At 73.3% G+C, this 55248-nt stretch carries 56 protein-coding genes, 1 tRNA gene and 1 pseudogene (2 of these 58 only partly in view); 20 read left to right on the forward strand and 38 right to left on the reverse strand.

The features are described from left to right. Together V6U89_RS11055 and V6U89_RS11060 are read left to right on the forward strand one after the other, a co-directional pair. On the forward strand, positions 1–762 hold the 3' portion of the coding sequence (locus V6U89_RS11055) for a hypothetical protein (RefSeq protein WP_334570769.1). It extends 234 nt beyond the left edge of the window; 762 of the gene's 996 nt are visible here — the last part of the coding sequence; its start codon lies off the left edge, out of view; the stop codon is at positions 760–762. Positions 763–1043: 281 nt separating this feature from the next. Beyond that, the gene (locus tag V6U89_RS11060; RefSeq protein WP_334570770.1) at positions 1044–1487 is read left to right on the forward strand and encodes an HNH endonuclease; all 444 of its coding nucleotides are present in this window, start codon (positions 1044–1046) and stop codon (positions 1485–1487) included. Positions 1488–1564: 77 nt separating this feature from the next. Here V6U89_RS11060 and V6U89_RS11065 read toward each other — a convergent pair whose 3' ends face one another. Further along, positions 1565–2185, reverse strand: a complete 621-nt coding sequence (locus V6U89_RS11065) for a TetR/AcrR family transcriptional regulator (RefSeq protein ID WP_334570771.1) — start codon at positions 2183–2185, stop codon at positions 1565–1567. Between the two features lie 71 nt (positions 2186–2256). Here V6U89_RS11065 and V6U89_RS11070 point away from each other — a divergent pair, with 71 nt between their 5' ends. Then, entirely contained in the window at positions 2257–2847 is a 591-nt protein-coding gene (locus tag V6U89_RS11070) for a peroxiredoxin-like family protein (protein ID WP_334570773.1), read from the forward strand. 87 nt (positions 2848–2934) lie between these two features. On the opposite strand, the pseudogene V6U89_RS11075 reads toward V6U89_RS11070, so the two are convergent. The 3 genes and pseudogenes from V6U89_RS11075 to V6U89_RS11085 all read right to left on the reverse strand — a co-directional run bounded on the left by V6U89_RS11075 (position 2935) and on the right by V6U89_RS11085 (position 6803). Continuing rightward, positions 2935–3419 (reverse strand): annotated as a pseudogene (locus tag V6U89_RS11075) (DUF6228 family protein). A 116-nt stretch (positions 3420–3535) separates the two neighbouring features. Then, a complete protein-coding gene (locus tag V6U89_RS11080) occupies positions 3536–4303 on the reverse strand; it encodes an enoyl-CoA hydratase/isomerase family protein (protein WP_334570774.1) in 768 nt (255 codons plus the stop codon). Positions 4304–4415: 112 nt separating this feature from the next. Next, the gene (locus V6U89_RS11085) at positions 4416–6803 is read right to left on the reverse strand and encodes a M4 family metallopeptidase (RefSeq protein WP_334570775.1); all 2388 of its coding nucleotides are present in this window, start codon (positions 6801–6803) and stop codon (positions 4416–4418) included. Between the two features lie 207 nt (positions 6804–7010). On the opposite strand from V6U89_RS11085, the gene V6U89_RS11090 reads away from it, so the two are divergent. Next, positions 7011–7499 (forward strand): hypothetical protein, encoded by a 489-nt coding sequence (locus V6U89_RS11090; RefSeq protein WP_334570776.1) that lies wholly within the window; start codon positions 7011–7013, stop codon positions 7497–7499. A gap of 7 nt (positions 7500–7506) precedes the next feature. On the opposite strand, the gene V6U89_RS11095 is transcribed toward V6U89_RS11090, so the two are convergent. Further along, a complete protein-coding gene (locus tag V6U89_RS11095) occupies positions 7507–8391 on the reverse strand; it encodes a LysR family transcriptional regulator (protein ID WP_334570777.1) in 885 nt (294 codons plus the stop codon). A gap of 72 nt (positions 8392–8463) precedes the next feature. On the opposite strand from V6U89_RS11095, the gene V6U89_RS11100 reads away from it, so the two are divergent. Further along, complete coding sequence (locus V6U89_RS11100; RefSeq protein WP_334570778.1) at positions 8464–9126, forward strand: type 1 glutamine amidotransferase domain-containing protein; 663 nt, start codon at positions 8464–8466, stop codon at positions 9124–9126. 119 nt (positions 9127–9245) lie between these two features. Here V6U89_RS11100 and V6U89_RS11105 read toward each other — a convergent pair whose 3' ends face one another. From V6U89_RS11105 to V6U89_RS11125, 5 genes are all read right to left on the reverse strand, one after another. Then, on the reverse strand, positions 9246–9671 hold the full coding sequence (locus tag V6U89_RS11105; RefSeq protein WP_334570779.1) for an ASCH domain-containing protein: 426 nt from the start codon (positions 9669–9671) through the stop codon (positions 9246–9248). A gap of 29 nt (positions 9672–9700) precedes the next feature. Next, positions 9701–10315 (reverse strand): histidine phosphatase family protein, encoded by a 615-nt coding sequence (locus V6U89_RS11110; RefSeq protein ID WP_334570780.1) that lies wholly within the window; start codon positions 10313–10315, stop codon positions 9701–9703. 72 nt (positions 10316–10387) lie between these two features. Then, positions 10388–11053 (reverse strand): DUF998 domain-containing protein, encoded by a 666-nt coding sequence (locus tag V6U89_RS11115; protein WP_334570781.1) that lies wholly within the window; start codon positions 11051–11053, stop codon positions 10388–10390. Between the two features lie 13 nt (positions 11054–11066). Continuing rightward, positions 11067–11486 carry a VOC family protein gene (locus V6U89_RS11120; RefSeq protein WP_280839969.1) on the reverse strand — a complete coding sequence of 140 codons (420 nt, stop codon included), beginning with the start codon at positions 11484–11486 and terminating at the stop codon, positions 11067–11069. Positions 11487–11521: 35 nt separating this feature from the next. Further along, positions 11522–11926: a helix-turn-helix transcriptional regulator gene (locus tag V6U89_RS11125; protein ID WP_334570782.1), complete on the reverse strand. Its 405-nt coding sequence runs from the start codon at positions 11924–11926 to the stop codon at positions 11522–11524. Between the two features lie 105 nt (positions 11927–12031). Here V6U89_RS11125 and V6U89_RS11130 point away from each other — a divergent pair, with 105 nt between their 5' ends. Then, positions 12032–12259: a hypothetical protein gene (locus tag V6U89_RS11130; RefSeq protein ID WP_334570783.1), complete on the forward strand. Its 228-nt coding sequence runs from the start codon at positions 12032–12034 to the stop codon at positions 12257–12259. 47 nt (positions 12260–12306) lie between these two features. Here V6U89_RS11130 and V6U89_RS11135 read toward each other — a convergent pair whose 3' ends face one another. After that, positions 12307–14988 (reverse strand): helix-turn-helix transcriptional regulator, encoded by a 2682-nt coding sequence (locus V6U89_RS11135; protein ID WP_334570784.1) that lies wholly within the window; start codon positions 14986–14988, stop codon positions 12307–12309. Positions 14989–15086: 98 nt separating this feature from the next. Between V6U89_RS11135 and V6U89_RS11140 the strand changes: the two genes are divergently transcribed. Both V6U89_RS11140 and V6U89_RS11145 read left to right on the forward strand, forming a co-directional pair. Then, a complete protein-coding gene (locus tag V6U89_RS11140; RefSeq protein WP_334570785.1) occupies positions 15087–15497 on the forward strand; it encodes a hypothetical protein in 411 nt (136 codons plus the stop codon). A 257-nt stretch (positions 15498–15754) separates the two neighbouring features. Next, positions 15755–16693 carry a hypothetical protein gene (locus V6U89_RS11145; protein ID WP_334570786.1) on the forward strand — a complete coding sequence of 313 codons (939 nt, stop codon included), beginning with the start codon at positions 15755–15757 and terminating at the stop codon, positions 16691–16693. Between the two features lie 114 nt (positions 16694–16807). Here V6U89_RS11145 and V6U89_RS11150 read toward each other — a convergent pair. After that, positions 16808–16884: transfer RNA gene (locus V6U89_RS11150), tRNA-Thr, on the reverse strand. A 366-nt stretch (positions 16885–17250) separates the two neighbouring features. On the opposite strand from V6U89_RS11150, the gene V6U89_RS11155 reads away from it, so the two are divergent. Next, the gene (locus tag V6U89_RS11155) at positions 17251–18342 is read left to right on the forward strand and encodes an ABC transporter ATP-binding protein (RefSeq protein ID WP_334570787.1); all 1092 of its coding nucleotides are present in this window, start codon (positions 17251–17253) and stop codon (positions 18340–18342) included. A gap of 83 nt (positions 18343–18425) precedes the next feature. On the opposite strand, the gene rlmB is transcribed toward V6U89_RS11155, so the two are convergent. Together rlmB and cysS are read right to left on the reverse strand one after the other, a co-directional pair. Then, positions 18426–19553 carry a 23S rRNA (guanosine(2251)-2'-O)-methyltransferase RlmB gene (rlmB, locus tag V6U89_RS11160; RefSeq protein ID WP_334570788.1) on the reverse strand — a complete coding sequence of 376 codons (1128 nt, stop codon included), beginning with the start codon at positions 19551–19553 and terminating at the stop codon, positions 18426–18428. Continuing rightward, complete coding sequence (gene cysS / locus V6U89_RS11165; protein WP_334570790.1) at positions 19553–20968, reverse strand: cysteine--tRNA ligase; 1416 nt, start codon at positions 20966–20968, stop codon at positions 19553–19555. The genes rlmB and cysS overlap by 1 nt, the downstream gene beginning before the upstream one ends. 63 nt (positions 20969–21031) lie before the next feature. Between cysS and V6U89_RS11170 the strand changes: the two genes are divergently transcribed. Together V6U89_RS11170 and V6U89_RS11175 are read left to right on the forward strand one after the other, a co-directional pair. Further along, positions 21032–21709 carry an IclR family transcriptional regulator gene (locus tag V6U89_RS11170; RefSeq protein WP_334570791.1) on the forward strand — a complete coding sequence of 226 codons (678 nt, stop codon included), beginning with the start codon at positions 21032–21034 and terminating at the stop codon, positions 21707–21709. A gap of 369 nt (positions 21710–22078) precedes the next feature. Then, entirely contained in the window at positions 22079–22717 is a 639-nt protein-coding gene (locus tag V6U89_RS11175) for an endonuclease domain-containing protein (RefSeq protein ID WP_334570792.1), read from the forward strand. 90 nt (positions 22718–22807) lie between these two features. Here the strand turns inward: V6U89_RS11175 and V6U89_RS11180 are convergent, their stop codons facing one another. Together V6U89_RS11180 and V6U89_RS11185 are read right to left on the reverse strand one after the other, a co-directional pair. Further along, positions 22808–23500, reverse strand: a complete 693-nt coding sequence (locus V6U89_RS11180; RefSeq protein WP_334570793.1) for an HAD family hydrolase — start codon at positions 23498–23500, stop codon at positions 22808–22810. Between the two features lie 13 nt (positions 23501–23513). Beyond that, on the reverse strand, positions 23514–24473 hold the full coding sequence (locus V6U89_RS11185; RefSeq protein WP_334570795.1) for an EamA family transporter: 960 nt from the start codon (positions 24471–24473) through the stop codon (positions 23514–23516). An 82-nt stretch (positions 24474–24555) separates the two neighbouring features. Between V6U89_RS11185 and V6U89_RS11190 the strand changes: the two genes are divergently transcribed. Further along, a complete protein-coding gene (locus V6U89_RS11190; RefSeq protein WP_334570797.1) occupies positions 24556–25101 on the forward strand; it encodes a CGNR zinc finger domain-containing protein in 546 nt (181 codons plus the stop codon). Here the strand turns inward: V6U89_RS11190 and V6U89_RS11195 are convergent. Genes V6U89_RS11195 through V6U89_RS11210 form a run of 4 tightly spaced genes read right to left on the reverse strand, consistent with a single transcriptional unit; the run spans position 25061 to position 27061 of the window. Next, complete coding sequence (locus V6U89_RS11195; protein WP_334570798.1) at positions 25061–25633, reverse strand: GNAT family N-acetyltransferase; 573 nt, start codon at positions 25631–25633, stop codon at positions 25061–25063. The two genes, V6U89_RS11190 and V6U89_RS11195, sit on opposite strands and share 41 nt — an antisense overlap. 39 nt (positions 25634–25672) lie before the next feature. Then, positions 25673–26074 carry a TIGR03618 family F420-dependent PPOX class oxidoreductase gene (locus V6U89_RS11200; RefSeq protein ID WP_334570800.1) on the reverse strand — a complete coding sequence of 134 codons (402 nt, stop codon included), beginning with the start codon at positions 26072–26074 and terminating at the stop codon, positions 25673–25675. A gap of 1 nt (position 26075) precedes the next feature. Then, positions 26076–26258, reverse strand: a complete 183-nt coding sequence (locus V6U89_RS11205; protein ID WP_334570801.1) for a DUF397 domain-containing protein — start codon at positions 26256–26258, stop codon at positions 26076–26078. Then, a complete protein-coding gene (locus tag V6U89_RS11210) occupies positions 26249–27061 on the reverse strand; it encodes a helix-turn-helix domain-containing protein (protein WP_334570802.1) in 813 nt (270 codons plus the stop codon). Before V6U89_RS11210 ends, V6U89_RS11205 begins: the two co-directional genes overlap by 10 nt. 573 nt (positions 27062–27634) lie before the next feature. Between V6U89_RS11210 and V6U89_RS11215 the strand changes: the two genes are divergently transcribed. Then, positions 27635–27955, forward strand: a complete 321-nt coding sequence (locus tag V6U89_RS11215; protein ID WP_334570804.1) for a hypothetical protein — start codon at positions 27635–27637, stop codon at positions 27953–27955. A 96-nt stretch (positions 27956–28051) separates the two neighbouring features. Here V6U89_RS11215 and V6U89_RS11220 read toward each other — a convergent pair whose 3' ends face one another. From V6U89_RS11220 to V6U89_RS11240, 5 genes are all read right to left on the reverse strand, one after another. Beyond that, entirely contained in the window at positions 28052–29461 is a 1410-nt protein-coding gene (locus tag V6U89_RS11220; RefSeq protein WP_334570805.1) for a class II fumarate hydratase, read from the reverse strand. 44 nt (positions 29462–29505) lie between these two features. Beyond that, a complete protein-coding gene (locus tag V6U89_RS11225) occupies positions 29506–32487 on the reverse strand; it encodes an AfsR/SARP family transcriptional regulator (protein WP_334570806.1) in 2982 nt (993 codons plus the stop codon). A 261-nt stretch (positions 32488–32748) separates the two neighbouring features. Beyond that, complete coding sequence (locus V6U89_RS11230) at positions 32749–34416, reverse strand: fumarate hydratase (protein ID WP_334570807.1); 1668 nt, start codon at positions 34414–34416, stop codon at positions 32749–32751. 91 nt (positions 34417–34507) lie between these two features. Next, positions 34508–35929, reverse strand: a complete 1422-nt coding sequence (locus tag V6U89_RS11235) for an outer membrane protein assembly factor BamB family protein (protein ID WP_442933910.1) — start codon at positions 35927–35929, stop codon at positions 34508–34510. A gap of 141 nt (positions 35930–36070) precedes the next feature. After that, complete coding sequence (locus tag V6U89_RS11240; protein WP_154941420.1) at positions 36071–36562, reverse strand: Lrp/AsnC family transcriptional regulator; 492 nt, start codon at positions 36560–36562, stop codon at positions 36071–36073. 146 nt (positions 36563–36708) lie between these two features. On the opposite strand from V6U89_RS11240, the gene hppD reads away from it, so the two are divergent. Genes hppD through hisC form a run of 4 tightly spaced genes read left to right on the forward strand, consistent with a single transcriptional unit; the run spans position 36709 to position 40680 of the window. Then, complete coding sequence (gene hppD, locus V6U89_RS11245; RefSeq protein WP_334570809.1) at positions 36709–37914, forward strand: 4-hydroxyphenylpyruvate dioxygenase; 1206 nt, start codon at positions 36709–36711, stop codon at positions 37912–37914. Between the two features lie 11 nt (positions 37915–37925). Next, positions 37926–38636 (forward strand): RDD family protein, encoded by a 711-nt coding sequence (locus V6U89_RS11250; RefSeq protein WP_334570810.1) that lies wholly within the window; start codon positions 37926–37928, stop codon positions 38634–38636. Next, positions 38633–39580 carry an RDD family protein gene (locus V6U89_RS11255; RefSeq protein ID WP_334570811.1) on the forward strand — a complete coding sequence of 316 codons (948 nt, stop codon included), beginning with the start codon at positions 38633–38635 and terminating at the stop codon, positions 39578–39580. The genes V6U89_RS11250 and V6U89_RS11255 overlap by 4 nt, the downstream gene beginning before the upstream one ends. Continuing rightward, positions 39577–40680, forward strand: a complete 1104-nt coding sequence (hisC, locus tag V6U89_RS11260; RefSeq protein WP_334570812.1) for a histidinol-phosphate transaminase — start codon at positions 39577–39579, stop codon at positions 40678–40680. The genes V6U89_RS11255 and hisC overlap by 4 nt, the downstream gene beginning before the upstream one ends. Positions 40681–40780: 100 nt before the next feature. On the opposite strand, the gene V6U89_RS11265 is transcribed toward hisC, so the two are convergent. The 5 genes from V6U89_RS11265 to V6U89_RS11285 form a co-directional block, all read right to left on the reverse strand. After that, positions 40781–42019, reverse strand: a complete 1239-nt coding sequence (locus V6U89_RS11265) for an outer membrane protein assembly factor BamB family protein (protein WP_334570813.1) — start codon at positions 42017–42019, stop codon at positions 40781–40783. Between the two features lie 76 nt (positions 42020–42095). Then, positions 42096–42578 carry an SRPBCC family protein gene (locus tag V6U89_RS11270; RefSeq protein ID WP_334570814.1) on the reverse strand — a complete coding sequence of 161 codons (483 nt, stop codon included), beginning with the start codon at positions 42576–42578 and terminating at the stop codon, positions 42096–42098. A 125-nt stretch (positions 42579–42703) separates the two neighbouring features. Continuing rightward, positions 42704–42913: a DUF397 domain-containing protein gene (locus V6U89_RS11275; protein ID WP_210774230.1), complete on the reverse strand. Its 210-nt coding sequence runs from the start codon at positions 42911–42913 to the stop codon at positions 42704–42706. 155 nt (positions 42914–43068) lie between these two features. Beyond that, a complete protein-coding gene (gene fahA, locus V6U89_RS11280) occupies positions 43069–44268 on the reverse strand; it encodes a fumarylacetoacetase (protein WP_334570815.1) in 1200 nt (399 codons plus the stop codon). A 76-nt stretch (positions 44269–44344) separates the two neighbouring features. Further along, complete coding sequence (locus V6U89_RS11285; protein WP_334570816.1) at positions 44345–45202, reverse strand: hypothetical protein; 858 nt, start codon at positions 45200–45202, stop codon at positions 44345–44347. Positions 45203–45296: 94 nt separating this feature from the next. Here V6U89_RS11285 and V6U89_RS11290 point away from each other — a divergent pair, with 94 nt between their 5' ends. Continuing rightward, positions 45297–46463 (forward strand): homogentisate 1,2-dioxygenase, encoded by a 1167-nt coding sequence (locus V6U89_RS11290; protein WP_334570817.1) that lies wholly within the window; start codon positions 45297–45299, stop codon positions 46461–46463. 51 nt (positions 46464–46514) lie between these two features. Here V6U89_RS11290 and V6U89_RS11295 read toward each other — a convergent pair whose 3' ends face one another. From V6U89_RS11295 to V6U89_RS11310, 4 genes are all read right to left on the reverse strand, one after another. After that, the gene (locus tag V6U89_RS11295) at positions 46515–47555 is read right to left on the reverse strand and encodes an NAD(P)-dependent alcohol dehydrogenase (protein ID WP_334570818.1); all 1041 of its coding nucleotides are present in this window, start codon (positions 47553–47555) and stop codon (positions 46515–46517) included. A 154-nt stretch (positions 47556–47709) separates the two neighbouring features. After that, positions 47710–48192: a 2-C-methyl-D-erythritol 2,4-cyclodiphosphate synthase gene (gene ispF / locus V6U89_RS11300; protein WP_334570819.1), complete on the reverse strand. Its 483-nt coding sequence runs from the start codon at positions 48190–48192 to the stop codon at positions 47710–47712. Positions 48193–48208: 16 nt separating this feature from the next. Further along, positions 48209–48904 (reverse strand): 2-C-methyl-D-erythritol 4-phosphate cytidylyltransferase, encoded by a 696-nt coding sequence (gene ispD, locus V6U89_RS11305; protein ID WP_334570820.1) that lies wholly within the window; start codon positions 48902–48904, stop codon positions 48209–48211. Between the two features lie 54 nt (positions 48905–48958). Then, the gene (locus V6U89_RS11310) at positions 48959–49444 is read right to left on the reverse strand and encodes a CarD family transcriptional regulator (protein ID WP_013288937.1); all 486 of its coding nucleotides are present in this window, start codon (positions 49442–49444) and stop codon (positions 48959–48961) included. Positions 49445–49771: 327 nt separating this feature from the next. On the opposite strand from V6U89_RS11310, the gene V6U89_RS11315 reads away from it, so the two are divergent. Beyond that, a complete protein-coding gene (locus V6U89_RS11315) occupies positions 49772–50509 on the forward strand; it encodes a hypothetical protein (protein ID WP_334570821.1) in 738 nt (245 codons plus the stop codon). A 62-nt stretch (positions 50510–50571) separates the two neighbouring features. Here the strand turns inward: V6U89_RS11315 and V6U89_RS11320 are convergent, their stop codons facing one another. The 4 genes from V6U89_RS11320 to V6U89_RS11335 form a co-directional block, all read right to left on the reverse strand. Then, positions 50572–51195 (reverse strand): hypothetical protein, encoded by a 624-nt coding sequence (locus tag V6U89_RS11320; RefSeq protein ID WP_334570823.1) that lies wholly within the window; start codon positions 51193–51195, stop codon positions 50572–50574. Positions 51196–51292: 97 nt separating this feature from the next. Then, on the reverse strand, positions 51293–52360 hold the full coding sequence (locus V6U89_RS11325; RefSeq protein ID WP_334570824.1) for a type III polyketide synthase: 1068 nt from the start codon (positions 52358–52360) through the stop codon (positions 51293–51295). An 82-nt stretch (positions 52361–52442) separates the two neighbouring features. Beyond that, positions 52443–53609, reverse strand: coding sequence for an acyl-CoA dehydrogenase family protein (locus V6U89_RS11330; protein ID WP_334570825.1), 1167 nt, complete (start codon positions 53607–53609; stop codon positions 52443–52445). A 41-nt stretch (positions 53610–53650) separates the two neighbouring features. Then, the gene (locus V6U89_RS11335; protein WP_334570826.1) at positions 53651–54409 is read right to left on the reverse strand and encodes a methyltransferase domain-containing protein; all 759 of its coding nucleotides are present in this window, start codon (positions 54407–54409) and stop codon (positions 53651–53653) included. Between the two features lie 9 nt (positions 54410–54418). On the opposite strand from V6U89_RS11335, the gene V6U89_RS11340 reads away from it, so the two are divergent. Further along, a protein-coding gene (locus tag V6U89_RS11340) for a UbiA family prenyltransferase (RefSeq protein WP_442933907.1) crosses the window boundary here: on the forward strand, positions 54419–55248 show its 5' portion. It continues 46 nt past the right edge of the window; 830 of the gene's 876 nt are visible here — the first part of the coding sequence; the start codon lies at positions 54419–54421; its stop codon lies off the right edge, out of view.

The raw sequence follows: 55248 nt of genomic DNA on the forward strand, positions 1-55248 counted from the left end.
GGCCGGAGCGCCGGACCGGGGTTTCCCGGTGGGCCGGCGACCGACGGCCGGGCGGACGACGCAGAGTCCGGTGGCGAAGGAACCGGCCGGGCGGGCGGACCCGGCGGCCCGGGAGCGCCATCAGGCCCGGCGCGGCGGCGCCCGTACCGTCGGCTGCTGGCCGCCGGGATCGGCGTGCTGCTGCTGGTGGTGGTCGGGACGACGCTCGCGCACGCGGTCTCCGACCGCCGGTCGGCGGCGGACGCGACCAGCCGGGGCACCAGCAGTCCCGGTGCCACCACGCCCGCCGCGCCCACGCCCGCCGCCACGACATCCGCCTCGGTCGACCCGTCGACCACCGGGGAGCCGCACCCCCCGACCAGCGCGGCACCGACGCCGGGGCCGATCGGACCGGACTGGGTGCCGCCGCCCGACGCGCCGAGGTGGACGCTGCGCGGGGAGGACGCCGTCTCCTTCGTCCCCGCCCTCCGACTGGACCGGGGCACCGGCGCCGGGACGCTGATCTTCCAGGCCCGGCTGGAACAGCTCGCCTGGTACCACTGGACCGACGACCCGAAGGATCTCAGCTACGTCGGCTGCCGCAATCCCCGGGCCTCCCGGCCGGACAGCATCAACCTGAACCTGGTCCGGAAGACGCCGGTCACCTACTGCCAGCCCGACCCGGGCGACCCCACCGTCGTCAACTACCTCCAGATCCTGCACAACCGCTTCCGGGCCACGCCGCCCTCGGTGGAGGTGCGGGTCTGGTCGGTCTCCGGCTGAGCCGCCCGGGCGGGCATCGAAATGCGTTGCCGGCCCGCCCGGGCCCGCCCTACCGTGATCGCGCAAGGTCAACCAGCCCGCCGGGAGTCAGTCATGTCGTTGTCGCACGTCACGTGCGCGTTCTCGACGCTGCCGCTCGCTGGTTGCCGAGCTGAAGGTCCCCGGGACGGGTGGCCCGACTGACGCGTGCCCGCACGCGCTCCAGCCGCCCGTCCCCAGCCGGACCGGGCGGCTTTTCGCTGTCCGGACCGGTCCGCCGCCGATCGTGAAGGGAGAGCCCGGTGGACGCCGTCCTCGTCATCAACGCCGACCTCGGCCCGCTGCACCGGGTCACCGTCCAGCACGCGATCCGGATGCTGTGCCGCCGGGTCGCCGAGATCCACGAGGCCGAGCCGGACCAGGTGATCGGGGTCTTCCCGGTCCCCCGGGTGGTCCGCCTCGTCCGGTACGTGGTCACCCGCTGGCGGTTCCACGCCGGGCCGGCCTGGTCCCGCGCCGCCGTGCTGCGGCGCGACCACCGGTGCTGCGCGTACTGCGGCGGCCCGGCCAGCACCATCGACCACATCCTGCCCCGCTCGCGCGGCGGCCGGAACACCTGGAAGAACACGACCGCCGCCTGCTACGCCTGCAACCAGCGCAAGGGCGACCGGACGCCGGCCGAGGCGGGCATGCCGCTGCGGCGCGAGCCGGTGACGCCGAGCTGGGCCGCGTTCGCCGGGCGGTGACCCGCCGGCCGGCGGGCACAGGGGGCCGCGTCGGAGGTACGCCTCCGGCGCGGCGCCCGCCGGTCCCTCCGCCCCGGTCAGTCGGCGGAGACGGCCAGGCCGCGCAGCAGCAGCTCGAGTCCGCCGTCGAACTCCGCGTCCGGTCCCACCCGCCGGGCATCGGCGGCGGTGGCCGACAGATGCGGGAACTCCGCCGGGGACAGCCCCGCCATCGCGTCGGTGCCGCTGCCCGAGAGCGGGCCCAGGTGTTCGAGCTGGATCGCGCCGACGGCGTACGCGAGCAGGGCGCGCAGCGCGACCACCCGGCGGGTGCCGGCGAAGCCCGCCTCCGCGAGGACGCCGAGCACGGTCTCCGTCCAGCGCAGCACGGTCGGCGACCGGTGCCGGTGCACGGGGAGCAGCGGCACCACGGCGGGATGCCCGCCGATCGCGGTCCGCATCCGCCGGACCAGTACGCCCACCCGGTCCTGCCACCTTTCGTCCGGCGGAGCGGCGGTGTCGACCGTGGACAGCACCTCCTCCACGACCAGCGCCGCCAGCTCGTCCCGGTCGGCGACGTAGCGGTAGAGGGCCATCGGGCTGGTGCCCAACTCCTGGGCGACCGCCCGCATGGTGAGCGCGGGAAGCCCGTCGCGGTCGATGACGGCCAGCGCGGCCGAGGCGAGCTGGGCCGGGGTGAGTGAGCGGGGGCGCGGCATGGCCTTGACAGCGTACAACGTAAGCCTAACCCTGTAGGAGTACGTCGTACGCCTACGACAGGGAGGCAACCATGTCCCGTCCGTCCGCCCCCGGTTCGACCGTGTCCCGACGTCGGCTCACCCCGGTGTCCGGGCCGCCGGTCGCCGTCCCCGACGCCGAACGCCTGGTCCACCTCCAGTTCCGCCGGTTCGCCGGCTGCCCGGTCTGCAATCTGCACCTGCGCTCGATCGTCCGACGGCACGCCGAGATCGAGGCGGCCGGGGTACGCGAGGTCGTGGTCTTCCACTCCCCCGCCGACGAACTGCGGGAGCACACCGACGACCTGCCCTTCGCCGTCATCGCCGACCCCGACAAGCGGCTCTACCGAGAGTTCGGCGTCGAGCCGTCGGTGCGCGCACTGCTCAGCCCGCGCGCCTGGCTGCCGATCCTGCGTGCGGTGCTGCGCAGCTCGTGGGCCGTCCTGCGCGGCCGGGAGCGCCCACCGGCGGCCGTCCCGCACGGCGGGCGGTTCGGGCTCCCCGCCGACTTCCTGATCGCCCCGGACGGCTCGGTCCTCGCCAGCCGGCACGGCGAGCACGTCTACGACCAGTGGTCGGTCGACGAACTGCTGAGGCTCGTGACGTCGCCTTCGACCGCGCCGGCCCCGCGGGCCGGCGGCTGACGGACCCCCCACCTGTCCTCGCTGCCGCCCCTGCGGGCCGACGCCGGAGAGGGTTGCCGACGCTACAGACCTGATGTCGTGGACGACTCATGGCTTGGGCAGGAACTCACCGAGGTCGGCGGCGAGGTGGCTCATCTGCTCGCCGGCTTCGAGCCAGGTCGTGATCGACGCCGCCACGGGTCCGACCGCGACACCCGGGGTTGGAGGTCCCAGGTCAGTGCGACGTGGCCTCCGGCATGGAAGACGGCACGGACAGCCAGGTGGTTCGTCCGCCAACGACGTTCCCCGGTCCAGCCCTGATAGTCAGCGGCGAGTTGACCGATGAAATCAGGCAGCCAGGCGTCGTCCCAGACCCAGACCTCCACCCCGGCGAACTCGGCACGCAGACCGTCGGCTCGGGCCTCGACCGAGAAGCCGACGCCGTACTCGTCCGGGAAGTGGCGACCGCGCAGGCGGACGGAGACGCCCGGCTCCGCTTGGCAGCGGATCGTCACGTCGAGATCGTCGGCAGGCGGGCGAAGAGGCGGCACCCAGGGACAGTAGAGCTTCGGGGGTACGCAGGGCAGGCGCATTCCCGGCTCGCCGCCGGCCTGGCGATTCGGCTACGTCGTCAGGTCCGTAGCGTCCGAGAGGTGTCCGCGGCTGCCGGGCCGGCCCGTCGAACCGACGGGACCACGATCAGCGGCGGTCACGGGCGGTCGGACGGCGACCAGGCGAAGTTCGGCGCCCGTCGCTCGCGGTGGGCGGCGACCCCCTCGCGGGCCTCGCCGCTGTCCCGCACCTTCCGGTGCCACCAGGCGATCCGGGCCGGCCCGGCCCGGTCGTCGACGATCTCCTTGGCGGCGGCGACGCTGAGCTGCGAGCGCTGCGCGATGGCGGTGGTGATTGCGGCCACCCGGCCGGCGAGGTCGTCGACCACCTCGTCCACCAGGCCGACCCGCAGCGCGCGCTCGGCGTCGATCAGTTCGGCGGTGAAGAGCAGGAACTTCGCCGTCGCCGGGCCGACCAGCCGGGTCAGCCGGCGGGTGGTCGGGGCCGGGTAGACCAGCCCGAGCCGGGCCGGCGGCACGCCGAAGCGGGCGTCCGGGGCGGCGACCCGCAGGTCGCAGGCCACGGCGAGCTGGCAACCGCCGCCGACGCAGGGCCCCTGCACGGCGGCGACGGTCGGCTTGGCGAAGGCGGCCAGTCGCTCCTCGGCGACGACCGCGATGCTGTGGTCGCCGGCGTCCAGCAACTCGTCCAGGTCGCCCAGGTCGGCGCCGGCGCAGAAGGTGCCGTCCGCGCCGGTGAGCACCAGGGCGCGCACCGCGGGGTCGGCCTCCAGGGCGTCGAGCAGCACCGGCAGCCGCCGCCACATGTCCGGGGTCATGGCGTTGCGCCGGCCCGGGTTCCGGATCGTCACCGTCGCCACCGCGCCGGTCACCTCGACGGTCAGCTCCGCGTCCGACACCGACACCACCCCTTCCCGCCGGCCGGCACGCGCCGACCACGTCCGGCGACCATAACGGCGCGGGCCCGACGACCACCCGCGAGGGGTGGCCGCCGGGCCCGCCGACGGCGAGGTCAGGTCAGGAGACGTTGACCGCGGTGTCGTCGACCACGAAGGACGTCTGGAGCGAGGAGTCCTCGGTGCCGGTGAACTTCAGGGTGACGGTCTGGCCGGCGTACGAGGCCAGCGAGAACGACTTCTGCGAGTACCCGGCGGCCTTGTTCAGGTTCGAGTAGGTCGCCAGGGTCGCCAGCACCGTCCCGGAGGAGTTGAGCACCTGCACCCTGAACGTGTCGTACGCGGTGCCGGTGGTGGTCTCCGCCGAGTCGATGTGCAGCCAGAAGGTGAAGTTGTACGACGTGCACCCGGCCGGCAGGGTCACCGCCTGCGAGAGCGTGTCCGTGTGGGTGCTGCCGTAGCCGTCCAGCCAGGCGTTGCGGGTGCCGGTACGGGCGGGCTGGCCGGTGAACGAGCCGATGACGCCCGAGGTCGACGCCCACGGGGTGGTGCCGGACTCGAAGCCGGGGTTGCCGAGCTTCTGGCCGGCACCGGTGCAGCCGCCACCGGTGCCGTTGACGGTCAGCGTGTAGGTCGCCGTCCGGTTCACCGAACCGGCGCCGGTGACGGTCACCGTGTACGTCCCGGCCGGGGTGCTGGCCGAGGTGGCGATGGTCAGGGTCGACGAGCCGCCCGAGGTGACCGAGGTCGGGTTGAACGTGGCGCTGGCGCCGGTCGGCAGGCCGGACGCGGAGAACGTCACGGTCTGCGCGGTGCCACCGGTGGTGGCGGTGGCGACGGTGGTCGAGACCGAGCCGCCCGCGGTCACCGAGCCGGAGGTCGGGGAGAGCGAGACGGAGAAGTCGTTACCGGTCGACGAGCAGGGCGCGTCGTTGCCGGAGACGGCCACCGCGGTCCACGCCGCCTGGACGGCCTTGTACTCGGTGGAGCAGTTGCCGTACAGGTCGGTCGCCGCGCGGAGGCTGTAGGCCCGGGCGGTGTTCGACGGCGTGGTGGTGTTGACGTACGAGGTGTTGGAGGTGAAGTACACGTCCAGGGCGCGGAACCAGATCTTCTCCGCCTTGGCGCGACCGATGCCGGTCACGGCGGGGGCGGTGCCACAGACCGGCGAGGTGCCGTACGGGGTGGCGCCGGTGCCCTCGGCCAGGTTGAAGAAGAAGTGGTTGGCCGGGCCGGACGAGTAGTGCACGTCCTTGTTCTTGGTGCTGGTGGTCCAGCAGCGGTCGGACGAGCCGTCCAGCGCCGGGTCGTACATGTAGCGCAGCGGCGTGCCGTTGCCGTTGATGTTGATCTTCTCGCCGATCTGGTAGTCACCCGGGTCGGCGGTGGTGTTGGCGTAGAACTCGACCATGGTGCCGAAGATGTCGCTGGTGGCCTCGTTGAGGCCGCCGGACTCGCCGGAGTAGGTCAGGCCGCCCGGCACCACGTTCTCGGTGACGCCGTGGCTCATCTCGTGGCCGGCCACGTCGAGGGCGACCAGCGGGCGGGCGTTGCCGGAGCCGTCGCCGTACGTCATCCGGGAGCCGTCCCAGAAGGCGTTGACGTAGTTGTTGCCGTAGTGCACCCGGCTCGGCACGCCGCGACCGTCGCCGAAGATGCCGTTGCGGCCGTGCACGTTCTTGAAGTAGTCGTACGTCTTGGCCGCGCCGAAGTGGGCATCGACACCGGCGCGCTGGCGGGTGTTCGTGTCACCCCAGCTGTTGTCGTTGTTGGTGAACGTCGTGCAGGTCGACGTGCCCTGGTTCATGTCGCAGGTGGAGCCGTTGCCGTGCGACGGGTCGATCATCTGGTACGTGCTGCCGGAGAGCGTCGTGTCGATGCTGACCGTGCCCGAGTAGATGCTGCTGCCGGTGCCCGCGACCATCTCGATCTCGTCGTACGAGCCGATCACCTTGCCGTTGACGGCGTCGCTGATGACGTGCAGCCGGGACGGGGTCTGGCCGTCGGTGTGCCAGCCGGAGAGCACCGTCTCGTAGGCGAGGCGGCCCGTGCCGGAGCTGGCGTCGACGAAGAGCTCCGGGGCGCCGACGCTCTCCAGCTTGCCGGAGAACGCCTTCCTGGCCGTCACCTTGGCCCTGGCCAGCGTGACCTTCGCGGCGGTGGCGAGGGTGAGCGGCGCGGCGAGGCCGACCGAGGAGCCGGCGTAGCCGCCGGTGGGCGTCGTGTGGATGACGAAGTCGCCACCGTAGACGCGGAGGCCGTGGTAGGTGCGGGTGTAGCGGGTGTGCGACGCCCCGCTGGCGTCCACCTTCGTGCGGACGGCCTGGTACGACTCTCCGCTGGCGCCCTGGACGGCGCCGGGGTTGCTGCGGAGCAGGCTCTCAGCACGAGCTGCGGGTGAGGTGTCCGGGGCGGGGGCGGTGGGGGCCGCCTGCGCTGCGGTGGCGACGCAGGTCAGCATGCCGCTGGTAAGCAGCGCTGCGCTGACGGCGGCGAGGGTTCTTTTCACGTGCCCTCCTGACAAGGAAAGATGTGACGGGGGTAGTCACGCATGTAAATATGGCGATACATCAAAGAAAAGAGAAGGGGGGAAGCGCTTCCGGCGCGCGACACTGGCCGAACGGGGGAGGCGGCCCTGGTGATGGAACCCGGCGGCGACGGTGCACGTCCGAACGGCATGAGATCACCCGTCCTGGCCATTGTCAAGATCATAACTATGATCGGCCTGCTGACCGGCTGCTCAGCAACCGACTCCGGTTCACCTGCGCCGACGTCGGGCACCCCCACCGCCGGAGCCACCACCATCCCCGCGCCGGGCACCCCCACGCCGGGCGGCACCGCCACCGGCACCCCCGCCGCGACCGCGGCCCGGGTGACGCTGACCCGCAGCGGCGGGTTCGCGGGCGGCGCGGAGACGGTGACCGTGGAACCGGACGGCCGATGGACGGCGACCGGTCGCACCGGCGCGACCCGGACCGGTCAGCTCTCCCCCGCCGACCTCGACCGGCTGCGCGCGCTCGCGGGCAGCGCCCCCAGCGGCGGCGGCCCCGCCCGCCCCGACGTGCGCTGCGCGGACACCTACACCTACCGGTTGACCATCGGCGCGAACACCGTCGAGTGGACCGACTGCCCGAGCGGCCCCCAGCCGCCGGCCGCCGCGTCCGCCCTGGCCGACCTCCTGCTCCGGGCCGGTGCCCTGCGCTGATCCCGGGCTACCAGCCGGCCGCCGCCGTCAGCAGCGCCCGCCGCACCGCCTGCACCTCGCGCCGCCCCGCCACCGCCGGCCGGGCGGCCAGGAAGAGCGTGTTGAGCGGCGGCACCGCCGGGCTCGACAGCGGACGCAGCGCGCCGGCGGCCAGCTCATCGCGACACAGGTACGTCGGCAGCACGCTCGCCCCGGCGCCGGCGACCACGGCCGCCAGCACCGCGCGCAGATCGGCCACCACCAGGTTCGGCGTACGGGTGAGGCGGGTGTCGAAGACCGTCCGCCACCAGCGGCGCAGGATCGGCGCCTCCTCCGCGTAGGCGACCAGCGGCACGTCCCGCAGGGCCTGCGGGGTCACCGGGTCGGGCAGCCGCTCGCCCCAGGCGGGCGCGGCGACCAGGGCGAACTCCTCGTCGTAGAGCGGCTCGGCGGCCAGCCCCCGCCGCCGGGGGCGCACGCTGCTCACCGCCAGGTCGAGCCGGCCGGCGGCGACGTCGTCCAGGAGCTGCTCGGGCAGGCCCGCGGAGACCCGCAGCTCCAGGCCCTCGGCGACCAGACCGGCCACCGCCGGCAGCGCCAGCTCCGCGAGGAACTCGGCCGGCCCGCCGAGGAAGACCGTCCGCGGGTACGGCGTGGTCGTGTCGTCGGCGAGCACGGTGTCGAGGCGGTCCAGCGGATCGGCCACCCGGCGGGCCAGCTCGTCGCCGGCCGGGGTGGGCAGCACGCCCCTCGGCACCCGGTCGAAGAGCGGCCGGCCCACCGCCCCCTCCAGCGCGCGGATCTGGGCGGTGACCGTCGGCTGGGCCAGCCCGAGCAGTTCCGCGGCGGCGGTGATCGAACCGGACCGGTGCACGGCCAGGAAGCTGCGGAGCAGGTCGAGCGGCACCTTCACATCAGCAAACCTATCGCTGCTGTGTCGTTCGCCTATTGGTCAGCTATGGATTCGCGCGCCAGCATGGTCGACATGACACGTGCACTCATCGCTCTGACCAGCCACCGCCAGCTCGGCACCACCGGCCGCGAGACCGGCTTCTACGTCGGTGAGGCCGCGGAGCCGTGGGAGGTGTTCCGGGCCGCCGGCTGGGACGTCGACCTGGTCTCGGTGGCCGGCGGCCAGCCGCCGCTGGACGGCCGGGACGAGAACGACCGGACCCAGAACGACTTCCTGGCCACCGCCGGCGTGGAACACACCCCGAAGGCCGCCGACGTCGACCCGACCGGGTACGACGTGATCGTCTTCGCCGGCGGCCACGGCACCATGTGGGACTTCCCGAACGACCCGGACCTGGCGCGCATCGCCGCCACCGTCTACGAGCGCGGCGGGGTCGTCGCGGCGGTCTGCCACGGCCCGTCCGCGCTGGTGAACCTGAAGCTCTCCGACGGCTCCCACCTCGTGGCGGGCAAGCGGGTGGCCGGCTTCACCAACGACGAGGAGAACGCCGTCGGCCTCAGCGACGAGGTTCCCTTCCTGCTGGCCGACAAGCTCACCGAGGCCGGCGCCGTGCACGTACCGGCGCCGAACTTCAGCGAGCACGTCGTCGTCGACGGCCGCCTGGTCACCGGCCAGAACCCGCAGTCCGCCCGGGCCATGGCCGAAGCCGTCGTGAAGACCGTCACCGCCCGCTGACCCACCCGCCCCCTCCCCCCCACCCCTCCGGCGGTGCAGATACAGAGAAAGAGTGGCTGTTCCGCGCGGAACAGCCACTCTTTCTCTGTATCTGCGGCCGTCGACGGCTCGCCGAGGGGTCAGTAGCGGGTCAGGAGGCGGAAGCGTACGGCGACCGCGAGGGTGTCGTCGGTGACGGTGAAGTCGGGGTCGCCGAGCCAGCCCCGGTAGTCCGGGCCGTGCCAGTACGCCTCGTGCCCGGCGCGCCAGGCGGCGACGGAGTCGTACCCCTCGCCCTCGTCCCGAGCGTGGTCCAGGTCGACGTCGCCGAGGCGGACGAGGCGTACCTCGGTCAGCTCGATGACCGCGACCGGGCGGTCGGCGGAGTCGACCACCACCGAGCGGTCGCCGACCACCGGCAGCGGCTCGCCGTCGCGCTCGTGGTCCTGGAACAGACCGGTGGTGGAGGTCTTCGCCCCGGAGAGGACAGCCGCGACGAGCTGGTCCCGCAGCGGCCCCGGGAAGGCGAACTCGGTCTTCGGCAGGTCGGGCGGCGGCGTCGTCATCCGGCGACCGTAGCCGGCACCGCGCCCGGTCACACCCGATAATCGCTGGGCAGTCCGGTGCCACGCAGCTCGGGCGGCAGGTGGGCCACGTCGTTGAAGGCGATCAGGCTGGGCGGCCCGGTCGAGCTGTAGCGGATCACGGTCAGCCCGGCGTTGTGGTGGTTGAGCCCCAGCCAGCGCCGTTCCGGGGCGTCCAGCGCGTGCCGGACCAGCCAGGCGATCAGGAAGTTGTGCGTGATCACCAGCTCGCGGACGTCACCGTCGCACGGGGCGGTGGCGAACCGGGCGACGGCCTCCGCCGCCAGTCGCGGCCCGTCGGCCCGCTCGCGCGCCGAGAAGCCGGCCAGGAAACTCGCGTACGCCATCGGCAGCCCGGCCGGGTCGGTGTCGTGCGGCAGGTGATCGCCGGCCAGCTCGGTCGCGTACACCGGGACCGTCGGCAGTGACCCGGCGACCAGCTCGGCGGTCTCGACGGTCCGGCGCAGCGGGCCGTGGTGGACGGCGCGCAACGGTACGGCCCGCAGTCGCTGACCGAGCAGCGCGGCCTGCCGGCGGCCCCGCTCGGAGAGCCCCACCTCCGGCGACTCGATCTCCGGGCGGTCCTGCTCGCCGTGCCGGGCCAGGTAGAGCAGCCGGGTGGCCATCGTCGCCTCCTCGTGCGGCCGGGAGGCGCGATGCTAACCCGCGCCTCCCGGCCGTCGCCGCCCCGATCACGCTCAGCGAGGCGACCGTCGCAGCGCCGCGGCGAACGTCGCGGTCACCCAGGCCCAGCCGGCGGTCACCGCCAGACCGAAGGCGACCATGGCCACCGGTCCGGGCCGGACCATCAGCGCGCCCCAGGCGAGGGCGAAGAACACCCCGGTCGCGATGCTGGCGACGGCCCGCACCCGGTCGCCCTCGCGGGCGGCCCGGCGGCCGGCGACGACGGTCGCCACGATCAGCGACCCGAAGGCGACCGCCGCCGCGAGGAAGTGCAGCCCGCCGTGCCAGCTGATCTGCCCGGCCCCGCGCGGCGTGCCGGCCGGGAAGCCGTCGGCCGGGTCGGCGCTGAAGACCCCGGCCGCCATCAGGCCGAATCCCCAGAGGGCGAGCAGCCGGGGCAGCCAGGTCGAGCCGGTCACCGGCCGGCGGCGCACCGCGGCGGCGGCGCCGACGCAGAGCGCCCCGGTGGCCAGGAAGGTGACGATCTGGAGCCAACCCAGGTCGCCCGTGCTCAACATGCTGACCGGGTGCCGCCGGAAGTCGAAGCCGTCCCGGGTGAGGCCCTGGGCCAGCGCGGACACGGCGAAGACCGGGCCGGCGAGGATGCCGCCGACCAGCAGGGCCCGGTCCCGGCCGAGGGCGGCCGGTCCGGCGGCGGGCAGGGTGATCGCGTCGGTCACGGCCCCGCTCCCCTCAGGCCCGGGGGAACATCTGCCCGATACGGATACTGTTGCCGAACGGGTCCCGGATGCCGAAGTCGATCCCGTACGGGCGCTCCATCGGCTCGTCGGTGATCTCGACGCCCTTGGCGACCAGGTCCTCGTGCGTCTTGCGGGCGTCGTCGGTGGTCATGAAGAGGGTGCCGGGCAGCGCCCCCTTGGTGAGCAGCTCGCGGACCTGCTCGGCGGTGGCCGGATCGAGTCTCGGGGGGCCCGGCTTCTCCAGCAGGATCTCGCGCTCCGGGTCGCCGGGCAGGTTGACCGTGAGCCAGCGCATGAACCCGAGGTCCTGGTCGGTGTTGACCTCCATGCCGAGCTTGCCGACGTAGAAGTCGAGGGCCTCGTCCTGGTCGAGGACGTAGATCTGGGAGCGGCTGATTGCGTTCATCGTCATGCCCATAACGCTAGAGGTCGGGCCTGACCTGCCGCTTATCCAAAACTGCTCGGTCTGGTCCAGGCCTTGGTGAAGCAGCTCGGCACGCGCGCGGCGACGGCCGACCGGCGCCTGCGGAAGTCGCTCGGCGACTCGCCGACGATCTGCCGGAACGTCCGGCTGAACGTCCCGAGGCTGCTGAAGCCGACCGCGAAGCAGATGTCCGTCACGTCCCGCTCGCTCTCGACCAGCAGCGACATCGCGCGTTCCACCCGCCGCCGTTGCAGGTAGCGGTGCGGGGTCTCGCCGAAGGTGGCGCGGAAGGTCCGGATGAAGTGCGCCTCGGAGACGAGCGCTATCCGGGCCAGCGCCGGGATGTCCAGCGGCTCGGCGTACGCCCGGTCCATCGCGTCCCGGGCGCGCAGCATGGCCCGGTTCGACTCCTCCACCGCACGACTCATCGGCCCCCACCCGTCGTCCCCGCCGTCAGCGCCAGGCTATCGCCGTCGCCTGGCGCCGGCACCGAGGGACAACACAGCGGTATCTATCGATGCAACAATCTAATTGTGAACGAGGTTTCCGAATTCCCCACCGTCCGGTACTTCGCCACGGCGAACCCCGTCGGACCCGGCCAGGACGACGTACCGGCGCTGCTCCGGCGGGTCGCGGACACCATCGAGGAACTCGGGCCGGTGTGGATCCAGGACGTGACCTTCGAGAGCGAGATCAACGAGCACGGTGACTGGTACTCGCTGACCGTCTACTTCCACGAGGAGTCGAACGGCGGCGAGTGAGGCGGCCCCACCCGAGGGGGCCGGCCGCGCCACCGGCGGCGCGGGCGTCAGCAGTCGATCGAGGAGGACCGGACGATGGCGGCCAGCTGGGATCGGGCAGTGATGCCCAGCTTGGGGAACGCCTTGTAGAGGTGGTAGCCGACGGTCCGCGGGCTGAGGAAGAGCTGGGCGCCGATGTCGCGGTTGGAGGCGCCACCGGCCGCCAACCGGACGACTTCCCGTTCCTGAGGAGTGAGGACACTGAGCGGGTCACCGGCCCTGCGGGGCGCGGCCGGCACGTCCCCGGTCGCACGCAGCTCGGCACGGGCCCGCCCGGCCCACAGCTCCGCACCGAGCCGATCGAAGATTTCCAGTGCGCCGCGTAGCTGTGCCCGGGCGTCCGCCCGCCTTCGGGCCCGGCGCAGCCACTCACCGTAGGCGAGCCGCGTCCTCGCCTGTTCATATGGTTGATCGCCGCTCCCGTGGACACGAACCGCCGCCTCGAAGTGCGCTTCATCCTGCTCGACGAGGGCCCGGCAGCGTAGGGCGATCGCGTCCGACGCCGATTGACCGACGTGCCGTGCCCAGGTCAGATAGCGCTCCAGCGGTTCCTTCGCGCGTTCCGGCTGGTCACTGCGGACGGCTGCGTCGACCTGGTCGGCGGCGCAGAGGACTCCGATTCCACTCGGCGGGATCGCTTCCAACTGCCGCAGGGCGGCCTCCGGGTGCCCCAGGCCGAGTTCGAGCCGGCCGAGGGCCCAGCGCCCGATGCTCGCGGCGAGAACCAGCCCCTGGTCGTCGGCTCGCCGGACACCTTCCTCGGCCTTCTCGCGGCACCCCGACACATCCGCCTGATGCGCGAGCACCCAGGCGATGCAGCTGGTGAGGTGGGTGACCCGGTGCTCGTGACCCAGCTCCGTCGCCAGCCGCAGCCCCGCGTCGAGCGTCGCCAGCGCCTCGCCGTACGAGCAGAGCAATCCCTGTGCGAACCCACGGTCCTGCAGCGCGAACGCCAGCCAGCCGATCATGCCGCTCTGCTGGCATTCCGCCACGACCCGTCCGGTGATCTCTTCGCAGAGGGCGACACGGCCCACGGAGAGGCAGACCCCGGCGGTGAAGGTCAACCCGGGTACGCCCAGACCGGCGAGCGCAGGTACGTCGAGCACCTCGCTGATGAGCTTGATCCCGCCGGGGATGTCGCCGCGCAGCAGCCGGGTCAGCCCGATCGCCTCGCTGACCAGCGGCGAACCGGGAAGCGCACGGAGCTTCGCGGCTGCCTGCTCCGCCAGCCGCGGGTCGCCGGCGAACCAGGCACAACGGACGGCCTCCACCAGCAGCCAGTGGGCCTGCTCGGTGGCGTGGGCAGCTACGCGCGGGACGGTGCCCATGATGATTCGGCCCGCCGCCAGCGGGGTGCCCAACTCGAATTCGCGATGGGCGCGTACCTGGGTCAGCGCCAGGATCATCGTGGGATCGTCCACGTCGGGAGTGGCGCTGTCGGCGAGAGCGGCGGCACGGCGCATCAGGCCGGCGTCACTCGCGGCCAGCGCGGCGGCGGCCAGCCGCGCGGACCGGCGTACCGGATCGGCGGTGAGCTCGGCGGCTCGTTCGTAGGCGGCCGCCATCGCGGCGTGGCCGCCACGGGTACGGGCGCGGCCCGCCGCCTCCTCCAACCGTTCCGCGACGTCCTCGTCGGGACCGAGCGCGGCGGCGGCCAGGTGCCAGGTCCGCCGGTCAGCGGCATCCGGCGCGGTCGAGCTGGTCAGCGCGTCGGCAAGGGCGCGATGGACGGCGAGGCGTCGGCTGACGGACGCACCGTGATAGGCGGCAGCCCTGATCAGGGGATGACGGAAACTGACGGTCGACCCGCTGATCTCGATCAGCCGGCTCCGCTCGGCCGCTTCGAGACCGTGGAGGGACGCGCCGGCCGCGACCAGCGTCGCAAGCTCACCGGAGCCGCCCGCCGCCGCGATCAGCAGCGCGGTGCGCGCGTGCTCGGGAAGCTCCGCCATCTGCGCGTGGAACGCCGCCTGGACGCGGTCGGCCACCGGCATCGCACCCACCGGCGACAGTCGTCCCGCCCGCTGTTCGGGGCTGAGCGCGGCGGGCAGCTCGATGAGCGCCAGCGGATTGCCGTCCGACTCCTGGATGAGGCGCTCCCGCACCTGGGGCGGAAGGTCGGCCGGGAGCAGGGCGGCGGCCGCGCTGCTCTCCAGGCCGCCCAGCCAAAGCTCGTCAAGCCCCGGGGCAAGGAAATCCGGGCGAGCGGCGAAGATCATGGCGACGCCGTCCGCCTCGAGTCGACGGGCGGCGAAGACAAGGGCGTCGGTGGACGCCTGGTCGAACCACTGCGCGTCGTCGATGAGACAGAGCAGCGCGCCCTCCCCGGCCAGCTCGGACAGGATGCTCAGCGTGGCCAGTCCGACCAGGAACCGGCTGTCCGGCGGGGCGTCGCCCAATCCCAGTGCACCGCGGAGCGCGGCGGCCTGCGGGTCGGGCAGCGCGTGGATCCGGTCGAGCCCGGTGCGCAGGAGCAGGTGGAGTGCGGCGAACGGCAGTGCCGCCTCGGACTCGATACCGACACCGCGCAACACCCGCATCCCGGCTGCCCGCCCGGCGGCGTACTCGAGGAGCGCCGACTTGCCGATTCCCGCCGGACCGCGCATCACCAGCGTGCCGCTGCGGCCATTGCGGGCGCCTGCCAACAGCCGTTCGATCTGCGCCTGTTCCCTGGCCCGCCCGTGCAGCACGCCTGGCAACCTACCGTCACGACGACTGATTCGAAGATCCGCCGACCTCCGTAGCTTCGTGATCACACGCACGTCAGTACCACGAAGGGATCTCCGAGATGGTTACCGCCGCCAGCACCGTCCAGGCCGCCGACGACGCCAAGCTGCTCCGCTTCGCCCTCAAGCAGGACGCGATCGGCTCGGGCGCCAACGGAGTCGTCTACCTCGCCGCCGCGGCGATCTTCGGCGAGATGTTCGGCCTTCCCGCCGCGTTCCTCTACCCGATCGGTACGTTTCTGGTCGCTTTCGCGGCCGCTCTGCTCTTCCTCGCGGCGAAGCCGAGGGTGAGCAGGCCCGCCGTGGGTGTCGTGATCGCTGTCAACACCGCCTGGGTGGTCGCGAGCGTGGAGCTGGTCATCGCCGGGTGGTTCCCGCTGACCGGCCTCGGCACCGCGCTGGTGATCGCACAGGCGGTGGTGGTCGCCGGCTTCACCACCCTGCAGCTCGCCGGCCTTCGCAAGACGATGTGAGTCCGCTGCGCCGGCCGGTGTCCGTTCGCGACGGGCGGGCACCGGTGCGCGGCGTGACGCTGTCCACTGCAGTCGACGATCAGGTACCGCAGTTGTCGCAGGACGGCGTACGGGCTCAGTTCGGCCGGCGGCGGCTGGGACGCCGGTGGCCAGCGCACTGAGCGACTGACGCAGGCCAATAGGTCGATGTGAACGATCTCCCTGAGCGTCAGGATCGTCACACCGGGCTTTCACCCACCACCTGACGGGGGACTGAGATGACTGACGAACAGGACGCCAGAACAGTGGACCGCCGCGGGCTGCTGCGCCGTGCCGGGACCGTGGCGGCGGGGATCGCCGGTACCGGCGTGGCGGCGGCCGCCGCCGGCCCGGCCCAGGCCGCTCCCGGTGAAGCCGTGCTGCAGGGCGCCGACAACAACGCCGGCCCGGCCACCACCATCCTGACCAGCGCCTCGGACAACGCCACTCTGCTGCTGGCGAACACCGCGACCGCCACCGCTCTCGACGGTCGCGTACTGGCCGCGCCGGCGTTGCAGCTCCAGCCGATCGGCGACGGCATCCACGACGAGGCGGCGCCCGGCTCGCTGAGCATGGACAGAAGGGGCACCATCTGGGCGACCACCGCCCAGATCGACGATTTCACCGTCTCCGACTACCTCCACAGCAGCGGCAACTCCAACACGATCGTTCCGATCACGCCCCAGCGGGTCATCGACACCCGGTACTCGGCGTCGCGGAGCCGGATCCTCAACCGGTCGGGCAACCTCGACAGCAGCGGCCGGGTCCTCGGTGGCAGGACCATCCAGATCAGCCTGGCGCACTTCGTCTTCTTCGGTGACGGGCTGTTCGGCAACCTCACCGTCACCGATCCGGTCGGCGCCGGCTTCCTGACGGTCTACCCGACGGGCAACCCGCGACCGGCCACCTCGACGATCAACTTCGGGTACCGCCAGACCCTGTCGAACGCGTACATGTCGGGGATCGGCTGGACCGAGACCGTCCCCGACGTCATTTCGATCTACGCGCTCAAGACCACCCACGTGATCCTCGACGTGGTGTCCTTCGTGATCGGCATCGGTGCCGTCAATCCGGCCTTCCTGCCAGGGGCCACCGCCGGCCTCACGACCGAGTCGCTGGCCGCGCCTAGGGCGAAGCGGGCCCTCGCGGCCAGCAGGGGCAAGCCCAGCTGGAAGTAGAGACGCACGAGGGCCGGGTCCGTGCGGACCCGGCCTGCGGCGGCTGGCTGCTGTCGGCGTTGCTGTCAACCGAACGGCTCTCCACAGCGTCCGCCGGCGAGTGCCTGGTGGCGTTGGAGCCCCCGGCCGGGATCGAACCGGCGACATCTCGCTTACAAGGCGAGTGCTCTGGCCAGCTGAGCTACAGGGGCGCGTGTGTCGACGTCAGCATAGCGACTGGTGTCCGGAAATCCCGCTCGGCAGGTGTCCCGAGCACGGAAAACGTCAATTTCCCGACCCCTGAGGCCGACGGATCGCCGTGGCCCGCGCGGCCGCCCGTGTCGATTGATGCCCCGGCGTGCCCGACTGACCGGAATGCGTATGCGGTCGGTCCCACCCGTTGTCCCCCGTCTTGGCAGGGTCGGGAAAGCCGTTTACCGTGCAGTGACACGGACGACACCCCCGATCGGCTCCGGCCGCCCCAGGGACGTCGCCCGAGGACCGGCACCGAGGGTGCCGGTGGCTCCTTCACTCGGATCGTCCGGCACGTTCCTGCCGGTGAAAGGAAGCGCACCACCATGGCTACGGTCACCTACGCGAAGGCGTCCCGGATCTACCCGGGCACCGAACGCCCCGCGGTCAACCAGCTCGACCTGCAGATCGGCGACGGGGAGTTCCTCGTCCTGGTCGGCCCGTCGGGTTGCGGTAAGTCCACCAGCCTGCGGATGCTCGCCGGCCTCGAGGACGTCGACGACGGCGCGATCTACATCGACGACCGGGACGTCACCCACCTGCCGCCGAAGGCCCGCGACATCGCGATGGTCTTCCAGAACTACGCCCTCTACCCGCACATGTCGGTGTACGAGAACATGGCGTTCGCGCTGAAGCTGCGCAAGACCTCCAAGGACGAGATCGACCGGCGGGTCAAGGAGGCGGCGGGGCTGCTCCAGCTGGAGGAGTTCCTCAACCGCAAGCCGAAGGCGCTCTCCGGTGGCCAGCGCCAGCGGGTGGCCATGGGCCGCGCGATCGTCCGCGAGCCGCAGGTCTTCCTCATGGACGAGCCGCTGTCGAACCTCGACGCCAAGCTCCGGGTGCAGACCCGTACCCAGATCGCGTCGCTGCAGGCCAAGCTCGGCATCACCACCGTCTACGTCACGCACGACCAGGTCGAGGCGATGACGATGGGCCACCGGGTGGCGGTCATGCTCGACGGCGTGCTCCAGCAGGTGGACACCCCCCGTGCGCTCTACGACACCCCGGCCAACGTCTTCGTCGCCGGCTTCATGGGCTCCCCCGCCATGAACATCAAGACGGTGCCGCTGAACGAGCAGGGCGCCGCCTTCGCCGACCTGCACATCCCGCTCACCCGGGAGCAGATCGCCGCGGCCAAGGAGGAGGGTGGCAACGGCAAGGTGACCGTCGGCTTCCGCCCGGAGGACTGCGACCTGGTCAGCCCGACCGAGGGCGGCATGCCGGTCGTGGTCGAGCTGGTCGAGGACCTCGGCTCGGACGCCAACGTCTACGGACACGCCGCGCTCGAGGGCGCGAACGAGCGGTTCGTGGTCCGCACCGACCGGCGCACCATGCCGAACATGGGTGACACCGTGTTCGTCAAGCCGCGCGCCGGCCGCAGCCACGTCTTCCACGCCGTCACCGGCCAGCGGATCTGACGTACCGGCTGCGCTGACGTACGCGAAAGGGGCGGTCCGCTGTCGGCGGGCCGCCCCTTTTCGTCTGCGGGTGCGTGGGTCGGTCAGACCTCGGCGGCGCGGCGGCGGGCCACCTCGGCGAGGGTGACCGCGGCGGCGACGCTGGCGTTCAGCGACTCCACGTCGGAGATCATCGGGATGCTGACGGTCAGGTCGCAGGTCTCGCCGACCAGCCGGGACAGCCCGCGCCCCTCCGAGCCGACCACCACGACCAGCGGGCCGACGGCGGCTTCCAGGTCGTACAGGTCGGTTTCGCCGTCGGCGTCCAGGCCGACCACCATGAAGCCGGCGTCCTGGCAGGCCTTCAGCGCCCGGGTCAGGTTGGTGACCTGGGCGACCGGCACCCGCGCGGCCGCGCCGGCGCTGGTCCGCCAGGCGGTCGCGGTGATCCCGGCGGCCCGCCGCTCGGGTACGAAGACGCCCTGCGCGCCGAACGCGGCGGCGGACCGGATCACCGCGCCCAGGTTGCGCGGGTCGGTGACCCCGTCCAGCGCCACCAGCAGCGGGGCGGTGTGCTCCACCGACGCGGCGATCATGTCCTCGAAGGGCTCGTAGGCGAACGGCGGCACCTGGAGGCCGATGCCCTGGTGCAGCACCCCGCCGGTCATCCGGTCCAGCTCGGCGCGGCTGATCTCCAGGATGGCGATGCCCCGGTCGGCGGCGGTGCGGATGATCTCGTTGACCCGGTCGTCGACGTCGATGCCCTGCGCGGTGTAGAGCGCGGTCGCCGGCACCTGCGCGCGCAGCGACTCCAGCACCGGGTTGCGGCCGACCAGCAGCTCCGGGGTGTCCTTCGCCGGGTTGGACTTGCGGCCCGGCGCGACCCGGGGGCCGGAACGACCGGTGGGCTTACCGCCCCGGCCGCCCGTGCCACGGGCCGCCGGAGCACCCCGGCCACCGCCGCGACCCCAGGTGGTGTCCTTGCTGCCCGGCTGACCGATCTTGGGGGCGCGCCCCTCCTCGGCCGCCGCCCGGCGCTCCTTCTCCTGCTTCCAGGCGGTGCGCTGCGGCAGCTTCTCGGTGCCCGAGTACGCCTTGTGCCAGGGCCGCTCGTCGGCGGGCAGGGTCCTGCCCCGGCCTGCGAGGGCGTCCTTGCCCTTGCCGCCGGTGCCCTTGGGGGCGCCCGCCTTCGGCGTCAGTCGCCGGCCACGGCGCTGTGAGTTGCCGGCCATCAGTCCTGCTCTCCAATAGTCCAACGGGGGCCCTGCGGGGTGTCCTCGACCACCACGCCGGCCTGCTTGAGCTGGTCGCGTACGGCGTCAGCGGCGGCCCAGTCCTTGCGGCCGCGGGCCTGCGCACGCTGCTCCAGGGCCAGCGCGACCAGGGAGTCGACCACGCCGCGCAGGTCGTCGGCGCGGTCGCCGCCGGTCCACGCCGGATCCAGCGGGTCAACTCCCAGGATATCCAGCATGGCGCGCGCGGAGGCCAGGGTCGTGCGGACGGTCACATCGTCGCCGGCGGTCAGCGCGGTGTTGCCGTCCCGGACCACCTCGTGCAGCACCGCGAGGGCGGCGGAGGTGTTCAGGTCGTCGTCCATCGCCGCGACGAAGCCGGTCGGCAGCTCGCCGAGCTGCCCGCCGCCGACCCGCTCGGCGGCCCGCTGGACGAAGCCCTCGATCCGCCGGTACGCCACCGCGGCCTCGCGCAGCGCGTCCTCCGAGTAGTCGATCCGGGAGCGGTAGTGCGCGGCGGCGTAGTAGTAGCGCAGCTCCACCGGTCGCACCCCGAGCGAGTCGACGTACGTCAGGTCGAGGGCGTTGCCGAGCGACTTGCCCATCTTGGCGCCGCCGATGCTGAGCAGGCCGTGGTGCACCCAGTACCGGGCGAAGGGCAGTCCGGCGGCCTGGGACTGGGCGATCTCGTTCTCGTGGTGCGGGAAGGTCAGGTCCAACCCGCCGCCGTGGATGTCGAACTCGGCACCCAGGTAGCGCCAGCACATCGCCGAGCACTCGATGTGCCAGCCGGGACGGCCCCGGCCCCACGGCGACGGCCAGTAGGCGTCGGCCGGCTCGTCCGGCTTGGCACCCTTCCAGAGCGCGAAGTCGCGCGGGTCGCGCTTGCCGCGCTCGGGGGCGTCCCCGGCGGACTGCATGTCGTCGGGCGACTGCCCGGACAGCGACCCGTACGCCGGCCAGGAGGCCACGTCGAAGTAGACGTCGCCGGAGCCGTCGGTGGCCGGGTAGGCGTGCCCGGTCTCGATCAGCTCGGCGATCAGCTGGTGCATCTCCGGGATGTGCCCGGTGGCACGCGGCTCGTAGGTCGGCGGCAGCACGTTCAGCGCCCGGTACGACTCGGCCAGGATCTGCTCGTTGGCGTACGCGATGGACCAGAACGGGCGGCCCTGCTCCATCGCCTTGACCAGGATCTTGTCGTCGATGTCGGTCAGGTTCCGGATGAAGTTGACCTCGTAGCCGGAGGTGAGCAGCCAGCGGCGCAGCACGTCGTAGTTGACGCCGGAGCGAAGGTGGCCGATGTGCGGCGGGGCCTGGAGGGTGAGACCACACAGGTAGACCCCCACCTTGCCGGCTTCCCGCGGGACGAAGTCCCGCACCGATCGGGTGGCGGTGTCATACAGGCGTAGCGTCACCGTACAAGGGTAGCCGTCCACGCATTCCGGGGTCGCCCGGAGCCGGGTCGTACGCTGCGTGCTGTGGAGACGACGGCGAGGTCCGGCGAGCCCGGGGACGCGGCGGTCCGGCCCGGGGAGACGGCGCAGACCCTGGACCGCGGCCTGCGGCTGCTGCACCTGGTGGCCGACGCTCCCGCCGGGCTGACCGTGACCGAGGCGGCGAACCGGTTGGGCATCGGCCGGGCAGCCGTCTACCGGCTGGTCGGGGCGCTGACCGGGCACGGGATGCTGCGCCGGGACGGCGACGGCCGGCTGCGCCTCGGCGCCGGCGTGCTGCACCTGGCCCGGCGGGCCCAGCCCCTGCTCGCCGAGGGAGCACTGCCGGCGCTGCGCCGGCTGGCTGAGCAGGCCGGTGCGACGGCGCATCTCACCGTCGTCGAGGGCGGCGAGGGGGTGGCGCTGGCGGTGGTCGAGCCAAGCTGGACGTCGTTGCACGTGGCGTACCGGACGGGCGCCCGGCACCCGCTGGAGCGCGGGGCGGCCGGCCTGGCCATCCTCGCCGGCCGGTCGGGAGTGGCCGACCCGGTGAGCACCATCGGGGAACTCCAACCCGGGGCGTACGGGGTGGCGGCGCCGGTGCTGGGGGTGCCGGGTCTGGAGGCGAGCGTCGGAGTGGTGGCGCTGGCCCCACTGGACGCCGACACCGTCGGCGCGCAGGTGCTCGCCGCCGCCCAGTCGATCGCCGCCGCCCTCTCCTGACCCTCGACCCTCGACCCCGGCAGGATCGACTCCATTCCGCCGAGACGGCGGTGTCGGACGGGACGCGTCCCCGCCATACCGGCGAAACGGAGTCGATCTCGGCCGCAGCGGCCGGTGACCGGGGGACGTCTACCACAGGCTCCATCGCCAGGTCCAACAGGGACAGTCCCGGCACCAGCTGCGCGACGCCTCCTGGATCCCGGTCCGCCATGACGTCTACGCCGACGCCCGCCTGGACCGGGACCACGCGCTGGCCTGCCAGGCGGCCGTGCTCCGTCTGCCGCCCGAGGCGGTGATCGCCGGCCCGTCCGCGGCCTTCCTGCACGGCGTCGTCCATGCCGCCGGATTCGGCGACGTCGTGCACGTCGGGTGCCCCGAACCGTCCGCCTCGACTCCGTAGGGGGCATCCGGGTGCACACCAGCGACGCGGTGATCCCCTCCGGGCAGTCCGGCGTGGACGGCGCGGCACGGACCGCTGCAGCCCTCCCCCGGTCGGACCCGGCGCAGGCCGCCTGGGAGACGGCCGCCTGGCTGGAGCCCGTCCGAGCGGTCGGGATCGTCGACGCTCTGCTCGGTATGGGCCTGACATCCCGGGACGCCCTCGCCGAGACTGCCAGCCGGCAGGCCCACCGCCCGGGCGGTCGACGGGCCCGCCGGGTGTTCGACCTGGCCGACCCGGGAGCGCAGCCGCCACCGGAGTCCCACCTGCGGGTCCGCCTGGTCCTCGGCGGCCTGCCCCGGCCGGTCACCCGGTATCCGGTCCGGTTGCCGTCCGGCCTGGTCCTGCATCCCGACCTGACCTGGCCGGAGTTCCGGGTGGCGGTGGAGTACGACGGCCAGTGGCACGCCGACTCCGACCAGCTGCACCGCGATCGACGACGACTCAACCAGTTGGTGGCCGCCGGCTGGCTCGTGCTGCACGTGACGAGCCGCCGCTTCCGCAACGACTTCCCGGCGCTCCTCGGTGAGATCCGGACTGCCCTCGCCGCCCGGGGCTGGCGGCGGTGACCGCGTCACGGTGTGCGGCGTGTCGCGCCTTCCACTCGTCCCGGACACGGGCCCGCCGCAACGGGGCCGGCGGTAGGCGAGGGGCGACGCTCAGCCGGCGTTGACCGGCTGGAGGACGGCCAGCGCGGCCGGGAGTGCGGCCAGGCCGGCGATCTCGGCGTCGGGTCGTACTCCCGGCGGGCAGGGCAGGCCGAGCCGGTTGAGCCAGATCCCGCGCAGGCCGGCGCGCTGCGGGCCGACCACGTCGTGGGCGGGCGAGTCCCCGACGTACGCGATCTGCTCCGCCGGCACGCCTGCGGCCTCGACGACCGCCGCGTAGAACCCGGGGTCGGGCTTCTTCGGCAGGCCGTCGTCGTGCGCGTACCGCTCGAAGGCGAACTCGCCGGCGAGCCCGCAGCGTTCGGCGCGGCTGTTGCCGTTGGTGGCGTAGCCGAGCCGGAACCGGCGGCGCAGCGTGGCCAGCGCGGGGAGCACGTCGGCGTAGGGCCGGGTCAGGGCGAACCGCCGGGCGAAGAAGAGCGCCGCCAGCTCGTCGAGGCGCTCCGCCAGGCCGGCGCGCGCCAGCGAGCGGGCCAGCGCGGCCCGCCGGATCTCCTGCACCGGGGCCGCGCTCATCGCACCGAAGACCGCGCCCCAGTCCGACTCCAGGTCCGCCAGCGACACCTCGGCCGCCGCCGGGGTCAGCCGCCGCATTTCTTCGAGTACGGCCACCAGGCCCCCGGTGACCGCCGGGCGCAGGTCGAGCAGGGTCTCGTCGGCGTCGAACACCAGCACGGTCAGCACGGCACCGACCATCTCACGTCAGGGCGGGTTCCTCGGCCGGGGTCTCCGAGCGTTCGACGCGGTCGCCGCGCAGCTCGTCGAGGCGGACCAGTGCCACCCCGGCGACGATCAGGGCGCCGCCGAGCAGTTGCACCACGGTGGGCAGCTCGCCCAGCACCAGCCACGCGATGAGCACCGCGAACATCACCTCGGTCAGCCCCACGAAGGACGACAGCCGGGCGCCGAGGATCCGCGTCGCCGCGATGCCGGCCTGATACGCGATCACCGCGGCGACCAGCGACAGCCCGACGATCGGGACCAGCCAGCTGGTGCGCTGCCCGGCGAACTCGACGTCGCCGAAGGTGGCCCGCAGCGGCAGCACCCCGACCAGCCCGAGCAGGGCGAGGACCGCGGCGCCGATCGCCATGCCGCCGCTGGCCATGGCGACCGACGGCAGCGCGGGGTCGACCCGGGCGGCGAGCACGAAGTAGCCGGCCAGCCCCACCCCGGCCCCGAGCCCCCAGAGCACCCCCACCGGGTCGAGGCGGCCGGTGCCGGTGAGGTCGAGCACGAAGGCCAGGCCGGCCAGCGCGGCGACCGAGCCGACCACGGTGAGCCGTCGCGGGCGCTGCCCGTGCACCAGCCACATCCAGGCCACCACCAGGATGATGCCGAGGTACTCCAGCAGCAGGGCCACGCCGACCGGCAGGTAGCGGACGGCGTTGAAGAAGCACGCCTGGGCGGTGGCGACACCGAGCAGGCCGAAGACGCTCACCGGGCCGAGGGTGCGACGCAGCACCGCGCCCTTGCCGCGCAGTGAGAGCACGGCCGGCGCCGCCAGCACCAGGGCGGCGATCCCGACCCGGGCGACGACGACGGCCTCGGCCGACCAGCCGGCCTCGATCAGGGAACGGGCGAAGGTGCCCGAGGTGGCGAAGGTGACGGCTGACAGCAGGGCCAGCCCCAGGCCCGCGCCGGCGGATCGTTCGTGCATCGGGCTCTCCTCGCCGGTAGTTGTCATGACCGAACAACGCCTATGCTGGTGACGCTAACGGCCGACTCTGACAGGAGTCAAGTTGCTCTTTGCCCATGACACCGAATGTGGGTTGATCGCCGCGACCGCTCTGGTGAACACCGACGACCCGGAGGACGAAGGGCTGCCCGACGTCGCGGCGCTGGACCGGTTCGTCGTCACCTACGGCTGGACCGGCCGGCACGAACACACCGAGGCCGAACTGCGGGCGGTACGCGAGCTGCGCCCCCGGCTGCGCCGGATCTGGCACGCCGACGTCGACGAGATCGTCGCCGTCGTCAACGAGCTGCTCCGCGAGTCCCACGCGCTGCCCCAGCTCATCCGGCACGACGACGAGCCGTACCACCTGCACGCGGTGCCCCGGGACGCGCCGCTGGCCACCCGGATGGCGGTCGAGGCGGCGATGGCCCTGGCCGACCTGGTACGGGCCGGTGAGCTGGGCCGGCTGCGGATCTGCGCCCACCCGGACTGCGAGAACGTGCTGGTCGACCTGTCCAAGAACCGGTCCCGCCGGTTCTGTGAGGCGGGCTGCGGCAACCGGGCCGCGGTCAGCGCGTACCGGGCGCGGAAGGCGGCCACTCGCTCCTGAGCAGCTCGTACTCCACCTCGCCGTGCTCGGTCCCCGGGGCCGGGTCGTCGAAGTGCAGGTGGAAGGTGCGCACGTACCGCAGGCCGGACTTCGCCATCACCTGCCGGGAGCGGGTGTTCACCGCCATCGTCTCGGCCCAGACGCGCCGGACGTCCAGCTCGGTGAAGGCGTACCGGATCAGCCCCCTGGAGCCCTCGGTGGCCAGGCCGCGCCCCCAGGCGCCACGGCGCAGCCGGTAGCCCAGCTCGGCCTCCTTGCCGTCGTCGGCCGGGTCGAGCGCGAACCAGCCCAGGAAGTCGCCGCTCTCCCGGTCCTCCGCCGCCCAACGCCCCAGACCCGGGTGCTCGTCGTACTGGCGCAGCAGCCGGGGCAACTGCTCGTCGCGCACGGTGGCGCGCGGGGTCGGCCGGCCGCCGGTCAGGAAGCGCATGACCTCCGGGTCACTGTCCAGCTCGACGAGGTGGTCCACGTCGTCCGAGGTGAACCGGCGCAGCCGCAGCCGATCCGTCTCCAGCAGCACGTGTTCGGTCATGCCGGGATCATGCCGCCACCCCGCGCACCGGTCGACGGGTTATCCCGTCAGCGTCCGTCCGGCCATCAACCACCGGGTCACGTCGATCCGGAACAGAAGGTACTGGCCGTCCGGCCCGGCGGTCGCGATGTCCCAGCCGTGGTACCGCTCCGCGAGTCCCGCCACGACCTCCGGCGCGAACGGCGGGCGCACAACGGTCACGACACCCTCCGCGACGACCGGCGCGTCGGTGTCCGGCAACGCCAGCGTGACACGCGGATCGGCCCGCACGTTGCGGGCCTTGACGGTCCACTCCGCCGTACCGATCCAGAACCGGCCCTCGGCGTAGTGGAACCAGACCGGCGTTAGGTGCGGCGACCCGTCCGGCCGCAGGGTGCAGAGCCAGACGGTCCGCTCCCGGTCCAGCCGGTCGAGCAGGTCCGCGCCGGGCGCGGCGAGCACGTCAGCGCGGTGGCGCGGCCACAAAGGCGCGCCAGGCGTACGGGTCGATGGTCAGCACCGGCCCGGCCGGGTCCTTGCTGTCCCGCACCCCGACCACCCCCGGCAGATTCGTCGCCACCTCGACGCACTGGTCGTTCGAACCACTCCGGCGACTCTTACGCCATTGGGCGCCGGTCAGCTCCATGATTCCGCCAATTCCCTCAACCGCTCGATCGACTCCTGCGGGGGCAACGCAACGCCGAGCGTAGCCTCCCAGGTTCGCTGGAGGCGCACGAGATCAGCTCGGCGGTCCAGCTCCTGCCCACCGATCTGACCACCGAGGAAGGCAAGCTCGACTTCGCCCGCCAGGCTGGCGAGGATGAACGGGCCGTTCAGGCCCGGATACTCCTCCGCTGACCACGGCACTACATGGAGCCGCACCTGTGGGTGCTCGGTGGCGAGACGGGCGAGGTGCAGAGCCTGATCGCACATCACTTTCCGACCGCCGACCCTCCGGCGCAGTACCGCCTCGTCCAGCACCGCGACGACGCGTGCGGGACGCTCGGCGTAGAGCACCGCCTGACTGTCCATCCGGTCGGCCAAGCGCCGCTCCACCTCGTCCGGATCGAGCAGCGGGTCGGACTCGAAGACCGCCCTCGCATACGCCTCGGTCTGCAAAAGGCCCGGGACGTGCAACGGGTCGAACCAGCGCAGCGCCCATGCTTCAGCGAGGATCGCGCGCCACCCTCGTAGCCAGACCTGTGCCTTGTCGAGCGCTACCAGCTCGGTGAGCATGCGGCCGAAGACGCCGCCGGTCTCCAGGGCCTTGTCGACCAGTGCCAGGTACTTGACCGTGGGCTGCTGCTGGCCCAGCTCGACCGCGCTCACCATCGACGCCGAGTAGTTGACGGCCTTGGCCAGATCGTCCTGGCTCCAACCCCGACGCATCCGCGCCCGGCGCAGCTCGGCGACCAGGAAGGCTGCCGCCGTCATCCGCCCGTCCGCCATCTCCAGCCGCCCTTCAACGCCTCGATGATCGACTCCAGTGCTGCGCCAGCCCGGGGACCCGCGAACGCAGGCCCACTCGCGAGGCGGGCGCAAACCCTTCACACCGTAGTGGCGCCATCAGCAGACTGTGAAGCGCGACATCGGCCGCCTCACCCTCCGGGCGCGGCGGTGTCGCGGTGGGACCGCCCGCTCCCCCGGCCGGCGGTCCCACCCGCCGGGGGAGATGACGCAGCCGACCACCTTTGGAGACGACGAGATGCCCCGGCCCACCTGGAGAAACTGGCCTGCCCTGATGTTCCGACCGACCGGACGGCCGATGTCGATTCCGGTCACCGACTCCGGCCCGGCCGGGTGGGCCCGCCCGGCCCGCAACGAACGGCCCGTACCCCTCGCACCCCGCCACCGCCGGACCTGGCGCACCCTGGGCCGCTGGTGCTCGTGCGGGCTGCGCTGGCGCGGCTGCCCGGACCGGCATGCGACTGTGCCCACCGAGCCCGTCGCGCCGCCCCCGACCCCGAACCGTCCGCCCTGGGCGGACGCGACCGTGGCGTGCCCCCGGATCGGCCGTGCCGGATGGCTGACCCTTGCCCAGAGCTGGCGGGCCAACGGCGGCCGGTGGTGAGCGGCGCGGGCCGCCCGCATCTGCCGCTGCGCCCGCTCTGGCTCTGCCGGACCTGCGCCGCGCCGTGGCCCTGCGCCACCGCCCGCCTCGCCCTGGTCGCCGAGTACGCCCACGACCGGGTCGCGCTCAGCGTCTACCTCTGCGCGGTGCTGCACGACGCGGCCGCCGACCTGCACCGGCTCAATCCGCAGGACGGGCCCGACCCGGCGACGCTCTTTCGACGTTTCCTCGCCTGGGTCCCGCGTGGCCACCCGCCGCCGGAGGACCCGTGATCCACACCGGTTGCGGCATGTGGCGGTGTCCCGCCGCCCGGACACCGCGACATGCCGCATCCGGGGTCGATCAGGGGTGGGGCTCACCCGCGGGGCTCAGGGGTGGGTCATCCGGAGCAGGTCGAGGGCCTCGTCGAGCTGGGTCTCGCTGAGCTTGCCGGAGTCCACGTGACCCCGCGCGATCACCACCTCGCGGATGGAGATCTGCTTCGCCAGCGCCTCCTTGGCGATCGAGGCGGCCTCGTCGTACCCGAGGTGGCGGTTGAGCGGGGTGACGATCGACGGCGACCCCTCCGCGTACGCCAGGCAGACCTCTGCGTCCGCGACCAGGCCGACCACCAGGCGATCGGCGAAGAGCCGGCTCGACGCGGCCAGCAGGCGGATCGACTCCAGCAGGTTGCGGCCCATCACCGGGAGCATCACGTTCAGTTCGAAGTCGCCCTGGGAGCCGGCGAAGGCGACCGTCGCGTCGTTGCCGATCACCTGCGCGCAGACCTGCCGCATCGCCTCGGCGACCACCGGGTTCACCTTGCCCGGCATGATCGACGAGCCGGGCTGGAGGTCCGGGATGCGCAGCTCGCGAAGGCCGGCGCGGGGGCCGGAGCCCATCCAGCGGATGTCGTTGGCCATCTTGTAGAGCCCGACGGCGACGGTACGCAGCTGCCCGGAGGTCTCCACCAGCGCGTCCCGGGCGCCCTGCGCCTCGAAGTGGTTGCGCGCCTCGGTCAGCGGCAGCCCGGTCGAGGCGCGCAGCTTCTCGATCACCTTGCCGGCGAAGCCGAGCGGGGTGTTGATGCCGGTGCCCACGGCGGTGCCGCCCAGCGGCAGCTCGGCCAGCCGGGGCAGGGCCCCTTCCAGCCGCTCCACGCCGTAGCGGACCTGCGCGGCGTACCCGCCGAACTCCTGCCCGAGGGTGACCGGCGTGGCGTCCATCAGGTGGGTGCGGCCCGCCTTGACCACCGTCTCGAACTCCGCCGCCTTCTCCTCCAGCGCGCCGGCCAGGTGCTTCAACGCGGGCAGCAGGTCCTCGACCACGGCCTGGGTGGCGGCCAGATGGATGGAGGACGGGAAGACGTCGTTGCTGGACTGCGAGGCGTTGACGTCGTCGTTCGGGTGCACGCCCCGGCCCAGCTCGCGGCTGGCGAGGGTGGCGATCACCTCGTTGGTGTTCATGTTGGACGACGTGCCCGAGCCGGTCTGGAACACGTCGATCGGGAACTGGTCGTCGTACCCGCCGTCGGCCACGTGCGCGGCGGCGGCGGCGATCGCGGCGGCGACGTCCGCGCCGATCACGCCCAACTCCCCGTTGACCTGCGCGGCGGCGCCCTTGATCTGGGCCAGGGCCTTGATCTGGGCCGGCTCGATGCCGCGGCCCGAGATCGGGAAGTTCTGCACCGCGCGCTGGGTCTGCGCCCGCCACAGCGCCTCGACGGGCACCTCCACCTCGCCCATCGAGTCGCGTTCGATCCGGTAACCCGCTGCCTCTGGAGTCGTCACGCGTACCATCCTGCCGCGCTGGTCGCCGGCCCGCAGGGAAAGCGGACCCGGGTTCAGCCCAGCTCGTCCAGCAGCTCCGCGGTCGGCTGCTGGTCGATCGACTCGACCTGACGGAACAGCGCCAGCGCCCGGCTGGCGTACGTCCGCGCCTGAGCCCGGTCGGTGCCGCGTAGGCAGCGGGCCATCCCGTCCAGGGCCCGCGCCTGCTCGTAGCGGGCGTCGAGCCGGGTGGCATCGGTGAGCACCCGGCGGTGCAGGTCGAGCGCGCTGGCGACGTCACCCTGGTCGAGCAGTGCCCGGGCCAGCAGGTTGCGCGAGGCGCACTGCCCGATCCGGTCGCCGACGTCCATCATGAGGACCAGCGCCTCCCGGTGGAGGGCGGCGGCCCTGTCCGGCCGGCCGGCCCGGCGCTCGATCAGCCCGATCTCGTTGAGCATCTCACCCTCACCGAACCGGTTGCCGGACCTCCGCTTGAGGCGCAGACCCAGCCGCAGCAGCCGGTGGGCCGGCTCCCCGTGCCCCAGTCGTTGGCGGATCATTCCGAGGTGGGCGATCGCGTGCGCCACCTGGGGCGCGTCGCCGACCTGCCGCGCCAGTGACAGGTGCCGGCGGCTGATCCGCAACGCCTCGTCGTACCGCCCCGCCATGAAGTGGGCGAAGGCCAGGTTGTTGAGCAGGTTGGTCAGTTGACCCAGCTCGCCGGGCCGCTGGTACATGGCCTTGGCCCCCCGAAAGTAGGCCAACCCTTGCTGGAAGTCCCCGTTGGCGGCGTGGGAGGTCGCGAGATTGCCCAGGGTGTTCCGCACCTCGTCGTCCAGTCCCAGGCTCCGCCACCGGTCCAGCGCCGCCTCCATCAGCGCGATGGCCTCGGAGAAGCGGGCCAGCCGGTAGTACGCCGAGGCCAGGTAGTTCAGCATGGTCGCGACGGCCTCGTCGTCACCCATGGTCGCGGCGGCCCGCCGGCCCGCCTCGTGCATTTCGATCAGGTCGTCCAGGTGACCGCCGTCGAACTGGGCACGCCAACTGGCCCGGGCGAGCTGCCAGCAGTGCTGGGGGAACCCCTCGGCCTCGGCGACCCGGCTCAGCGCGGGCAACGCCGACCGGTTCTCGTCGAACCAGCGCCGTCCGTCGGCGACCGCGGCGGCGACCAGATCAGGACGGGCGGGCTCGGGCAGTCGCAGCGCGAACCTGTTGCTCGACCACTCCACCTGCCGCGTCAGCTCGGCGGCCACCTGCAGGTGGTGGTCGAGCAGCCGGCGCAGGGCGTCCCGCCGTTCCTCGGCCCGGTCGGGCTCGGCCAGCAGGAGCCGCGAATACTTCCGGATGAGGTCGTGCAGCCGGTACCGGCCGGGTTCCGCCTCCTCCACCAGGTGGGCGTCGACCAGTTCGTCCAGCAGGTCCTGCGTCTGCGGCAGGGGCAGGTCGGCGAGGACGGCGGCGACCCGGTCGTCGAACCGTACGCCGGGGTGCAGGCCGAGCAGCCGGAACAGCCGCTGTGCCGCCGGTGACACCTGGGCGTACGACAGAGCGAACGCCTGCCCCACCGAACGCTGCCCGGCGGCCAGCTCAGCCAGCGGACCGGCGCCGGTGACCAGCCGCTCGGCCAGGTCGGCGACCCGCCAGCGGGGCCGGTGCGCCAACCGTGCGCCGGCCAGCCGGATCGCCAGCGGCAGGTACCCGCAGCGGCGCACCACCTCAGCCGCCGCCTGCGGTTCGGCGGCCACCCGCTCCTGGCCGGCCACCCGGCCGAGCAGATCGATCCCCTCGTCCGGGTCGAGGACCGGCAGGGACGAGGGCCGTCCCTCGTCCAGGCCGACCAGCCGGCGTCGGCTGGTGATCAGCACCAGGCAGTCCGGGCCGGTGGGCAGCAGCGGTGCCACCTGGTCGGCCCCGGCGGCGTTGTCCAGCACCACCAGGGCCCGCCGGCCGGCCAGCTCGCTGCGCCACACCGCGAGCCGGTCGTCCAGGTCCAGCGGCACCCGTTCCGCCGGCACGCCGAGCTGGCGGAGCAGGGTGGCCACCGCCGCGGCCGGGGTCAGCGGGGTGCGTTCGCTGTGCCCGTGCAGGTCGATGAAGAGGTGCGCGTCGGGGTAGCGGTCACCGAGGGCGGTCGCCAGGTGCACGGCCAGAGTGGTCTTGCCACTGCCGGCCATGCCGTCGATGAGCTGGATCCGGGCACCGTCCTCGGCGATCTCCTTCACCAGCCGGGAGACGGTCTGCTGCCGCCCGATGAAGTCGCTGATGGCCCGGGGCAGCGCGCGGACCCGGGTGTGCGCCAGATCCTCCGGGCCGGCCAGCGCCAGGTCGCCGGCGAGGACCCGCTGGTGCAGTTCCTGCAACGCCGCGCCGGGCTCGATGCCCAGCTCGTCGGCGTAGATCCGGCGGCCCTCCCGGTAGACGGCGAGCGCGTCGGCCTGCCGGCCCATCGCGGAGAGGGCGAGCATCAGCTGGCCGCGCAGCCGTTCCCGCAGCGGGTGCCGGTCGACGCTCTCGGCCAGCTCGTCGACCAGGTCGGCGGCCCGCCGCAGCCGCAGCTCGACGTCGACGCACTCCTCCAGGGCGGCGAGCCGCTGCTCGTCGAGGGTCTGCGCGCGCCGGCGCACGGCCCGGCTCCGGATGCCGCTCAACGCCGGCCCGCGCCACAACCCGAGCGCCTCCCGGTAGTGCCGGCGCGCCTCGGCCGGCTGCCCCGCCGCGACCGCGGCGCGGGCGGCCTCGACCGTACGGGCGAAGACCTCGAAGTCCAGGTCGGCCGGTTCGACGCGGATGCCGTAGCCGACCGGGTCGGTGACGATCGCGTCGGCCGACAGGCCGAGCGCGGCGAGTCGCTGGCGCAGCCGCGAGACGCAGCTGTGCAGCTGGGCCTTGGCGGTGGCCGGCGGGCGTTCCTCCCAGACCGCGTCGACCAGTTCCTCCACCGGTACGACCCGACCGGCACGCAGCAGCAGCATGGCGAGCACGACCCGGTCCCGACCTGCGGTGACGGTGGCCTCGCCGCCGCCGACCCGCAGAGGTCCCAGGATCCCGAACCGCATCCGCTCCCCCCCGCGCCGTGGTGCAACTTCCCGCAGCGTAGCCCGCGAGTGCCCGCCCGCCCCGTCGAGGCGATAGCGATCCGATAGCGGAACGACAGCAGCGGGGCCGACACTCGTCTGGGTTGTCGGTGACGGCATCCGACGGGGGCGGTGCGCCCGTCCGGGTGGAATTTCCGGGCGGGCGCACCGATGTCGAGGTACGACCAACGAGCAGGGGCGCCGGGCCACTGGCCCGACGCCCCGATCTCCTTGTCCCGAAGCTCAGCGCCGCCCGACGGTCAGCACCGGCTTGGTGACCTCGGCGAAGAAGTCGTTGCCCTTGTCGTCGACCACGATGAACGCCGGGAAGTCCTCGACCTGGATCTTCCAGACCGCCTCCATGCCCAGCTCCGGGTATTCGAGCACCTCGACATGCTTGATGCAGTCCTGGGCGAGCCGGGCGGCGGGGCCGCCGATCGAGCCGAGGTAGAAGCCGCCGTGCTGCTGGCAGGAGCGGGTGACCTGGCCCGAGCGGTTGCCCTTGGCGAGCATCACCTGGGAGCCGCCGGCGGCCTGGAACTTCTCCACGTAGGCGTCCATCCGGCCGGCCGTGGTCGGGCCGAACGATCCGGAGGCGTAGCCCTCGGGGGTCTTGGCCGGGCCGGCGTAGTAGACGGCGTGGTCGCGCAGGTACTGCGGCATCGGCTCGCCCGCGTCCAACCGCTCGGCGATCTTCGCGTGGGCGATGTCCCGGGCGACGACCAGGGGGCCGGTCAGCGACAGCCGGGTCTTCACCGGATATTTCGACAGCTCGGCGCGGATCTCGTCCATCGGCCGGTTGAGGTCGACCTTGACGACCATCTCGGCGTCCAGCGTCTCGTCGGTGACGTCGGGCAGGAACCGGGCCGGGTCGGTCTCCAGCCGCTCCAGCCAGACCCCGGACGGCGTGATCTTGGCAACCGCCTGCCGGTCGGCGGAGCAGGAGACGGCGATCGCCACCGGGCAGGAGGCGCCGTGCCGGGGCAGCCGGACGACCCGCACGTCGTGGCAGAAGTACCGGCCGCCGAACTGCGCGCCGATGCCGAAGTTGCGGGTCAGCTCCAGCACCTCCGCCTCCAGCTCCAGGTCCCGGAAGCCGTGCGCGGTCATCGAGCCGGCGGTGGGCAGCGCGTCGAGGTACTTGGCCGAGGCGTACTTGGCGGTCTTCAGGGCGTACTCGGCGGAGGTGCCGCCGATGACGATGGCCAGGTGGTACGGCGGGCAGGCCGCGGTGCCGATGAGCCGCAGCTTCTCCTCCAGGAACTGCATCATCCGCGTCGGATTCAACAGCGCCTTGGTCTCCTGGTAGAGGTAGGACTTGTTGGCCGAGCCACCGCCCTTGGCCATGAAGAGGAACTTGTACGCGTCCGGATGCCCGTCCGGGTCCTCGGCGTAGAGCTCCACCTGGGCCGGCAGGTTGCTGCCGGTGTTCCGCTCGTCCCACATGGTCAGCGGGGCGAGCTGTGAGTAGCGCAGGTTGAGCCGGGTGTACGCCTGGTAGACACCGCGCGAGATCGCCTCGGCGTCGGCGCCGTCGGTCAGCACGTGCCGGCCGCGCTTGCCCATCACGATCGCGGTGCCGGTGTCCTGGCACATCGGCAGCACGCCGCCGGCGGCGATGTTGGCGTTGCGGAGCAGGTCGAGCGCGACGAACCGGTCGTTCGGCGAGGCGGCCGGGTCGTCGATGATCGACCGGAGCTGGGCCAGGTGCGCGGGGCGCAGGAAGTGGGCGATGTCGTGCATCGCCTCGGCGGTCAGCGCGGTCAGCGCGGCGGGCTCCACGGTGAGGAAGCGACGGCCACCCGGGCCGTTGACGACATCGACGCCCTCGTCGGTGACCAGGCGGTACTCCGTCTGGTCGGGACCGGTCGGCAGCAAGGGGGCGTACGAGAACGCGGCGGCACTGCTCATGACGGGAAAGCCTAGGGCAGACCGGTCGATCGGTGGCACCCGCCGGGTGCGTCGTGGGATGCCGCTCTCACCCGGGGCGGGCCCGCCGCGCTCAGCCGTCGTCGTCACCGGGGTCGGGGCAGAGTTCCCGCTTCGGCCCGCAGTCCGGCTGGTTCCCGGGGCCGCCCCCGGTGGCAGGGCCGGGGGAGCTTCCGGTGTCGGGGTCGGGGACACCGCCATCGTCGGGCGGCGGCTCGGCGCCAGCACCGCCGAACCGGACGTACCCGATCTCCCGCCCCTCCCCGATGATCATGCCGTTCGGCCCGACCGCCAGCGCGTTGGCGCTGGTCCGCAGCACCACCAGTTCCCGACCGGTCCGCGGGTCGAGCGCGACCAGCCGGTTCGGCTTCTCCTGGGTGACGATCGCCGCGTACGGGGTGAGCGCCGCGCCCGCCCGGTCGCCGGCGGGCCGGTTCCAGCGGACCCGGTCGACGCCCAGTTCCCGGCCGACGACGGTGTCCTTGTCGGCGGTGCGCACCAGCGCGTACCGGTCGTCGACGGCGAGCAGCTTCTCGCCCTCCGCGTCGACCAGCAGCAGCCGTCCGTCGTACCCGTCGATGACCGCCTCCCGGCCGTCCGGCGCCACGCCGATCAGCACGTTCCGCGCGCCCTGCGGGTCCTCCCGCTGCACGCAGCCGGCGCTGTCGGCGGTGCGCAGGTTGACCACGGCCTTGCGCCACGCCTCCTGGCCGGTGGCCGGGTCGCGGGCGGAGACGACGTACTGGCAGGTGCCGTCCCGGGAGACGGCAGTGATCCGCAGCAGCCGGCCGCCGATCACGGCGAGCCGCTCGTCCCGCCCGGGCTCGACGTTCTGCACCACCCGTCCGGTGGCGGTGTCCACCACGTGCACCCGGCCGTCGACCGGGAAGCCGAGCAGCGGCGGCACCGACTCGGGGCCGGCCACTCCGCCGTCGATCCGGGGCGCGGTGAGTCGGCGGGTGCCGAGCAGGTGGGGGTTGTCGGCGAACAGGCCGGTGCTGACCCCGGGCAGGAACGCCGTCCAGAGTGGCCGGGTGCCGCGCGGGTCCCAGGCGGTCAGGGTGCAGTCGGTCGGCTCGACGCAGTGGGCGTCGAGCAGCATGTTCCGGTACGTCCAGACGGCCACCGCGTCGTCGTCGCGCCGGCGCACCACCCCGGTCGTCGGGTCGAGCAGTTCGTACCCCTTGACCAGCAGCTTGCCCACCGCGACCACCGGGTCCCGGGCCCCGCCGGCCACCGCCGCCCAGTCCGCCTTGCGCTCCCAGAGCTGCGTGCCGGTGGCCAGGCTGCGCGCCTCGACCCGGGTCCGCTGCTCGATCACGACGGTGTCCCCGGCGATGGTCACGCTCTTCGGCGTGCCGCCGATGCGCTGCTGCCAGACCACGTCCGGGTCGGAGATCGGCTGCCGGCGGTCGACCCAGTCCCAGATCGCGGGGAACGGGTTCCAGACCCCGGTGGCGGCGAGCACGACCACGGTGACGAGCCCCAGCAGCAACCAGCCGCGTACGCCAAGGCCCTTCACACCGCACACGGTAGCGACGATCACCGAACTCCCCCGGCCCCGCGCCGGAGTGTCGCCGCCCTTTCTGCGCGCCGGCCCGGGGCGCCGGGGCCGCCCGCGCGGGAGCGCGGGGCGTCAGCGGGGTGCGGCGGCGGAGCGGACCAGGGGCAGGACGCGGTACGGGATCTGCTCGGCCAGCGCGATGATCGTGGAGGCGCGGCGGATGCCCTCGTACGAGACGATCTGGTCGATCACCCGCTGCAGGTCGGTGTTGGACCTGGCGACGATCCGGCAGAGCAGGTCGCTGGAGCCGGTGATGGTGTGCGCCTCCAGCACCTCCGGGATGGCCGCCAGGTGGGCGGTGACCGCGTCGTGGCCGTGCCGCTGGCTGATCTCCAGGGTGACGAAGCTGGTCACCCCGAAGCCGATCGCGGCCGGCGAGACGTCCGGCCCGAAGCCGCCGATCACCCGCCGCTCGACCAGCTTGTCCAGCCGGGCCTGGACGGTGCCCCGGGCCACCCCGAGCCGGCGGGAACACTCCAGCACCCCGATCCGCGGCTCGTCGGCGAGCAACTGGATCAACCTGGCGTCCAGCTCGTCCAGCTGTACATCCTGTCCAGCGTTCATGTTTCGACACTCTACCGAATGTGCAGGATGACCAGCAGAAACGACGACGGTTGCCCAGTGAGGCGGATCGCCGCGATCCTCCTGGCAAGAGCATCGGAACCACCGCGGCGGCCCACGAGGCCGGCCGGTACGCAAGGGAGGACACCATGACCCAGGCGATCGACCGACCCCAGTCGACCGAGGAGGTCGACGTCGACGCCCTCGTCGGCGCCGTCGACCACGACATCACCTCCGACCCGTTCCCGGTCAAGGGCCTCGACCACGTGCACTTCCTGGTCGGCAACGCCAAGCAGGCGGCCCACTACTACTCCACCGCCTTCGGCATGACCTGCGTGGCGTACCGGGGGCCGGAGCAGGGCTACCGGGACCACGCCCAGTACGTGCTGACCAGCGGCTCGGCCCGGTTCGTGCTGACCGGCGCGGTCCGCCCGGACGCCACCGGCGCCGACCACGTCGCCAAGCACAGCGACGGCGTCTCCGACATCGCGCTGGAGGTGCCGGACGTCGACGCCGCGTACGCGCACGCCACCGCCCAGGGCGCGACCGGCCTGGTCGAGCCGCACGACGTCACCGACGAGCACGGCACCGTGCGGATGGCCGCCATCGCCGCCTACGGCGACACCCGACACACCCTGGTCGACCGGTCCCGCTACACCGGCCCGTTCCTGCCCGGCTTCGTCGCCCGCGGCCCGATCGTGGACCGCCAGCCGATGATCGACGCCGGGATCCAGCCGAAGCGCTTCTTCCAGGCGGTCGATCACGTGGTCGGCAACGTCGAGCTCGGCCGGATGGACGAGTGGGTCGAGTTCTACAAGCGGGTCATGGGCTTCTCGAACATGGCCGAGTTCATCGGCGACGACATCGCCACCGACTACTCGGCGCTGATGAGCAAGGTCGTCGCCAACGGCACCCGGAAGGTGAAGTTCCCGCTCAACGAGCCGGCGATCGCCCGCAAGAAGTCGCAGATCGACGAGTACCTGGAGTTCTACCAGGGTCCGGGCGCCCAGCACATCGCCGTGGCCACCAACGACATCCTGGCCAGCGTCGACGCGATGCGGGCCGCCGGCGTCGAGTTCCTGGACACCCCGGACTCGTACTACGACGACCCGGAGCTGCGCGCCCGGATCGGCGAGGTCCGGGTGCCGATCGAGGAGCTGAAGTCCCGCAAGATCCTGGTCGACCGGGACGAGGACGGCTACCTGCTCCAGATCTTCACCAAGCCGGTGCAGGACCGCCCGACCGTCTTCTTCGAGCTGATCGAGCGGCACGGCTCGCTCGGCTTCGGCAAGGGCAACTTCAAGGCGCTCTTCGAGGCGATCGAGCGGGAGCAGGAAGCGCGCGGCAACCTGTAACACTGTCGAGCGTGACGCAGCCTCCGACGTACCCGACGCCGCCGGCCGGTGGGCCCTCGCCCGCCGCCGGCGGCTTCGCGCCGCCCTCCGGTCCCACCCCCCAGGGGTACGCCGTGCCGCCGCAGCTCGGCCCGTACTCCGGCCTGCCGAGCTATCCGGCGGGGCCGCCCGGCGCCCCGTTCCGGCCCGGCCTGCCCGGGGTGCCGCTCGCGCCGAACGGCCAGCCCCTGGCCAGCTTCGGCGACCGGCTGCTGGCCGTGCTGATCGACGGGCTGGTGCTCATGGCGGCCTGCATGGTCGTCATCCTGCCCGCGGTGATCGCCTTCTTCGTCTGGGTGACGCCGGACCTGACCGCCACCGCGCCCGACGGCACCCTGCAGTCGAACCCGATCACGGACTTCCTGCTGCCCTTCCTGGTCCTGGAAGCCGCGATCCTCCTATTCGCCCTCGGTGTCACCTACCTGTTCCACGTGGAGATGATGTTCAAGACCGGGCAGACGGTCGGCAAGCGCGTGATGAAGCTGCGCGTGGTGCCGATCGACCCGACCCAGACACTCGACCGCAGGGCCGCGGCGAAGCGGTGGCTCGCGCACCAGGTCGGCGGGTCGTTCATCCCGGGCTTCAGCTACGTCGACGGCCTCTGGCAGCTCTGGGACAAGCCCTGGCAGCAGTGCCTCCACGACAAGTTCGCCCGGACCGTCGTCGTTAAGGTGTCCGGGTGAGCGTTCAACCAGGCTGGTACGTCGACCCCGCCGAGCCCACCACCAGGCGTTGGTGGGACGGCGAGGGTTGGGTCGGCGCGCCCGTCCCGGTCGACGTCACCCCGCCGGAGGGCCCCCCGCCACCGGAACCGCCGCCCGCCCCCGAGCCGCCGGCCGCACCTGCGGCACCGGCTACCGGGTTCCCGACGCCGCCCGGCCCCGGCGCGGGCCCGCATGCTGCCGGCGTACCGCACGGCCAGGGCGTCCCGCCCGGCGTCGGGCTGCCGCCCGGCCCCGGCGCGCCCCAGGGGCCGCCGCCGGGCTGGCCGTACCCGACCTGGCCGGGGCGTCCGCCGGAGCCGCGCCCGCACGGCCTGCCGCTGGCCGGCTACGGCTCCCGGCTGGTTGCCCGACTGATCGACCTCGGTCTGCTCCTCCTGCTCAACGTGCTGGTCAACGGCTGGTTCGTCTACCGGTACGTCCGCGAGCTCTCCCCCGCCCTCGACGAGGCGTGGCGCCGGGCCACCACGGGCGACACCACCAACGCGCCGCTGCCGGCCCCCGGCGAGCAGGCGGCCGGCCTCCAGATCGCCATCCTGGTGATCGCCACCGCGCTCTGGTTCGCGTACGAGGTGCCGGCGATGGCCTCCGGCGGGCAGACCCTCGGCAAGCGGGTGATGCGCATCCGGGCGGTGCCCGTCGAGGCGGACCAGCCGCTCGGCTTCGGCCGGGCGACCCGCCGGTGGAGCACACTGGGCATGCCCACCCTGCTCTGGTACTGCTGCGGTTTCGGCCTGCTCCTCCAGCTCGTCGACGCGGCCTCGGTCCTCTTCGACCACCCGCTGCGCCAGGCCCTGCACGACAAGCGCGCCCAGACCGTCGTGGTGCGGCTGCCGCAACCCGGCGGTCCCACCACCCCCGCCACGCCGCACGACCGTGCCGACCCCCCGGGAGACACCCCATGACCGACGCCGGACGTCACCAGCCCGCACTGCGCCTGACCCGCGCCGACCTCGACGCGCTGCCGAACTACGTGCCGGGTCGCAGCCCCGCCGACCTGGCCCGGGAGCTGGGCCTGCCGGAGGCGATCAAGCTGGCCAGCAACGAGGTGCCGTACGGGCCGCTGCCCGGCGTGGTCGAGGCGGTCACCGAGGCGGTCACCGGCTCGCACCGCTACCCGGACATGGGCGTCGTGGCGCTGCGCCAGGCGCTGGCCGAGCGGTACGGCGTGGACGCCGACCGGATCGCCACCGGCTGCGGGTCGGTGGCGCTGGCCGAGCACCTGGTCCGGGCCACCTGCCTGCCCGGCGACGAGCTGCTCTACTCGTGGCGGTCGTTCGAGGCGTACCCGATCATCGCGGCGACCAGCGGCGCGACCAGCGTGCGGGTGCCCAACGACGCCGGCCACGGTCACGACCTGGCGGCGATGGCCGCGGCGGTGACCGACCGGACCCGGATGGTGCTGGTCTGCAACCCGAACAACCCCACCGGTACGGCCGTGCGCCGGGCGGAGCTGGACCGGTTCCTCGACTCCGTCGGCGAGGACGTGCTGGTCGTCATCGACGAGGCGTACCGCGAGTTCGTCACCGACCCGGAGGTGCCGGACGGCCTGACCTACCTGGACCGGCCGAACGTGGTGGTGCTGCGCACGCTCTCCAAGGCCTGGGGGCTGGCCGGGCTGCGGATCGGCTTCCTGGTCGCCGCCCCGGAGGTGGCCGCGGCCGTGCGCAAGGTGGTCACCCCCTTCTCCACCAGCATGGCCGCCCAGGCCGGCGCGCTGGCCGCGCTGGCGCAGGCGGACGAGGTCGAGCGGCGCTGCGCGCTGGTCGTCGCCGAGCGGGACCGGGTCACCGAGGCGCTGCGCAAGCTGGTCCCGGACGTGCCGTCGAGCCAGGCCAACTTCGTCTGGCTGCCGTTGGGCGAGCGGGCGGTGGCCTTCGGCAAGGCGTGCGAGGCGCGCGGTGTGATCGTCCGGCCGTTCGCCGGCGACGGGGTCCGGGTCACCATCGGCACCCCGGCCGAGAATGACGCCTTCCTGGCCGCGGCGGAGTCCGCGCTGGCCTGAGCCCGGGACTGGTCCGCCTCCGCCAACCCCGATCGGAGGCGGACCGGCACCGCGCGTTATGCAACTTTAGCGCCTTTTGTCCTATTTGCCGGTCATTCGCTCAGGTCGCCGCGAGCACCACCGGCTCGGCCATCAGGAAGTACCCCTGGTCGTCGTCGTCCGGGCGGGCCCGCTCGCGCAACCGCTCGACGGCCACGTAGCCGTCGGCCGCGTACGCCAGCCCCGGCACCCAGCCGATCCCGTCCTGCCCGAGGGTGAGCGGGAAGCGGGACCGCTGCGCCCCGGTCCTCGGGTCCAGGGTGATCAGGTCCCGCTGCCGGCTCAGCACGTGCACCCGACCTGGCTCGACCGCGATGACCCGCACCTCGCCCAGGTCGCCACGCCGCCACCGCTTCTCCCCGGTGCGCGCGTCCCAGCCGGTCAGCACGCCGTCGGTGACCGCGATGGCGAACTCGCCGGAGAGCGTCACGTCGTCGGCGCCCAGGGCCGGCGCGGGACGCGGCTCACCCGGGCCGACCAGCCAGCCGCGGCCGTCCGAGGTGCGCAGGCCCCGGCACTGCGAGCGCGGGGTCAGGCAGCCCAGCGCCGTGACGGACAGCTCCGGGCCGGCGCCGGGAGGACGCCAGCGGGTGCCCACCGCGCCGGTCGTCGCGTCGCGGAACTCCACTGTCGCCGGGCCGGCACAGGCGTCCACCGTCAGAACCTGGCCGGCGGCCGTGGTCCCGACATCGGTCCGGCAGTCGGCGTCACCGGCGGCCCGCCACAGCTCCCGGCCGTCGGTCAGCGCGTACCCGCGCAGGTCACCCACGCCGGACGCCACCAGCGTCGTCCGGCCGCCCGGACCCGACGCGAGGAAGATCCCCCGCGGGTCCCAGACGATGGCCGCACCGGTGCGCCGGGACGGGAAGCCCTTCCCCGGCGCCGGGCCGTCGGCCCGCCAGGCCACCTTTCCGGTACGGCCGTCCAGCGCGACGATCTTCCCGTCGGACCAGCGGCTCACCACCGTGGTACCCGCCACCAGCACCCCGTTGAGCTGGGCCGGCCACCGCCGGTACGACCAGAACGGGGTGACCCGGTGCTTGCTGTCGGCCGGCCGGTCGGCGTAGACCTGGCGCTGCGCCGCGTACACCCGGAGCCGACCGTCGAGGATCAGCGGTGCGGCGGGCAGTCGACCCACCACCCCGGTCGCCGGGGTGTCCAGGGGTGGCAGGTCGTCCTGGGCGGGCGTGACGACCTCGGCGGGGGCCAGCACCCGGTAGCCGACGGCGCCGACGACCCCGAGGGCGAGCAGCGCCGCGACCGCGACGGTGATCCGTCGCCGGCCCTTCGGGACACCCATGCACACCTCCGCCCGGCACCCTACCGAGGCAGTCCGCCGCCGCCCCGCGCAGGTCGCGGCGGCGGGGTGCGGCGGTTCAGGCGGCCTCGGCGCCGCTGGCGCGCCGGGCGGCGGCGGCGAGGTCGGCGAGATCGCGCCGGATGGCACCCTCCACCGCCCGCGCGGCCAGCCCGCCGAAGAGCAGCGCGACCACCCGCCCGTACGGGGCGATCGGCACCGCCTGGTGCTCCACGGTCACCGCGGTGCAGCCGCGGCCCCGACGTCGCACGGTGCGCAGGGTCCAGGTGATCCGGTAGTCCACCCCGATGCCGGGGGAGCTGAGCACGAGTCGGTGCGGCGGCCGGGCCTCCAGCACCACGAACTCCTCCGCCTGGTCACCGCCGTCCGGCCTGGTGCGGATCTCCCGCCAGGCGGTGCCCGGCCCCAGCCGGCCCTGGGTCAGCAGTTCCACGCCGCCGACGGTGCAGAGCCAGTCGGCCCGGACCGGCAGGTCGACCAGGAGCGCCCACACGTCGTCAGCCCGCGCCTCGATGAACTCGGTGACCGTGACCGTCGACATGACACCTCCCGTGGCGTCCACGGTACGGCGGGTGAGCGCGCCACGGGGGGTCCTGCGGTGGAATTTCCGTCACCGGTGCCCCGGATCGGGGCACCGGTGCGGTCCCGCGGCGCGGATCAGGCGGGTCAGGGGCGGAAGCCACCCTGGCGGATCGCCCCGACGAACGCCGTCCAGCCCGGCGGGCCGACGACGAGCACCGGCCCGTCCGGGTCCTTGGAATCACGTATCCCGACCACACCCCGGTCGCGTGCGAGGTTGTCCGCCACCTCCACGCAGAGCCCTTGATCATTTGATCGACTACTGGTGCGCCAGACCGCGCCCACGAGATCGTCCATGCTCGTACCTCCTGTCCGCTGGGATGTGCCATGCCGGTCACGACCCACGCCGCCCCGGGACGGGACGGCGTGGAGTGGTGACCGAATCCGGTCGATCAAACGCGGCAGGAGGGCCGGCCGATCGCACAGCGGGTGCGACCGGCGGATACCCGACGTCAGCGGGCCGGCAGGATCCGCCCGGTGACCTCGCCCAGGGCGACGGTGGTGCCGTCCGGGCCGGGGGCGGTGGCCCGGATGGTGACGGTGTCGCCGTCCTCCAGGAAGGTGCGGGTCTCGCCGCCGCCGACCTTGACCGGCTCGGCGCCGCCCCAGGTCAGCTCCAGGAACGAGCCGACCTGGCCGCGGTCCGGACCGGACACGGTGCCGGAGGCGTAGAGGTCGCCGGTGCGCAGCGAGGCCCCGTTGACGGTGAGGTGGGCGAGCTGCTGGGCGGGCGTCCAGTACATGGTCGCGAACGGCGGTTCGGCCACCCGCTCGCCGTTCCACTCCACCGCGAGGCGCAGGTCCAGCCCCAGGTGCGGGGTGTCGCGCAGGTAGTCCTGCACCGGCGGGTCCTGCTCCGGCGCCGGCACGAACGCGTCGGCGAGCGCGTCCAGCGGGGTCACCCAGGCCGAGATCGAGGTGGCGAAGGACTTGCCCAGGAACGGGCCGAGGGGCTGGTACTCCCAGGCCTGGATGTCCCGGGCGGACCAGTCGTTGACCAGCACCACACCGAAGACGTGGTCGGTGAAGTCCGCGGCGGCGACCCGGTCGCCGAGGGCGCTCGGCACGCCGACCACGAAGCCCACCTCGGCCTCGATGTCGAGGCGTACGGAGGGGCCGGCGGTCGGGCCCTGCGCGGTGGCGCGCTGCCCGGTGGGGCGGACCACCGGGGTACCGGAGACGACCACCGTGCCGGCCCGGCCGTGGTAGCCGATCGGCAGGTGCTTCCAGTTGGGCAGCAGCGGCGGCTGGCCGGGACGGAAGATCTGGCCGACGTTCGAGGCGTGGTGCTCGGAGGAGTAGAAGTCGACGTAGTCCGCCACCTCGAACGGCAGCAGCAGCTCCGCCTCGTCGAGCGGAACCAGCAGCGGCTCCACCGCCGCCCGGTGGGCGGTGTCGGTGAGCAGTTCGACGATCCGCTGCCGCACCGCCGTCCACTGCGGACGGCCGAGCGCCATGAAGTCGTTGAGGGTGGAGCGGCCCAGCGCCCCGGCGGCGAGCACCAGGCCGGCCGCCTCGGCGCCGGCCAGGTCGAGCACGAAATCGGCGACCCGTACGCCGATCCGCGGCCCGCGCCCGCCGGCCCGGAACACCCCGTACGGCAGGTTGGTCACCCCGTACGGCGAACCGTCCGCGCCCGTCACCCAGCTCATGCCGCCACTCCGCTCCGCTCCGTGCCGCCATGAGGCACCATCGCACTGCGCCTGCTGATTCGCTCGCTGCGCTCGCTCATCGGTCTACTCCCCCGTTCACCAGCCCCAGCCGGATCAGATCGGTCAGTGGTTCCAGGATGCTGCACGAGCCGAAGCCGACCCAGAGCGGGCGCTCCTCGTCGCGCCGCGCCCGGGCCTGCTCGACCAGGGGCAGCGGGTCGGTCGCGGCGAGCAGGGCGGCGACGGCGTCCACCTCGGCGCCTTCGCCAGCGGCGAGCGTCGCGGCCAGCACGTTGCTGAAGCCGTGGTGGGTGAAGCCGGTCTCCGGGTCGAGGTGGCGCAGCGCGTGGTGCAGCCCGGCGGTCAGCTTGAACGGCAGGCCCCGGTCGCGGCAGGCGCAGATCACCGCGGCCAGCTCGACCGGGGTGGGGAAGAGTTCGGCGGCCAGTCCGCCGGTACGGAACTTCGCCGCGACCGGCAGCCCGTCGGCCCGCGCCGCGGCCAGGGTGTCCAATGCGCCGGTGAGCCCGAAGGTCAGCGGGACCTCGGCGTAGACGTCGACGCGGGTCTGCCGCTCGGCGAGCTTCAGCAGCTCGGCCAGGCCGGGCTGCGGGTCCTCGCCGCGCTTGGCGACCGCCGCCTCGACCTGGCGGACGGTGATCCGGGGATCGGTCCCGGCCAGCGCCGCGTCGAGCTGGCCGATCGGCAGGTCACCGATGACGCCGACGGCGATCCGCTCGCCGGGGCCGAGCAGGTCGGCCAGGGCCGGCAGCGTCGAGGCGGGCAGCAGCAGCGGGCCGACCAGATCGGCGTACCAGCCATCGCGGTGCTCGCGGTGCGCGGCGACGGCGTCCGGCAGGGACGCGCTGCCGGGCGGGAAGACGGCGGCGTCGTCGACGAGGCCGGCGAAGAGGCGGGGCACCTGCGTTGACACGAGACAAGAATCTACGGGACGCTACAAGGAACGGACAACAGCGTCCGATTATCGGACGTCACCGGCCGGAGAACGGGACATAACGGGAGGCGACATGCCGTACTACCGCAGCGTCGGCGAGGTACCCCGCAAGCGGCACACCCAGTTCCGCCAGCCCGACGGCAGCCTCTACGCCGAGGAGCTGATGGGCCAGGAGGGCTTCTCCTCCGACTCGTCCCTGCTCTACCACCGGTACGCGCCCACCGCGATCGTCGCCGCCGAGGAGTTCACCCCGCCGGCGTACACCCGGGTGCCGAACCTCCCGCTCAAGCCGCGCCACCTGCGTACCCACAAGCTCGACGGCACCGGTGCCGACCCGGTCCTCGGCCGGCGCTACCTGCTGGCCAACGACGACGTGCGGATCGCGTACGTGCTGGCCGACCGGCCCTCCCCGCTCTACCGCAACGCCACCGGCGACGAGTGCCTCTACGTGGAGGCCGGCACGCTGCGGGTGGAGTCGACCTTCGGCGTGCTCGACGCGGTCGCCGGCGACTACGTGATCGTCCCGACCTCCACCGTGCACCGGCTGGTGCCGACCGGGGACGCCCCCACCCGGCTGCTCGCCGTCGAGGCCAACGGCCACATCGGCCCGCCCAAGCGCTACCTGTCGGTGCGCGGGCAGTTCCTGGAGCACTCGCCGTACTGCGAGCGGGACGTCCGGGGACCGGACGCGCCGCTGCTGGTCGACGGCACCGACGTCGAGGTGCTGGTCCGCCACCGCCGCGGGTGGACGAAGCACGTCTACGCGAACCACCCGTTCGACGTGGTCGGCTGGGACGGGCACACGTACCCGTGGGCCTTCTCCATCCACGACTTCGAGCCGATCACCGGCCGGATCCACCAGCCGCCGCCGGTGCACCAGACCTTCCAGGGCCCGAACTTCGTGATCTGCTCGTTCGTCCCGCGCAAGGTGGACTACCACCCGGACGCCATCCCGGTGCCGTACAACCACCACAACGTCGACTCCGACGAGATGCTCTTCTACACCGGCGGCAACTACGAGGCCCGGCGCGGTTCCGGCATCGAGCAGGGCTCCATCTCACTGCACCCGTCGGGCTTCACCCACGGGCCGCAGCCGGGTGCGGCGGAGCGCTCCATCGGCGTCGACTTCTTCGACGAGCTGGCCGTCATGGTGGACACCTTCCGCCCGCTAGACCTCTGCGACGCGGCCGGCGAGTGCGAGGACGAGGGGTACGCCTGGACCTGGGCGCGCCGGGGCTGACGCACGGAGGGGCCGGGTCCCGCCCGGGACCCGGCCCCCTTTGCCGACGGCTCAGAACGTCGAGGCGTCGATGACGAAGCGGTAGCGCACGTCGGAGGCGAGCACCCGCTCGTACGCGTCGTTGATCTTCTCGGCCGGGATGACCTCGATCTCGGCGCCGATGCCGCGCTCGGCGCAGAAGTCGAGCATCTCCTGCGTCTCGGCGATGCCGCCGATCATCGAACCGGCGAACGACCGCCGGGCCGGGATCAGCGAGAACGCGTGCACCGACAGCGGATCCTCCGGCGCGCCGACGTTGACCAGGGTGCCGTCGACGGCGAGCAGCCGCAGGTACGCGTCCAGGTCGATCTTCGCGCTGACCGTGTTGACGATCAGGTCGAACGAGCCGGCCAGCTTCGTGAACGTCTCCTCGTCACTGGTGGCGTGGTAGTGGTCGGCGCCGAGCCGCAGCCCGTCCTCCCGCTTCTTGAGCGACTGCGACAGCACGGTCACCTCCGCCCCCATGGCGTGGGCCAGCTTGACCGCCATGTGGCCGAGGCCGCCCAGCCCGATCACCGCCACCCGGCTGCCGGGCCCGGCGTTCCAGTGCCGCAGCGGCGAGTACGTGGTGATGCCGGCGCAGAGCAGCGGCGCCGCCGCGTCCAGCTCGATGCCGTCGGGGATGCGCAGCACGAAGTCCTCGGTGACCACGATGGCCTGCGCGTACCCGCCCTGGGTGGGTCGGCCGTCCCGGTCGACCGCGCCGTACGTGCCGATGTTGCCGTTGAGGCAGTACTGCTCCAGGCCCTTGCGGCAGTTGTCGCACTCCCGGCAGGAGTCGACCATGCAGCCGACGCCGACCCGGTCGCCGGCGGCGAACTTCGTGACCTCGGGGCCGACCTCCCGAACGACGCCGGCGATCTCGTGGCCGACCACGATCGGGTAGGTCGTGGGGCCCCACTCGCTGCGCGCGGTGTGGATGTCGGAGTGGCAGATGCCGGAGTACCTGATGTCGATGAGCACGTCGTGCGGGCCGAGGTCGCGCCGCTCGATGGTGGTCGGGGCGAGGGGTTCGGTCGCGGACGTCGCCGCGTAGGCCTTGACGGTGAGCACGATTCTCCGCTTCCTGGAGACGGGGTTCCGGGTCGCCGGGGCCGCCGGAGGCGGCCGCACCGGCCGGGGCACAGCTTTCGCCCCTCGTACTCCTACCCTCCCCGCGCCCCCACCCACACGTATCGAACCTCACCGCGGCGAACGGGAATACCGGTCAGCCGGCCGGCGCCTCGTACACCAGGGCCACCGCAATCCCGGCCAACCCCTCGCCGCGTCCGGTGAAGCCGAGCCCGTCGCTGGTCGCGGCGGAGACGGTGACCGGCGCGCCGACCGCCGCGGAGAGCACCCGCTGCGCCTCCTCGCGGCGCGGCCCGATCTTCGGGCGGTTGCCGACCACCTGGACCGAGACGTTGCCGATCCCGAAGCCGGCCGCGCGGACCCGCCGGGCCGACTCGGTCAGCAGCGCCACCCCGGAGGCGCCCGCCCACTCGGGCTGGTCGACGCCGAAGTTCGCGCCGAGATCACCGAGGCCGGCGGCGGAGAGCAGCGCGTTGCAGGCGGCGTGCGCGACCACGTCGGCGTCGGAGTGACCGGCCAGGCCGTCCTGGTCCGGCCAGTGCAGTCCGGCCAGCCAGCAGGGCCGGCCGGGCGCGAAGGCGTGGATGTCGGTGCCGACGGCCACCCGAGGAACGATCATGAGCCGAGGGTACGCGTCAGTGGCCGGTGGCCAGCAGGTGCTCGGCGAGCGCGAGGTCGAACGGGCGGGTGACCTTCAGCGCGTACTCCGAGCCGGGCACACAGAACACCGGTACGCCCTGCTTCTCGACCAGCCCGGCGTCGTCGGTGAGCGGATCGCGCGCCGCGGCGTGCGCGGCGGTCAGCACGCTCCGGCGGAAGCCCTGCGGGGTCTGCACCGCGCGCAGCGCGGAACGGTCGACGGTGCCGAGGACCACCTCGCCCGCGCCGACCTCCTTGATCGTGTCGACCACCGGGAGCACCGGGATCACTGCGTGATGCCCGGCGCGGACCGCCCCGGCCACCGACTCGACCAGCTCCGGTGGGGTGAGCGCGCGGGCGGCGTCGTGCACGAGCACGATGTCGGGCCCCGGTGGCACGGCGGCCAGGGCGGCCGCCACGGACGCCTGCCGCTCCGCGCCGCCGGATACGACCAGAACCGGCGCCACGGGTGCCAGCAACCGCCGGACCGCATCCACCTCGGCCGCCGGGGCGGCCACCACGATGGTGTGCACCGACGGCGCGGCCGCGATCCGGCGTACCGCGTGCACCAGCAGCGGCTCGCCGCCGAGCAGGCGCAGTGCCTTCGGCGCGCCCGGGCCGAGGCGTACCCCGGCACCGGCCGCAGGCACGAGGACCGCGACGTCACCGCGCGGATTCAGCTGCGCGGTCACGTCGCGGTCCTGGTGGTTTCTTTGCTGCGGGACGGGTACGACGATCCGGTGGGATCAGGCCTCGGTCAGGACCTTGTCGAGCAGCGTCTCCGCCTCGTCCTTGGTGCTCTTCTCGGCCAGCGCGACCTCGCCGACGAGAATGTCGCGGGCCTTGGCGAGCATGCGCTTCTCGCCCGCGGACAGGCCCCGCTCCCGCTCCCGGCGCCACAGGTCGCGGACGACCTCGGCGACCTTCAGCGGGTTGCCGGAGGCCAGCTTCTCCAGATTCGCCTTGTAACGCCGCGACCAGTTGGTCGGCTCCTCGGTGTGCGGTGCACGGAGCACGTCGAAGACCTTGCCGAGGCCCTCTTCGCCGACCACCTCGCGCACGCCCACGATCTCGGCGTTCTCAGCGGGCACCCGGACCGTCAGGTCACCCTGCGCGACCCTCAGGACGAGGTATTCCCTGGGCTCGCCCTTGATGACCCGAGTCTCGATTGCCTCGATGAGTGCGGCCCCGTGGTGGGGGTAAACAACGGTCTCGCCGACACTGAAAACCATAGGTTCGAAACCCCTTTCGCTGTGTCTAGGGTAACACGCTCAGGCACCGATGTCTCACCGCTGTCCTGACCGTTGGCGCAGCTCAGGGGCCCTGTGAGAGGTATTTCTTCAGCTTGACAGGCAGTCAAACCGATGGTTCGAGCACGCTCCGTGACGAACGGATGACAACCCGGTACGGGTGATCGGAGCGTGGATTTCTCGGGCTACGCGCTTTTCCCATGGTAGCCCGGCAGCGCCCGGCCCGCCCAGGTCTGGCGGCAGGAGGGGCGGTGCGGGACGCTGGAGGGGTACCGCTGTCCGCTCACGAGCCACTTTCCCGGGGGTCCGATGGGCATGCCTGACGCAGAGGGCCACGGCCCGTCCGACGGGCTGCCCGACCTGCCACCGGAGTGGGGTCGGGTGGTCGTACCGGACGACGCGTCGGCGCTGGCCGAGGAGGCCGAGCAGCTCCGTCGCGAGCTGCGGCGCCAGGCCGCCGGCGCGCGCCGGCGGGGGCGGTTTGGCCTGACCCCGCGCGCTGACGGTCGGCCACCCCTCGCCCTGCCCGCGCTGATCCTGGTGGTGGCCCTGCTCACCACCATCGGCGGCCTGCTCGCCGTCACCTGGCCCCGCTCGCCCCGAGGCACCGAGCGGCCGACCGTCCTGCCGTACCCGTCGGCCGCCTCGACCGGCACGCTGACCGGCCGGCCGCTGCCGGCGCTGGACCTGGTCGACGCCGGCCAGTCACCGGTGCCGCTGCGGCGGCTGCTGCCCGCGATGATCATCCTGGTGGACGCCTGCGCCTGCGCCGAACAGGTCGCCGCCGCGGCGGCCGCCGCACCCGCCGGCGTCTCGGTGGTCACCGTCACCGGCGACCGTACGGTCGGCCCCGACCCCGTTCCCGGCGGCCCGGTACGCGCCCTCGCCGACCCGGCCGGCGGAGTACGGGCGGCGCTGCACCTCGACCCCCGCCCCGGCATCGCCACCGCGCTGCTGGTCGACCGCTCCGGCACGGTACAGCGGGTGATCCCCGACCTGGCCATCGCCGGCGACTACCGGGCCGACCTGAGCAGTCTGGTCCGCTGACCCCGACCCGGCGGTCGGCCACCCGGGGCGGCAGGTCGTGCGGCAGCGCCGAGCGGCCCGGCTCAGGGCAGGGCGACCAGTTGCGCGGCCACCTCGACCGGCCTGGGACCGACGGCGGACAGTTCGATCCGGGTCGGCGCCAACTGCTCGGGCATGAGGAACTCCGGCTCCATCGGGTGGGGCAGGTCGAGCTCACCCAGCACACCGTCGCAGGTCGACTGGGCGGTGTTCATGGTCGGACCCTGGATGATCGAGACCAGCAGCTCACCCGGGCCGGTGCAGCGGTACTGCAGCAGGTGCCGCGCCCCGTCGGCCAACGACTCCCGGCGTACCGGTTCCTGACCCGGGATCAACGTCAGGTGCTCCCGCCACAGGGTGTCGGTGAACCGGGGCAGCGCCAGGTCGCTCCCCTCGCCCGGCAGCTCGGTCGCCTCGATGACGCGGCCGCTCCTGTCGAGCCGGACCCGGACCGCCGCGTCGGGGTGCGCGGCCAGCGCCTCGTTGAGGGTCTGCGGCGAACGGGACGGAACGACACCGCGCGGTGGCGCGCTCGCGCTGACCGCCACCGTGCGCGGGCCGATGGCCGGAGCCTCGGCCCACCACCACCAGCCGCCCGCCGTCACGGCGAGCAGGGCCGCCGCCGCCAGCAGGCCGCCGCGCAGCCGGTCGTCCAGCCGGTCATCCATCCGGCGAGCGTAACGAGCCGCCGCTGAACCCGCCGGCCGCCGGGGCTTCGGGAAGTCGGGGCGCGCGGCGCGCCGGAAGGACCGGCGGCGGGGCGGTTCAGGAACGCCGTTCCAACAGGGCGGCGTAGAGGGTGAGCCCGGGCCCGAAGGCCAGCATCACGATCCGCCGGGGCGACACGGGCGCCCGCACCAACCGGTCCAGGATCAGCAGCACCGTCGGGGACGAACAGTTGCCGTGCTCGTCCAGCGTCGCCCGGGAGGCGGCGAGGGCCTCCGGCGGCAGGGCCAGCTCGCGTTCCACCACGTTCAGGATGCGCGGGCCGCCCGGGTGCACCGCCCAGCCGTCCACCTCGGCGAGGCCCGTGCCGTGCCGGGCCAGCAGGTCGTCCACCAGCCCACGAACGTGCGTGGAGAGCACCTGCGGGACCTTCGGCGACAGGCCCATCCGGAAACCGGTGTCGGTGACGTCCCAGGTCATGTGGTCGGCGGTCGAGGTGTCGGTCACCGAGGTGACCTCGCGCACCGCGTATCCGGCGGGCGATCCGGGGCCGACCGCGCCGGGGACGACCACCGCGGCGACCGCGGCGTCGGAGAAGAGCGCGTGCGAGACGATCTGCTGGGTGTCCATCCGCGCGCTGGCCGGCTGGATGTGCAGGCTGGTCAGCTCGGCGCAGAGCAGCAGCGCCGGACGCCCCCGCGCGGTGACGAAGTCGGCCGCCGCGCCGAGCCCGGGCAGCGCGGCGTAGCAGCCCATGTGCCCGACGAACATCCGCTGCGTGTCAGGGGCCATGCCCAGGTCCCGGGCGAGCAGGATGTCCAGCCCCGGCGTGGCGTACCCGGTGCAGGAGCAGACCACGAAGAGCCCGACGTCGCCGGCCGCGAGACCGGCCGACGTCAACGCCCGGCCCACCGCCTCCTTGCCCAGCGGCAGCGCCTCGACCTGGTAGCGACGCATCCGGCGCTCGGTCGGCCACTCGGAGACGTCCTCCAGCAGCGGGTTGACCGCCGCCTGCCGGCGGGTCACGCCGGAGTTGGCGAAGATCCGCTGCGCCAGCGCCCGGGTGGTGCCGGAGAAGTGCCGGGAGAAGAAGCCCTCCCAGAGTTCGTCCTGCGTGGCGCCCGGCGGCTGCGCCGTACCGAGTCCCGCGATCACGGGTACGGCCATGTCCCCCACCTCTCGTCCACGACTGCACGCCCGGCGACCGCCCCCGCCCCAGGAACGACCACCCCCACCGAACTCCGCACCCTCACCAACGAGGGGTCGATCCGTCGCGATCCGGGTCCCCGCCCAACACCGCGATGCCGAGCCAGTCCGCGCAGACGTCCGAGGTCGCGGGGTGCAGCGACCCGCAGCGGGCGTCCCGGTAGAGCCGCTCCAGCGGGTGGCCCCGTCGGGTCGCCGACGTGCCGGCCGCCTCCAGCACGGACGCCGCCACGTCGGCCGCGGTCGTGCCGGCGAGCAGCTTGGCCCGCCAGACCCAACGGTTGGTCTCGGCGTCACCGGGGGCCTCGTCGACCCGGCGGGCCGCCTCTCCCACCACCTGCTGCGCCGCCGCCACCGCCGCGTCGGCCCGACCCAACCTGGCCCGTACCGCCGGCAGGCCGGCCAGGTCGCGGGCGTTCAGGTGCTCGACCGCCGCGTCCACCGCCGCCCGGGCGACCCCGACGTAGACGGCGGCGTAGCTGGCCACCAGCCAGTGCGGCATCAGCTGGGCCACCACCAGCGCCAACCCCTCCACCCCGCCGAGCAGCCGGTCCGCCGGAACGGTGACGTCCAGGTGCAGGTCGTGCGAGGAAGTGGCCCGCATGCCGAGCGAGTCCCAGGTCGGCTCCACGGTCAGCCCCGCGCCGGCCGGCACCAGGAACTGGGAGACCACCGACTGGTCGGCGGCGCTGCGCGCGGCCACCAGATAGCCGTCCGGGTGCCCGGCGCCGGAGCAGAAGGTCTTGCTGCCCTTGAGGTGCCAGCCGCCGTCGACCGGCTCGTAGACCGTGCTGAGCTGGGACAGCCGCGCGCCCGCGCCGCGTTCGCTCATCGCGACCGCGTACCAGGCGCCCTCGGCCGCCGCGCGGAGCAGCCGGTCCCGGGCGGCCAGCGCCTCGTCGGGTACGCCCAGCGCCTCGGCCAGTTCCTCGGTGACCGCGCCCAGCGCGCCGGTGACCGAGGCGTGCATGTTGAACACCAGCGCCGTCGCGCCGTTGCCCCGGGCCAGCTCGGTGGCGACGGCCGCGTACTCGGCGAAGGTGGCGCCCGCGCCCCCCAGCTCGCGGGGCACCATCAGCCCGAAGAGCCCGGCCTCGCGCAGGTCGGCGAAGTCGTCCACGGGGAACGAGCCGTCCCGGTCGTGCCGTGCCGCCCGCGCGGCGAACCGCGGCGCCAACCGGCGGGCCGCCTCCCGCGCGTTCACCGTCATGTCGCCCCCTCCTGCGTCCCTGTACCCCCCGGGTGGTCCGGTTACCCGTGCCGCACCCCGTGTCCCTGGTAGAGCACGGCCACCGACCGGGTCGGCTTGATCCGGGGCTGCCGTCCGTCGACCGTCCGGGAAGGACGGCCGCGGGCGCGGCGGACGAGCCAGGACAGCGTGTCGCGCAGGCTCGGCCGGATGCCCCGGATCCGCAGGTGGACGCCGTGCCGCGCGCACTCGGCCACCAGCTCCCGGGCGTCCACGAACAACCGTGGATCGTGGATGCCCCGGGGCACCGTCGGCAGCCGCTCCCCGATGCGTACCGCCACCAGCCGGGCCAGCGCGGTGTCGTTGAGGGTGTCCAGCACCAGCAGGCCGCCGGGGCGCAGCAGGCGGCACGCCTCGGCCACCACGCGCCGCCAGTCCGGTACGTGTTCCAGCAGCTCGCCGGCGGCCACCACGTCGGCACAGCCGTCGACCAGCGGCACCGCCGTGGCGTCGCCGTTGACCACCGTCACCCCGTGCGCGGCGGCCTGCGCCAGCGCCGACCGGGTCAGGTCGACCCCGACGTGCCGGTAGCCCTTGCCGGCCAGGTGCGGGGCGAGCAGCCCGGCGCCGCAGCCCAGGTCGACCAGCAGGGCGTCGGGCCGGGTGGCGGGCGGCACCAGGGCGGCCCGGGACCGGGCCAGCCAGTGCAGCATGGCGAACGCGCCGTCCGGTCGCCACCACTCGCCGGCCAGGTCGTCGTACTGGCGGGGGTCGTTGGGAGGCAGGACGCGGGGCGGAGTGGACCCGGGACCGTTCCGCATGGACCGAGCGTGGCACGACTCCCCGGTAACGACCAGACTTCTCTTATGTCGTCGACGGTGTTAGGGCTGGTCAGGGCGAGCCATCCGGAGCCGTCCGCGGCGGTCACCGCGGTCTCCGGTCTGCTCGCGTGGGGGGCCGGGCACCCCCCGACCGGCGTCGCCGCGGTCACCGCGACGGTGCTGGCCAGCCAACTCGCCGTCGGCTGGACCAACGACGCGCTGGACGCCGGGCGGGACGCCGCGGTGGGGCGTACCGACAAGCCGGTCGCCGCGGGCGCGGTGAGCCGGCGCACGGTGGCGGTGGGCGCGGTGCTCGCGGCCCTGGCGACCCCGCTGCTGGCGCTGACCACCAACCCGACCGCCGCGCTCTGGGTCACGATCGCCCTGGTCTCGGCGCTGCTCTACGACTGGCCGCTGAAGTCCAGCCCGGTCTCGGTGCTGCCGTACGCGGTCGCCTTCGGGGCGCTGCCCGCCTTCGTGGTGCTGGCCCTGCCCGGCGCGCCCGCGCCACCGGCGTGGCTGGTCGCCGCCGGGGCCTGCCTCGGCGCGGGGGCCCACTTCGCCAACGTCCTGCCGGACCTCGCCGACGACGCGCGCACCGGGGTGCGCGGGCTGCCGCACCGGTTCGGGCCGGCGGGCAGCCGGGTCGCCGCCGCCGCGCTGCTGCTGGCCGCGACGGTCGTCCTGGTCGTCGGACCGCCCGGGCCGCCGTCGTGGCTGGGCCTGTCGGCCGTGGCGGCCGCCGCCGTGGTGCCGCCGCTCGGCTGGTACGGCGGGCGCGCCGCGGGCGGGGCCGGCGGACGGCCGGTGACGGCCTTCCGGGCGGTGATGGTGGTGGC

Origin of the sequence: Micromonospora sp. CPCC 206171 (assembly GCF_036906755.1) — a bacterium.
Lineage (GTDB): Bacteria > Actinomycetota > Actinomycetes > Mycobacteriales > Micromonosporaceae > Micromonospora > Micromonospora purpureochromogenes.

What these genes read in the sequence shown, in the direction of transcription:
- V6U89_RS11065 (WP_334570771.1), bottom strand. Translation starts at nt 2,185, where the DNA reads ATGCCGCGCCCCCGCTCACTCACCCCGGCCCAGCTCGCCTCGGCCGCG.
- V6U89_RS11070 (WP_334570773.1), top strand. Translation starts at nt 2,257, where the DNA reads ATGTCCCGTCCGTCCGCCCCCGGTTCGACCGTGTCCCGACGTCGGCTC.
- V6U89_RS11090 (WP_334570776.1), top strand. Translation starts at nt 7,011, where the DNA reads ATGATCGGCCTGCTGACCGGCTGCTCAGCAACCGACTCCGGTTCACCT.
- V6U89_RS11100 (WP_334570778.1), top strand. Translation starts at nt 8,464, where the DNA reads ATGACACGTGCACTCATCGCTCTGACCAGCCACCGCCAGCTCGGCACC.
- V6U89_RS11105 (WP_334570779.1), bottom strand. Translation starts at nt 9,671, where the DNA reads ATGACGACGCCGCCGCCCGACCTGCCGAAGACCGAGTTCGCCTTCCCG.
- V6U89_RS11110 (WP_334570780.1), bottom strand. Translation starts at nt 10,315, where the DNA reads ATGGCCACCCGGCTGCTCTACCTGGCCCGGCACGGCGAGCAGGACCGC.
- V6U89_RS11120 (WP_280839969.1), bottom strand. Translation starts at nt 11,486, where the DNA reads ATGACGATGAACGCAATCAGCCGCTCCCAGATCTACGTCCTCGACCAG.
- V6U89_RS11125 (WP_334570782.1), bottom strand. Translation starts at nt 11,926, where the DNA reads ATGAGTCGTGCGGTGGAGGAGTCGAACCGGGCCATGCTGCGCGCCCGG.
- V6U89_RS11140 (WP_334570785.1), top strand. Translation starts at nt 15,087, where the DNA reads ATGGTTACCGCCGCCAGCACCGTCCAGGCCGCCGACGACGCCAAGCTG.
- V6U89_RS11145 (WP_334570786.1), top strand. Translation starts at nt 15,755, where the DNA reads ATGACTGACGAACAGGACGCCAGAACAGTGGACCGCCGCGGGCTGCTG.
- V6U89_RS11155 (WP_334570787.1), top strand. Translation starts at nt 17,251, where the DNA reads ATGGCTACGGTCACCTACGCGAAGGCGTCCCGGATCTACCCGGGCACC.
- rlmB (WP_334570788.1), bottom strand. Translation starts at nt 19,553, where the DNA reads ATGGCCGGCAACTCACAGCGCCGTGGCCGGCGACTGACGCCGAAGGCG.
- V6U89_RS11185 (WP_334570795.1), bottom strand. Translation starts at nt 24,473, where the DNA reads ATGCACGAACGATCCGCCGGCGCGGGCCTGGGGCTGGCCCTGCTGTCA.
- V6U89_RS11195 (WP_334570798.1), bottom strand. Translation starts at nt 25,633, where the DNA reads ATGACCGAACACGTGCTGCTGGAGACGGATCGGCTGCGGCTGCGCCGG.
- V6U89_RS11205 (WP_334570801.1), bottom strand. Translation starts at nt 26,258, where the DNA reads ATGGAGCTGACCGGCGCCCAATGGCGTAAGAGTCGCCGGAGTGGTTCG.
- V6U89_RS11210 (WP_334570802.1), bottom strand. Translation starts at nt 27,061, where the DNA reads ATGGCGGACGGGCGGATGACGGCGGCAGCCTTCCTGGTCGCCGAGCTG.
- V6U89_RS11215 (WP_334570804.1), top strand. Translation starts at nt 27,635, where the DNA reads ATGGCTGACCCTTGCCCAGAGCTGGCGGGCCAACGGCGGCCGGTGGTG.
- V6U89_RS11220 (WP_334570805.1), bottom strand. Translation starts at nt 29,461, where the DNA reads ATGGTACGCGTGACGACTCCAGAGGCAGCGGGTTACCGGATCGAACGC.
- V6U89_RS11225 (WP_334570806.1), bottom strand. Translation starts at nt 32,487, where the DNA reads ATGCGGTTCGGGATCCTGGGACCTCTGCGGGTCGGCGGCGGCGAGGCC.
- V6U89_RS11230 (WP_334570807.1), bottom strand. Translation starts at nt 34,416, where the DNA reads ATGAGCAGTGCCGCCGCGTTCTCGTACGCCCCCTTGCTGCCGACCGGT.
- V6U89_RS11240 (WP_154941420.1), bottom strand. Translation starts at nt 36,562, where the DNA reads ATGAACGCTGGACAGGATGTACAGCTGGACGAGCTGGACGCCAGGTTG.
- hppD (WP_334570809.1), top strand. Translation starts at nt 36,709, where the DNA reads ATGACCCAGGCGATCGACCGACCCCAGTCGACCGAGGAGGTCGACGTC.
- hisC (WP_334570812.1), top strand. Translation starts at nt 39,577, where the DNA reads ATGACCGACGCCGGACGTCACCAGCCCGCACTGCGCCTGACCCGCGCC.
- V6U89_RS11265 (WP_334570813.1), bottom strand. Translation starts at nt 42,019, where the DNA reads ATGGGTGTCCCGAAGGGCCGGCGACGGATCACCGTCGCGGTCGCGGCG.
- V6U89_RS11270 (WP_334570814.1), bottom strand. Translation starts at nt 42,578, where the DNA reads ATGTCGACGGTCACGGTCACCGAGTTCATCGAGGCGCGGGCTGACGAC.
- V6U89_RS11275 (WP_210774230.1), bottom strand. Translation starts at nt 42,913, where the DNA reads ATGGACGATCTCGTGGGCGCGGTCTGGCGCACCAGTAGTCGATCAAAT.
- fahA (WP_334570815.1), bottom strand. Translation starts at nt 44,268, where the DNA reads ATGAGCTGGGTGACGGGCGCGGACGGTTCGCCGTACGGGGTGACCAAC.
- V6U89_RS11290 (WP_334570817.1), top strand. Translation starts at nt 45,297, where the DNA reads ATGCCGTACTACCGCAGCGTCGGCGAGGTACCCCGCAAGCGGCACACC.
- ispF (WP_334570819.1), bottom strand. Translation starts at nt 48,192, where the DNA reads ATGATCGTTCCTCGGGTGGCCGTCGGCACCGACATCCACGCCTTCGCG.
- V6U89_RS11310 (WP_013288937.1), bottom strand. Translation starts at nt 49,444, where the DNA reads ATGGTTTTCAGTGTCGGCGAGACCGTTGTTTACCCCCACCACGGGGCC.
- V6U89_RS11315 (WP_334570821.1), top strand. Translation starts at nt 49,772, where the DNA reads ATGGGCATGCCTGACGCAGAGGGCCACGGCCCGTCCGACGGGCTGCCC.
- V6U89_RS11320 (WP_334570823.1), bottom strand. Translation starts at nt 51,195, where the DNA reads ATGGATGACCGGCTGGACGACCGGCTGCGCGGCGGCCTGCTGGCGGCG.
- V6U89_RS11325 (WP_334570824.1), bottom strand. Translation starts at nt 52,360, where the DNA reads ATGGCCGTACCCGTGATCGCGGGACTCGGTACGGCGCAGCCGCCGGGC.
- V6U89_RS11330 (WP_334570825.1), bottom strand. Translation starts at nt 53,609, where the DNA reads ATGACGGTGAACGCGCGGGAGGCGGCCCGCCGGTTGGCGCCGCGGTTC.
- V6U89_RS11335 (WP_334570826.1), bottom strand. Translation starts at nt 54,409, where the DNA reads ATGCGGAACGGTCCCGGGTCCACTCCGCCCCGCGTCCTGCCTCCCAAC.